The 57,671-nt window shown below is 75.5% G+C and carries 49 protein-coding genes and 2 pseudogenes (2 of these 51 running past the window's edge); 31 read left to right on the top strand and 20 right to left on the bottom strand.

Annotation, left to right across the window (positions count from 1 at the left end; genetic code table 11):
- Both ACVMYR_RS17030 and ACVMYR_RS17035 read right to left on the bottom strand, forming a co-directional pair.
- Positions 1-492: the beginning of a phosphocholine-specific phospholipase C gene (locus tag ACVMYR_RS17030; RefSeq protein ID WP_457122199.1), read on the bottom strand. The gene continues 2,964 nt to the left of window position 1, outside the view; the window shows 492 of its 3,456 coding nt (coding positions 1-492); the start codon lies at positions 490-492; the stop codon falls past the left edge of the window.
- Between the two features lie 387 nt (positions 493-879).
- A complete protein-coding gene (locus ACVMYR_RS17035; protein WP_077939030.1) occupies positions 880-1,284 on the bottom strand; it encodes a helix-turn-helix domain-containing protein in 405 nt (134 codons plus the stop codon).
- A 241-nt stretch (positions 1,285-1,525) separates the two neighbouring features.
- On the opposite strand from ACVMYR_RS17035, the gene metF reads away from it, so the two are divergent.
- Together metF and ACVMYR_RS17045 are read left to right on the top strand one after the other, a co-directional pair.
- Complete coding sequence (gene metF / locus ACVMYR_RS17040; protein ID WP_077939031.1) at positions 1,526-2,443, top strand: methylenetetrahydrofolate reductase [NAD(P)H]; 918 nt, start codon at positions 1,526-1,528, stop codon at positions 2,441-2,443.
- 43 nt (positions 2,444-2,486) lie between these two features.
- Positions 2,487-3,176, top strand: a complete 690-nt coding sequence (locus ACVMYR_RS17045; RefSeq protein ID WP_077939032.1) for a CDP-alcohol phosphatidyltransferase family protein — start codon at positions 2,487-2,489, stop codon at positions 3,174-3,176.
- Positions 3,177-3,273: 97 nt separating this feature from the next.
- Here the strand turns inward: ACVMYR_RS17045 and ACVMYR_RS17050 are convergent, their stop codons facing one another.
- The 10 genes and pseudogenes from ACVMYR_RS17050 to ACVMYR_RS17095 form a co-directional block, all read right to left on the bottom strand.
- Entirely contained in the window at positions 3,274-4,764 is a 1,491-nt protein-coding gene (locus tag ACVMYR_RS17050) for a phytoene desaturase family protein (RefSeq protein WP_091278378.1), read from the bottom strand.
- A gap of 11 nt (positions 4,765-4,775) precedes the next feature.
- On the bottom strand, positions 4,776-5,903 hold the full coding sequence (locus ACVMYR_RS17055) for a glycosyltransferase (RefSeq protein WP_457122200.1): 1,128 nt from the start codon (positions 5,901-5,903) through the stop codon (positions 4,776-4,778).
- Positions 5,900-6,745 carry a carotenoid biosynthesis protein gene (locus ACVMYR_RS17060; RefSeq protein WP_457122300.1) on the bottom strand — a complete coding sequence of 282 codons (846 nt, stop codon included), beginning with the start codon at positions 6,743-6,745 and terminating at the stop codon, positions 5,900-5,902. Before ACVMYR_RS17060 ends, ACVMYR_RS17055 begins: the two co-directional genes overlap by 4 nt.
- Before the next feature lie 56 nt (positions 6,746-6,801).
- Positions 6,802-7,368, bottom strand: a pseudogene (locus ACVMYR_RS17065) (GNAT family N-acetyltransferase); the annotation flags it as partial.
- Complete coding sequence (locus tag ACVMYR_RS17070) at positions 7,365-8,102, bottom strand: monooxygenase (RefSeq protein ID WP_077939034.1); 738 nt, start codon at positions 8,100-8,102, stop codon at positions 7,365-7,367. The gene ACVMYR_RS17070 and the pseudogene ACVMYR_RS17065, both read right to left, overlap by 4 nt.
- On the bottom strand, positions 8,099-8,587 hold the full coding sequence (locus ACVMYR_RS17075; RefSeq protein ID WP_077939045.1) for a YbaK/EbsC family protein: 489 nt from the start codon (positions 8,585-8,587) through the stop codon (positions 8,099-8,101). The genes ACVMYR_RS17070 and ACVMYR_RS17075 overlap by 4 nt, the downstream gene beginning before the upstream one ends.
- Before the next feature lie 62 nt (positions 8,588-8,649).
- Complete coding sequence (locus ACVMYR_RS17080) at positions 8,650-9,462, bottom strand: FAD:protein FMN transferase (protein ID WP_144082717.1); 813 nt, start codon at positions 9,460-9,462, stop codon at positions 8,650-8,652.
- Positions 9,463-9,479: 17 nt separating this feature from the next.
- Positions 9,480-9,962 (bottom strand): FMN-binding protein, encoded by a 483-nt coding sequence (locus tag ACVMYR_RS17085; RefSeq protein WP_077939035.1) that lies wholly within the window; start codon positions 9,960-9,962, stop codon positions 9,480-9,482.
- Positions 9,963-9,982: 20 nt separating this feature from the next.
- Positions 9,983-11,383 (bottom strand): ferredoxin reductase family protein, encoded by a 1,401-nt coding sequence (locus ACVMYR_RS17090; RefSeq protein ID WP_396787842.1) that lies wholly within the window; start codon positions 11,381-11,383, stop codon positions 9,983-9,985.
- 104 nt (positions 11,384-11,487) lie between these two features.
- Positions 11,488-12,471 (bottom strand): EamA family transporter, encoded by a 984-nt coding sequence (locus ACVMYR_RS17095; protein WP_363633557.1) that lies wholly within the window; start codon positions 12,469-12,471, stop codon positions 11,488-11,490.
- Between the two features lie 423 nt (positions 12,472-12,894).
- Here ACVMYR_RS17095 and ACVMYR_RS17100 point away from each other — a divergent pair, with 423 nt between their 5' ends.
- The 8 genes and pseudogenes from ACVMYR_RS17100 to ACVMYR_RS17135 all read left to right on the top strand — a co-directional run bounded on the left by ACVMYR_RS17100 (position 12,895) and on the right by ACVMYR_RS17135 (position 23,351).
- The gene (locus ACVMYR_RS17100; RefSeq protein WP_077939038.1) at positions 12,895-13,344 is read left to right on the top strand and encodes an SAV_6107 family HEPN domain-containing protein; all 450 of its coding nucleotides are present in this window, start codon (positions 12,895-12,897) and stop codon (positions 13,342-13,344) included.
- Between the two features lie 107 nt (positions 13,345-13,451).
- Positions 13,452-14,204: pseudogene (locus ACVMYR_RS17105) on the top strand (hypothetical protein); the annotation flags it as partial.
- A 125-nt stretch (positions 14,205-14,329) separates the two neighbouring features.
- Positions 14,330-15,943, top strand: coding sequence for a DNA polymerase Y family protein (locus ACVMYR_RS17110; RefSeq protein WP_457122201.1), 1,614 nt, complete (start codon positions 14,330-14,332; stop codon positions 15,941-15,943).
- Between the two features lie 90 nt (positions 15,944-16,033).
- Positions 16,034-19,465, top strand: a complete 3,432-nt coding sequence (locus ACVMYR_RS17115) for an error-prone DNA polymerase (RefSeq protein ID WP_077939040.1) — start codon at positions 16,034-16,036, stop codon at positions 19,463-19,465.
- A gap of 68 nt (positions 19,466-19,533) precedes the next feature.
- On the top strand, positions 19,534-20,301 hold the full coding sequence (locus ACVMYR_RS17120) for a methyltransferase domain-containing protein (protein ID WP_077939041.1): 768 nt from the start codon (positions 19,534-19,536) through the stop codon (positions 20,299-20,301).
- On the top strand, positions 20,298-21,518 hold the full coding sequence (locus tag ACVMYR_RS17125; protein WP_457122202.1) for an alkaline phosphatase family protein: 1,221 nt from the start codon (positions 20,298-20,300) through the stop codon (positions 21,516-21,518). The genes ACVMYR_RS17120 and ACVMYR_RS17125 overlap by 4 nt, the downstream gene beginning before the upstream one ends.
- 59 nt (positions 21,519-21,577) lie before the next feature.
- Positions 21,578-22,837 (top strand): DNA polymerase IV, encoded by a 1,260-nt coding sequence (locus ACVMYR_RS17130; RefSeq protein WP_457122203.1) that lies wholly within the window; start codon positions 21,578-21,580, stop codon positions 22,835-22,837.
- Positions 22,838-22,952: 115 nt separating this feature from the next.
- Complete coding sequence (locus ACVMYR_RS17135) at positions 22,953-23,351, top strand: DUF3040 domain-containing protein (protein ID WP_043967266.1); 399 nt, start codon at positions 22,953-22,955, stop codon at positions 23,349-23,351.
- Between the two features lie 280 nt (positions 23,352-23,631).
- On the opposite strand, the gene ACVMYR_RS17140 is transcribed toward ACVMYR_RS17135, so the two are convergent.
- The 3 genes from ACVMYR_RS17140 to ACVMYR_RS17150 form a co-directional block, all read right to left on the bottom strand.
- Positions 23,632-26,109, bottom strand: coding sequence for a transglutaminase TgpA family protein (locus ACVMYR_RS17140; protein WP_457122204.1), 2,478 nt, complete (start codon positions 26,107-26,109; stop codon positions 23,632-23,634).
- Between the two features lie 67 nt (positions 26,110-26,176).
- Positions 26,177-27,475 (bottom strand): DUF58 domain-containing protein, encoded by a 1,299-nt coding sequence (locus tag ACVMYR_RS17145; protein ID WP_043969305.1) that lies wholly within the window; start codon positions 27,473-27,475, stop codon positions 26,177-26,179.
- Between the two features lie 2 nt (positions 27,476-27,477).
- Positions 27,478-28,533, bottom strand: coding sequence for an AAA family ATPase (locus ACVMYR_RS17150; protein WP_077939049.1), 1,056 nt, complete (start codon positions 28,531-28,533; stop codon positions 27,478-27,480).
- Between the two features lie 483 nt (positions 28,534-29,016).
- Here ACVMYR_RS17150 and leuS point away from each other — a divergent pair, with 483 nt between their 5' ends.
- Complete coding sequence (leuS, locus tag ACVMYR_RS17155) at positions 29,017-31,854, top strand: leucine--tRNA ligase (RefSeq protein WP_457122205.1); 2,838 nt, start codon at positions 29,017-29,019, stop codon at positions 31,852-31,854.
- 74 nt (positions 31,855-31,928) lie between these two features.
- Here the strand turns inward: leuS and ACVMYR_RS17160 are convergent, their stop codons facing one another.
- Both ACVMYR_RS17160 and ACVMYR_RS17165 read right to left on the bottom strand, forming a co-directional pair.
- A complete protein-coding gene (locus ACVMYR_RS17160) occupies positions 31,929-32,771 on the bottom strand; it encodes an ABC-2 transporter permease (RefSeq protein ID WP_074474464.1) in 843 nt (280 codons plus the stop codon).
- Positions 32,768-33,679 carry an ABC transporter ATP-binding protein gene (locus ACVMYR_RS17165; protein WP_396787850.1) on the bottom strand — a complete coding sequence of 304 codons (912 nt, stop codon included), beginning with the start codon at positions 33,677-33,679 and terminating at the stop codon, positions 32,768-32,770. Before ACVMYR_RS17165 ends, ACVMYR_RS17160 begins: the two co-directional genes overlap by 4 nt.
- Before the next feature lie 131 nt (positions 33,680-33,810).
- Between ACVMYR_RS17165 and ACVMYR_RS17170 the strand changes: the two genes are divergently transcribed.
- The gene (locus tag ACVMYR_RS17170) at positions 33,811-34,989 is read left to right on the top strand and encodes a sensor histidine kinase (RefSeq protein WP_457122206.1); all 1,179 of its coding nucleotides are present in this window, start codon (positions 33,811-33,813) and stop codon (positions 34,987-34,989) included.
- Positions 34,986-35,642, top strand: coding sequence for a response regulator (locus ACVMYR_RS17175; protein WP_457122207.1), 657 nt, complete (start codon positions 34,986-34,988; stop codon positions 35,640-35,642). The genes ACVMYR_RS17170 and ACVMYR_RS17175 overlap by 4 nt, the downstream gene beginning before the upstream one ends.
- A gap of 82 nt (positions 35,643-35,724) precedes the next feature.
- On the opposite strand, the gene ACVMYR_RS17180 is transcribed toward ACVMYR_RS17175, so the two are convergent.
- The 3 genes from ACVMYR_RS17180 to ACVMYR_RS17190 are packed head-to-tail and all read right to left on the bottom strand — an operon-like array spanning position 35,725 to position 38,367.
- Complete coding sequence (locus ACVMYR_RS17180) at positions 35,725-36,414, bottom strand: TVP38/TMEM64 family protein (RefSeq protein ID WP_457122208.1); 690 nt, start codon at positions 36,412-36,414, stop codon at positions 35,725-35,727.
- Complete coding sequence (locus ACVMYR_RS17185; RefSeq protein WP_043967285.1) at positions 36,411-37,130, bottom strand: type 1 glutamine amidotransferase; 720 nt, start codon at positions 37,128-37,130, stop codon at positions 36,411-36,413. Before ACVMYR_RS17185 ends, ACVMYR_RS17180 begins: the two co-directional genes overlap by 4 nt.
- Entirely contained in the window at positions 37,120-38,367 is a 1,248-nt protein-coding gene (locus ACVMYR_RS17190) for a MurT ligase domain-containing protein (RefSeq protein ID WP_043967287.1), read from the bottom strand. The genes ACVMYR_RS17185 and ACVMYR_RS17190 overlap by 11 nt, the downstream gene beginning before the upstream one ends.
- A gap of 354 nt (positions 38,368-38,721) precedes the next feature.
- Here ACVMYR_RS17190 and mraZ point away from each other — a divergent pair, with 354 nt between their 5' ends.
- The 18 genes from mraZ to ACVMYR_RS17280 all read left to right on the top strand — a co-directional run.
- The gene (gene mraZ, locus ACVMYR_RS17195; protein ID WP_043967289.1) at positions 38,722-39,153 is read left to right on the top strand and encodes a division/cell wall cluster transcriptional repressor MraZ; all 432 of its coding nucleotides are present in this window, start codon (positions 38,722-38,724) and stop codon (positions 39,151-39,153) included.
- Positions 39,154-39,355: 202 nt separating this feature from the next.
- Positions 39,356-40,450, top strand: a complete 1,095-nt coding sequence (gene rsmH, locus ACVMYR_RS17200) for a 16S rRNA (cytosine(1402)-N(4))-methyltransferase RsmH (RefSeq protein WP_457122301.1) — start codon at positions 39,356-39,358, stop codon at positions 40,448-40,450.
- The gene (locus ACVMYR_RS17205) at positions 40,447-41,085 is read left to right on the top strand and encodes a hypothetical protein (RefSeq protein WP_457122209.1); all 639 of its coding nucleotides are present in this window, start codon (positions 40,447-40,449) and stop codon (positions 41,083-41,085) included. Before rsmH ends, ACVMYR_RS17205 begins: the two co-directional genes overlap by 4 nt.
- Before the next feature lie 5 nt (positions 41,086-41,090).
- The gene (locus ACVMYR_RS17210; RefSeq protein ID WP_457122210.1) at positions 41,091-43,310 is read left to right on the top strand and encodes a peptidoglycan D,D-transpeptidase FtsI family protein; all 2,220 of its coding nucleotides are present in this window, start codon (positions 41,091-41,093) and stop codon (positions 43,308-43,310) included.
- A 91-nt stretch (positions 43,311-43,401) separates the two neighbouring features.
- On the top strand, positions 43,402-44,925 hold the full coding sequence (locus tag ACVMYR_RS17215) for a UDP-N-acetylmuramoyl-L-alanyl-D-glutamate--2,6-diaminopimelate ligase (RefSeq protein WP_077939054.1): 1,524 nt from the start codon (positions 43,402-43,404) through the stop codon (positions 44,923-44,925).
- Entirely contained in the window at positions 44,922-46,322 is a 1,401-nt protein-coding gene (locus tag ACVMYR_RS17220) for a UDP-N-acetylmuramoyl-tripeptide--D-alanyl-D-alanine ligase (RefSeq protein ID WP_077939055.1), read from the top strand. Before ACVMYR_RS17215 ends, ACVMYR_RS17220 begins: the two co-directional genes overlap by 4 nt.
- Complete coding sequence (mraY, locus tag ACVMYR_RS17225; RefSeq protein WP_043967300.1) at positions 46,319-47,455, top strand: phospho-N-acetylmuramoyl-pentapeptide-transferase; 1,137 nt, start codon at positions 46,319-46,321, stop codon at positions 47,453-47,455. The genes ACVMYR_RS17220 and mraY overlap by 4 nt, the downstream gene beginning before the upstream one ends.
- A 315-nt stretch (positions 47,456-47,770) precedes the next feature.
- A complete protein-coding gene (locus ACVMYR_RS17230; RefSeq protein ID WP_457122302.1) occupies positions 47,771-49,177 on the top strand; it encodes an FtsW/RodA/SpoVE family cell cycle protein in 1,407 nt (468 codons plus the stop codon).
- Positions 49,177-50,283, top strand: a complete 1,107-nt coding sequence (gene murG / locus ACVMYR_RS17235; protein ID WP_043967301.1) for an undecaprenyldiphospho-muramoylpentapeptide beta-N-acetylglucosaminyltransferase — start codon at positions 49,177-49,179, stop codon at positions 50,281-50,283. The genes ACVMYR_RS17230 and murG overlap by 1 nt, the downstream gene beginning before the upstream one ends.
- 34 nt (positions 50,284-50,317) lie before the next feature.
- A complete protein-coding gene (murC, locus tag ACVMYR_RS17240) occupies positions 50,318-51,784 on the top strand; it encodes a UDP-N-acetylmuramate--L-alanine ligase (RefSeq protein WP_077939056.1) in 1,467 nt (488 codons plus the stop codon).
- Positions 51,781-52,599, top strand: a complete 819-nt coding sequence (locus ACVMYR_RS17245; RefSeq protein ID WP_077939057.1) for a cell division protein FtsQ/DivIB — start codon at positions 51,781-51,783, stop codon at positions 52,597-52,599. The genes murC and ACVMYR_RS17245 overlap by 4 nt, the downstream gene beginning before the upstream one ends.
- 296 nt (positions 52,600-52,895) lie before the next feature.
- Complete coding sequence (gene ftsZ / locus ACVMYR_RS17250) at positions 52,896-54,008, top strand: cell division protein FtsZ (protein ID WP_077939058.1); 1,113 nt, start codon at positions 52,896-52,898, stop codon at positions 54,006-54,008.
- 9 nt (positions 54,009-54,017) lie between these two features.
- Positions 54,018-54,779, top strand: coding sequence for a YggS family pyridoxal phosphate-dependent enzyme (locus ACVMYR_RS17255; RefSeq protein WP_457122211.1), 762 nt, complete (start codon positions 54,018-54,020; stop codon positions 54,777-54,779).
- 190 nt (positions 54,780-54,969) lie between these two features.
- Positions 54,970-55,692, top strand: coding sequence for a cell division protein SepF (locus ACVMYR_RS17260; RefSeq protein WP_043967310.1), 723 nt, complete (start codon positions 54,970-54,972; stop codon positions 55,690-55,692).
- Positions 55,693-55,721: 29 nt separating this feature from the next.
- A complete protein-coding gene (locus tag ACVMYR_RS17265) occupies positions 55,722-56,021 on the top strand; it encodes a YggT family protein (RefSeq protein ID WP_043967312.1) in 300 nt (99 codons plus the stop codon).
- Positions 56,022-56,076: 55 nt separating this feature from the next.
- Positions 56,077-56,880 (top strand): DivIVA domain-containing protein, encoded by an 804-nt coding sequence (locus ACVMYR_RS17270; RefSeq protein WP_043967314.1) that lies wholly within the window; start codon positions 56,077-56,079, stop codon positions 56,878-56,880.
- Between the two features lie 73 nt (positions 56,881-56,953).
- Entirely contained in the window at positions 56,954-57,571 is a 618-nt protein-coding gene (locus ACVMYR_RS17275) for a hypothetical protein (protein WP_457122212.1), read from the top strand.
- Positions 57,572-57,577: 6 nt separating this feature from the next.
- Positions 57,578-57,671: the beginning of a DUF167 domain-containing protein gene (locus ACVMYR_RS17280; RefSeq protein WP_457122213.1), read on the top strand. Its footprint extends 206 nt past the window's final position; the window shows 94 of its 300 coding nt (coding positions 1-94); the start codon lies at positions 57,578-57,580; the stop codon falls past the right edge of the window.

Raw genomic sequence — 57,671 nt, forward strand, 5'->3', positions numbered from 1 at the left:
GAAACGGTCGGCCAGTTCGTACTGGAGGGGAATGTCACGCCGGTCGTAGAAGGCCATGGTGCTCTGGCCCTTGGCCGCGACCCAGTCGTCCCACCAGCCGTTCGCCCGCGCCTGGTTGGCGTCGGAGAAGCCGTGCGGGAGCGCGCCGAGGTATTGGATGTCGCTCTCGGGGCGACCGGCGTCGACCGCCGCCTGCCGGGCCGAGAACGGCAGAACCTTGCCACCGCCGGGCCGCGGCTGCTCGAAGACGCTGGCTCCGGTGGGCAGGCACAGCGGTGTGCGGTCGCCGAAGCCGCGCACGCCCCTGAGGGCGCCGTAGTAGTTGTCGAAGGAGCGATTCTCCTGCATCAGGATGATGACGTGTTCGACCGCGTTCAGGCCACCGGGAGGCGGCGGCGCTGCCATCGCCCTCAGCACTGACGGGGGCAGTAAAGAAATCGCGGTGCCGCCAGCGACGGCACCGAGAAGCTTACGGCGGGAGATCTCAGACATGGGGCGGAGACTAGGTCGCGCCGATTGCACAAGGTAACCCTTGAGTGGTGAAACTTCATCGAGTGTTCAATTTCCGCTGTGGAATGTTGCGCCGTTTGTGTGGCCACGTTTGTCGTCGCATTCGTTGGGCGGCCGAGCACGTCACTGGGCCCGAGCCTCTGCTCGACATCGCCGCGTGGGCCGCCGCCCCGCACCGCTTCGCCGCCGCCCCTGGGACGCCTGCTGGCCGTATGGTCGCCGACCCGAAATGCGATGCAGCTGAGTCGTCGGAAACGTACGCCATGTCTTTTCGCTCCCGCCGACATTGATGTCGGCAAAGTGGGCATAAGGCTCCCCTTTCCGTGTTGACGGATTTCCTTCCGGGCGGCGGCTCCCTGACCGGGTGCGTCAGGTGGGCCGACAGGGCCGGCTGGGCTGCTGGCCGCGCCGTGGAGAGGAGCGGGGGGCGTGGGTGGCGTGCCGGCGTGGGCGGAGTGTCGGCGTACCGCCGGCTCGTGGGCGTGCCGGGCCGGCCGGCTGCGCCCGGCGGCGCGCGCGGCGGGCCCGCCCGGCGGCCTCGGCCAGCAGCTCCACCGGCGTGGCCAGGACCACGGCCAGCCAGCCCAGCCAGAAGCCTCCCGGCACCCGGAGCTGCCGCTCCCAGCGGGACACCTCGTGCCGGCTCAGCGTGGGCACGCCCGAGGCGGCGCACAGCTCGGCGGCGAGGGCCTGCTGGCTGCGGCCCCGGGCCCGTCGGAGCCGGGCGAGCAGCGGCCCGAGCGGCTCGGGGCCGGGCGGCGTGGACGGCGTCATGGGTCCTCCGGCAGGGTCGGCGCGAGGGCGGCGTCGACCCGCGCACCAGGCGGGACCGGCGCGCCGCCGGTCGGTGCTGACCCCCGCGCGGGCCCCGTCCGCGCTACCGCCTGTCTACCCCGGGGGTACGACGCTCCGCCCGACCCGCCGCTGCGGGAGGGCCCGCGCGGGGGCTCGCGTGGCGGTCGCGTCAGGTGGGAAGGTCCTGGGTGCGGTGCGTCCCGGCCGCTAGAGTCGGTCCATGGCTCTCGGTCTACCTTCGGTCCTCCCCAACCCGCAGCCGGCGATCGGGGAGCTGATCCGTGACCGTCAGCCCACCTTCTCGTTCGAGTTCTTCCCGCCCAAGACAGCCCAGGGCGAGCGGCTGCTGTGGCAGGCGATCCGCGAGCTGGAGCCGCTGCGCCCCTCGTTCGTCTCGATCACCTACGGGGCCGGCGGGTCGACCCGGGACACCACGGTCGCGGTGACCGAGCGGATCGCCACCGAGACCACCCTGCTGCCGATGGCGCACCTCACCGCCGTCAACCACTCCGTCGCCGAGCTGCGCAACGTCATCGGCCGGCTGGCCGGCGTCGGGGTGCGCAACGTGCTCGCCGTGCGGGGCGACCCGCCCGGCGACCCGGGCGGCGAGTGGGTCCGCCACCCCGAGGGGGTGCTCTACGCCGAGGACCTGGTGCGGCTGGTGCGCGACTCCGGTGACTTCAGCGTCGGGGTGGCCGCGTTCCCCTACAAGCACCCCCGCTCGCCCGACGTGGCCAGCGACACCGCGCACTTCGTGCGCAAGTGCCGGGCCGGGGCGGAGTTCGCGATCACCCAGATGTTCTTCGACGCCGACGACTACCTGCGGCTGCGGGACCGGGTGGCGGCGGCCGGCTGCGCCACCCCGATCCTGGCCGGGGTGATGCCGGTCACCCAGCTCAGCACGATCGAGCGGTCCGTGCAGCTGTCCGGGGCACCCTTCCCGCCGGCCCTGGCCGCGCGCTTCGCCGAGGTGGCCGACGACCCGGAGGCGGTCCGCCGGCTCGGCATCGAGCAGGCGGCCGAGATGTGCCGGCGACTGCTCGACGAGGGCGTGCCCGGCATCCACTTCATCACCCTCAACCGGTCCACCGCGACCCGCGAGGTCTGGCAGCAGTTGCAGGTCGGCGCGCGGGTGTGACCCCAGTGGCGCGACACCACAGCGCCGGTGCGACGGTTGTTCCGTGGTGGGCACTTCGCTGAACTGGGACGAGTACGCGACGGCGTGGGCGCGGCTGCACGGGGGCTTCGACCCCCGGGCGGCGGCCCCGGTGGTCCGCGCCTGGCTGCGGTTCGCCTACCACGTCGGGTACGTGCTGGGCCGCCTCCGGGTCACCCCGACCGCCGTCACCGTGGCGGGGGTGCTGCTCTGCCTCTGCGTGCCGCTGTTCGCCGTCCGGCCGGTGAGCGGGCCGGTGCTCGCGGCGCTGTTCGTGCTGGCCGCGTCGGTGGCCGACAGCGTCGACGGGGCGGTGGCGGTGGCCACCAACCGCACCACCCGGCTCGGCTACGTCTACGACTCCGTCGCCGACCGGCTCGGCGAGGCCGCCTGGCTGACCGCGTTCTGGCTGGTGGGCGCGCCGGGCGCGCTGGTCGCCGCCGCCGGCGGGCTGTCCTGGCTGCACGAGTACGTCCGGGCCCGGTCGGTGTCGGCCGGGATGCGGGAGATCGGCGCGGTCACCGTGGGGGAGCGGCCCACCCGGGTCTGCGTGGCCCTGGTCGGGCTGCTGCTGTCCGGCCTCGCCGGGCTGATCGACCCGGACCTGACCGCCGGCACGATCACGATGGCCACGGCCGTCTGGGTGCTGCTGGCCGGCTTCGGGCTGGGCCAGCTGTTCGCCGCCGTCCGCCGCGCCCTCATCGAGGCCGGCTGACCCGCCGCAGCGCTCCGCCGTGCCGCCCGGTCCCGCCGCAGCGGGGTGTTAAGAAGGGGCCCCTGCTCGACAGAATGCGTTAACAAGGTGCCCCTCCTTACCCCCAATCCGGGCCGATGGCGTCGGCGACGATCTGCGCGGAGAGAGTGACCATCGGCAGGCCGCCTCCCGGGTGCCCGGAGCCGCCGACCAGCCACAACCCGGCCGCCGGCCCCCGGTTCGCCGGCCGCAGCAGGCCGCCCGCCGTGCCGTAGATCGCACCGCCGGGCGCGCCGGTCGCGGCGTCCAGGTCGGCCGGGGTGCGGACCTCCCGGAACACCAGCCGGTCGCGCACGTCCACGCCGCGTTCGGCGAGCACGTCGAGGACCCGGTCGGCGTACGCGTCGGCCAGGCCCGGCCGCCGCCAGTCCACCGCGCCCGTGGCGGTGCCGTGGCGGGGCGCGTTGACCAGCACGAACCACGCCTCGTGCCCGGCGGGGCGCACCGCCGGATCGTCGGCGACGGTGACGAAGACGGTCGGATCGGACGCCGGCCGGGCCCGCACGCCCCGCCCGGGGTGACCGAAGACCGCGTCGAACTCGGCGTCGTAGTCGCGCGGGAAGAAGACGTTGTGGTGGGCCAGGCCGGTCTCGCCGGCCACCCCGAGCAGCAGCACGAAGCCGGCGAGGCTGCGGTCGGTCAGCCCGGCCAGCCGGCGCGGGCTGGGCAGCAGGTCCCGGTAGAGGGTCAGCGCGTCGACGTTGGCGACCACCACGTCGGCGGGCACGGGCGCGGCGACGCCGGCGAGGCGTACCCCGTGGACCCGGCCGCCCGCCGCGTCGATCCGGGTGACCGTGGTGCCGGTCTGCACGACCACGCCCAGGTCCAGGCAGCGGGTCAGCAGCGCGTCGGCGAGGGTGCCCAGGCCGCCGCGCAGATACCAGCCGCCGAACGCCAGCTCCGCGTACGGGACGGCGACCAGCGCCGCCGGGGCCCGGCGCGGGTCGGCCCCGGTGTAGGTGGCGTACCGGTCCAGCAGCATCCGCAGCCGGGGGTCGGCCAGGTGCCGGCGGCCCAGCCCGCGCAGGGTGCGCCCGGGGGCGATGGCGGCGAGGTCGCCCAGCCGCCAGGCCAGCGCGGCGAGGTCCAGCGGCGAGTCGACGGGCCGGCGCAGGATGTCGCGGTGCGAGGCGTCCCACACCCGGGCGGCGCGCCGCCACAGCCGCTGCCAGTCGGCGGCGGCCCGGTCGCCGAACGCCGCGCCGACGCGGCCGGCGAACTCGGCCGGGTCGGCGCAGGAGTCGAGGGTGGGCCCGCCGCCGGGGAAGACGTGCCGGACGATCGGGTCCAGCGGGGTCAGGTCGAGGTATTCGTCGAGCTTCGCGCCGGTCGCCTCGAACAGGTCGTGGAAGACCTCCGGAAGGGTGAGCAGGCTGGGCCCGGTGTCGAAGTGGAACGCGCCGGCCGGGGTGTCGTGGACGTACCGGCCGAGCTTGCCGCCGACCGTGCCGGCCTGCTCGAAGACGGTCACCTCGTGCCCGGTGGCGGCCAGCCGGGCGGCGGTGGCCAGCCCACCCACCCCGGCACCGACGACCACGATCCGCGCCATGACGTGCCCTCCTAGCTGACCGGGCGACCCCGCCAGGACAGACGACGCCGCTTCCGCAGATGGTACGACCGCGCGGTCAGCCAGCCGAGGACCACGACCGACACGGGGTGGCCGAGCGCGTCGGGCCACCACCGGCCGCCGGTGGCGCGGGCGCTGACCGCCCGCCCGGCCATCCCGAGCAGCCAGGCCAGCGCCGCCACCGCCGCGACCGCCGGGGCGCCCGCGACCAGGGCGGCCAGCGCGACCAGCGGGGGAGCCGTGTAGAGCAGCAGCAGCGCCGCCACCACGGCCGCCGCCGCGCCGGGATGACCGAACGAGGCCCACAGCGACTTGGTGTAGCCGTCGCGCAGCTGCGGCCAGTCGTCGTACATCCGGCAGGTGGCCAGCCGGGAGCCGTCGGCGAGGGCGATCCGGCCGCCGGAGCGCTTGACCGCGCGGGCCAGCTCGATGTCCTCCAGCACCCGGTCGGCCACGGCGGCGTGCCCGCCGGCCGCCGCATAGCCGGCCCGGTCGACCACGAGGAACTGCCCGCCGGCCGCCGCCAGCGACGGCCGCGGCGAGCGCTCCATCGCCCGCAGCGGCAGGAAGGTCAGCCACAGCCACTGCAGCAGCGGCTGCACCAGCCGGTCCGTCGGGGTCCGGGTCACGATCCTCGGGTACGGCGACAGCAGCGTCACCCGCGCGGCGCGCAGCTCGGCGACGGCCGCCGCCACCGCGTACGGGGCGAGGACGACGTCGGCGTCGACGAAGGCCAGCGCGGTGGCGGCCGGGTCGGCGCGAGTGGCGAGCTGGTGGCAGGCGTGCGGCTTGCCCAGCCAGCCCGGCGGCGGGGCGACGCCGGTGAGCAGGGTGACCCGGTCGTCGTCGCCGGCGACCGCGCGGACCACGTCGGCGGTGCCGTCGGTGGAGCCGTCGTCGAGCACCACGATGCGCAGGCCGGGCACGCCGCGCTGGGCGAGCAGCGACTCCAGGCACGGGGTGACCCGGTCGGCCTCGTCGCGTAGTGGCAGCAGCACCGCGACGGCCTCGGCGACCTCGACGGGCCCGCCGGCCGGGCGGCGCAGCCACCGGGTGGCGTTGACCCAGGTGTGCGCGGTGAGCGCGGCGACGGCGGCGAGCAGCAGCAGGACGCCGGTCATACGGTCGCGTCGGCGGGCGGGCCCTGCTGGGGCTGCCGGGGCTGCCGACCCTGCCGGTCCGGCCGGCGGTCGCGGCCCAGCGCCAGGGCCAGCGGGACGGCGGCGACCGCCATGCCGGCCGCGCCCCACACCGCCGACGCGGGCAGGCCGAGGAAGACCGCGTGCGCCAGGATGCTGGAGGCGTACGTCCACAGGTAGAGCGCGAACATCGGGGCGTCGCCGGGGCCGGCCCGGTCGACGACCGCCCCGGCCAGCGGGCGCAGCGCCGCCATCAGCAGCACCGCGAACAGCAGCCAGCCGAGGTAGTTGCTGACGGGCACACCGGGCAGGCCGGGCAGCGCGGGCGTGGCGTCCCGCCACACCCAGTAGCCCTCGGCGACCATCTGCGGGTCGAGGAACAGGTCCCACGCGGCGAGCCCGACGGCGGCGAGGGCCACCCGGGCGACGCCGGGGGAGACGAGCCGGGCCGCCGTGAGCCAGGCGGGCCAGGCCATCCAGGTCCAGGCCAGGGGAATGACCAGCGGCACCCCGGCCAGCTTCGGGCCCAGCTCCCCGGAGTAGTCGTAGCTGCCGAACGGGAAGCCGGTGGCCACCCCGAGCGCCTCGATGGCGAAGCCGCCCCCGGTGGCCACCGCGACCAGCGCCGCCGCCGCGCGGGGACCCCGGGTCAGCAGCGCGTGGCCGACCGAGAGGAGATAGCCGAGGACGACGGTGGCCACGGTCAGCCCGGCCCGGGTGGCGCCGACGGTGAGCGGGTAGCAGATCTGGGCCAGGACCAGCACCCCCAGCCCCACCCAGGGCAGCAGCGGCCGGAGTCCGGGCCGGGTCACGGCGCGGCCGATCCCGGTGCCGGGGCGGCCGGGCCGGCCGGCGCGGGGGCGGCGGGACCGGCCCGGCCGGCGGGGCTGTCGGCGGCCGGGGCCGGCGGGGTGAGCGGGAGGTCCCGGCCGAGGATGCCGAACGGGCGTTCGTCGCCGGGGAAGTGGAAGTGGCGCAGCACGTCGACGAAGCCGAACCGGCGGTACAGCCGCCAGGCCCGGGAGCGCTGCTCGTCGGCCTCGGGCGTGGAGAGCAGGGTGGTGCTGCCCGGTGCCATGCGCAGCAGCGCGGTGAGCTGCCGGGTGCCCAGGCGGTGCCCCTGGGCGGGCGGCCGGACGTGCAGCTCGACCACCTCGAAGCAGTCGGCGAGCCAGCGCTGCCGGGCACCGGCGGTCAGCGCCCGGTGCACCTGGTCGTGCCACCACTGACCGGGCGTGCCGAGGTAGCCGTACCCGAAGCCGGCCAGGTGCCCCTCGGAGGTGAGGCTCGCCACGGCGCGGAAGCCGGGACGGCGCACGTGGGTGGCGATGTAGCCGCGCCGCGCCTCCAGCAGGTCGGCCCGGTAGTTCATCGCCTCGCCGTAGACGGCCACCACGTCGTCCAGCCGTCGGACCAGGTCGTCCGGCGTCCAGCGCACCAGCCTCATGCCCGCCCATCCTTCGCCGTTGCCGCGTCGCCGTCGGCGACCCACCCCAGCACCGCCCGGTCGCCGACCACGTCGCGCACCTCGAACCGCGCGAAGAGCTCCTCCGCGTACCACCCCTCGGTGGGGGTGCGCGCGATCGCGGCGCGGTGCTCGGGGTGACGGTACGCGAACGCGACGAGGTCCGCCGGATCGCGCCACACGCTGACCGTGCCCTGCCAGCCCAGCGGGGCCTCGCCGACGCCGAACCGGGCCAGCAGGCCGGGCGCGGCGTGCAGGGCGGCGGCCACCGGCGGGACGGCCCGCCAGAAGGTGGCCGCCCGGCGGGCCCGCAGCCGGGCCCGGGTCAGCGCCAGCACCGGGCCGGCGACCCGACCGCCGGACGGCTCGCCGAACGGCCGCCGCCCGGACCACTCGCCCCGGCTGGTCAACGGGCGCAGGTCGACCCGCACCGACGAGCGGGCGACGCGGGCCCAGGAACGGCCCACGGGCGAGGCGTCGAAGCCGGCGGCGTCGGCCGCGCGGTCCCAGACGGCGAGGGCCGCCCAGCGGGTCAGGTCGGCGTCGCCGGGGCCGAAGCCGGTGCCCGTCCCGGTGCCGAGCAGCTTGCCGAACCGGACCCCGGTGGTGCGGCGCAACCGCGCCGGGTGCGTCGCCATCCGGGCCAGCGCGCCGGGCAGGGCGGCCCGGCCGATCCGCCAGACGTGCAGGGTGACCAGCTCGGGGACGCCGCTCACGCCACCTCGGTCGCGGTGCCGACGGTGATCCGCAGCAGCTCCGCGTACGTCGTGGGGAAGACCGCCTGGGGCACCCCGCCGGCCGCCCAGACCTCGTCGTAGCCGGCCAGGGCCACGTCGACGAGGGTGCGCAGCGGCTCGGGGTGGCCGAGCGGGGCGACCCCGCCGATCGGCTGGCCGGTGTGCCTGCGGACGAACTCGGGGGTGGCCCGGCGCAGGTGGGTGAACCCGAGGTGCGCGGCCAGGCCGGCGACGTCCACCCGGTGCGCGCCGGAGGTGAGCACCAGCAGCGGCGCGTCGTCGGCGTCGAAGACGAGCGAGTTCGCGATGGCGCCGACGGCGACGCCGAGCGCGTCGGCGGCCGCCGCGGCGGTGTGCACCGCCTCGGGCAGCAGGCGGACCTCGCTGGGCCGGCCGGAGCCGTCCCGCGCGCCCGCGGCGTCGAGGGCCTCCTGCACGGCCCGCACGTTCGGGTGTGGCTGCATGCCGCCCATTCTCCCCGCCGCCGCCGCGCCCGTCGCACCCACCCACCCACGCCGCGGGCCGGCTACGCCGCGGCGGCCCCCGCCGCCGGCCGGGTGCCCGGCCAGCGCGGGGTGGCCCGGACCCGGCCGTCGGCGGTCACCAGCAGGGCGGCGTACCCGTCGAGGGCGGCCAGCCAGTCCAGGGCGTCCGGGCCCCCGGCGACGGCAGCCGTGGCGTACACGTCGGCCCACAGCAGGTCGGGGCCGACCACGGTGACGGATCGGACGGCCCCGGCGGGCCGGCCGGCGCGCGGGTCGGTGATGTGCGCGCCGCGCCGGGCGGTGCCGGAGGTGGCGACCGCCCCGGACGCCCGCTCCAGCACGTCGAGCAGGTGCCCCGGGGACTGCGGGTCCTCGACGCCGACCCGCCACGCCGGCCGGTCGGGCGCGGCGCGCAGCAGCACGTCGCCCCCGGCGTTGAGGCACACGTCGTGGTCGGCCAGGTCGGTCAGCCACCGGGCCGCCCGTTCGACCGCCCAGCCCTTGACCAGCCCGGACGGGTCGAAGCCGACGCCGCCGCGCGGCAGCGGCAGCCGCCGGGCGTCGAACCGGCCGCCGGTGCGCAGCCGGGCCAGCTCGCACAGCTCGACCACCTCCCGCACCGCCGGGTCGGCGGTGGCCGGGTCGGGCGACCGGCCGGCGAGCCGGCCGAGGACGCTGTCCGGCCGGTACGTGCTGAACGTGTCGTCGGCCGCGCGCAGCTCGGCGAAGAACGCCTCCACCCGGGCGGCGACGGCCTCGTCGCGCACCCCGGGCCCGCGCAGGTGCACGCTCACCGGCAGTCCCATCACCTGTTCCACCCAGGCCCGCCGGCCCGGCTCGGTGGTCGTGGCCATCGTGTCCACCTTCCCGTTCACAGGTGCGCCGCGTCGATGGCGGCCTGGAGGGACTCCCGGTAGCCGTCGCTGGTGACGGTGGCCCCGGAGACCGTGTCGATGTCGGCGCTCTGCGCGGCCAGGGCCGACTGCCGCAGGATCGGCACCGCGTAGTCGTTGATCTGCTGGTCCCGGTGGTTGCCGTCGGGCACCTGGAGCGCGGTGACGTCGGTGATCTTCCCGCCGGAGACGGTGATCCGGACCTGCACCGGCCCCCACCGGGTCTGCGCCACCGACCCGTCGTACCGCCCGGCGCCGGTGCCGGACGAGCCGGTGTCGGCGTCGGTGCCCGACGGGCCGGTGTCGGTGCCGGTGGTGGACGAGCCGGTGCTGGCGTCGCCGCCCGTGCCGGCGGCGATCGCGCTGCTCTCCCCGCCCACCCCCATCGTGCTGGTCTTGTAGCTGAACAGCAGCACCAGCGCCGCCACGGTGGACAGCAGCCACACGGTGATCCGTCGCATGGAAACCCCCTTCGCGCCTGTCACCAGGCAAAACGTTCGTGGTGGGTGTGCTCGTCGGGCACCCCGGCGGCGCGGGTGGCGGCCCGTGCCGCGTCGACCCAGCCGTCCGGGCCGCAGAGGAAGACGTCGTGGTCGGCGATGTCGGGGGAGAGCCGGCGCAGCGCCTCGGCGTCGGTCGCCCCCTCCGCGTACGCCGGCAGCCAGGCGGGTCGCCCGGCGCGCGGGCCGACCAGGTGGTGCACCACCACCCCGCGCTCGGCCGCGAGCCGGTCCAGCTCCGCGCGGAAGGCGATCTCCTCCTCGGTACGCGCGCGGTAGAGCAGCACCGCCTGCCCCGGGGCGTACGGCAGTTCCCACAGCAGCGCCAGCAGCGGCGTGACGCCGACCCCGCAGGCGAACATCGTGATCCCGCCGCCGCGCCAGTGCTCCCCGGTCAGCCGCCCGTACGGGCCCTCCAGCAGCACCCGGGTGCCGGGGCGCAGGGCGGCCACCCGGGCGCTGCCGTCGCCGAGGTCCTTCACGGTGATCCGCATCAGGTCCCCCGACGGGGGCGCCGACAGCGAGTACGGGTGGGCCCGGGACCAGCCGGGGCCGTCGAGGAACCGCCAGGAGAAGAACTGCCCCGCCCGCACGGGCAGCCGGTGCAGGTCCCGCCCGCGCAGCCACACCGACGTCACCCCCGGCGCCTCGGGCACCACCGCCGCCACCTCGACCCGGTGTCGCAGGGAGCGCCACGCCGGCAGCCCCAGCCGGAACACCAGCACGCTGCCCAGCGCCAGCAGGTACGCCGTCCACCAGTACGCCCGCGCGACGGGTGAGGCGACGAAGTCCGCGCCGGTCCAGAGCTGGTGCGGCAGCGCCAGCGCGATCCCCAGGTACGCGTACAGGTGCAGCAGGTGCCAGGACTCGTAGCGCAGCCGGCGGCGGGCCGCCCGCACCGACGTGACCACCACCAGCACCAGCAGGCCCAGCGCGGCGGTGGCCAGCAGCATCCCCGGGTACCCGGTGACCAGCAGCCAGAACTGCGTGACGACGTCCTCGCGGGCGGTGCCCGCGTACCCGATGGTGGTCAGCGCCACGTGGGCCAGCAGCAGGTGGAACGAGGCGAAGCCGGCGAGCCGGTGCCAGCGGGCGATCCGGTCCTGGCCGAAGCGCCGCTCGACCAGCGGCACCCGGGCCATCAGGACCACCTGGATCAGCATCAGGTCGGCGCTGAGCAGGCCGGTGAGCCGGCCGGCGGAGGTGAGGCCGGTGGCCACCCCGGACAGCAGCTCCTGCACCCCCCGGTCGGCCGTCCAGAGGGCGGTGACCACGAGCAGGCTGAGCGCGGCGGCGACGCCCGCCACGTCGGCCCACCAGCCGGGGGCTCCCGGCGGGACGAGGCGGGTCGGGGCCGGTCGTTCGGCGACGGCGGCGCTCATCCGTCGATCGTTTCGGTACGACTGACGTTCATGGGGTCCACCCTGCGGCGGTGACCTCGACCGGCCCTTTGTGAAACCTGTGCGCGTACTGAGAATCCCGGCGGTCAGCGGCCGGCGGCGGCAGCGCCGGTGACCACCGCGTCGGGCGCGGGCGGCACGGTCTGCCGCCCGGGCGGGGCGGCCCGGGCCGTCTCGGCCAGCACCACCCCGAGCAGCACCAGCGCGCCGCCGCCGAGCTGGGCGACGTTGAGCGCCTCGCCCGCGCCGATGACCACCCAGGCGACCGCCGCGGCGAGCACCGGCTCCACCATGCCGACGATCCCGACGCTGGTCGCGGGCAGGTGCCGCATCGCGCCGGCCACCAGCAGGTACGGCACGACCGAGCCGAGCACCACCACGTACGCGCAGAGCAGCGCGACCGGCACGCCCCCGGCGCGGCCGGTCAGCGGCTCCCAGCCGCCGGTGCCGGCGGTGACCGCCCGGGTGAGCAGCCCGGCCACGGCGGACCCGCCGAACGCCCAGGTGCACAGCGACAGGGTGTCGCGGCCCTGCACGCCCCGCGCCCCGAGCACGTAGTAGCCGGCCAGGAAGACCGCCGCGCCCACGCCGGCCAGCACGCCCAGGCCGTCCAGCCGCAGCCCGCCCCACACCTCGGCCACGCAGCCCAGCCCGACGAGGCTCAGCGCCAGGCCGACCCAGAGCCGGGGACGGACCCGGTGCCGCTGGCCGAACCGGGCCCAGAGGGCGACCAGCAGCGGGGCGGAGTACTCGAACAGCAGGCCGATCCCGACCGGCAGCCGGGAGATGGCGACGAAGTAGAGCATCGGCACCAGGAAGAAGCCGGTCAGGCCGTACCCGATCAGCAGCGGCAGCTGCCGGGCGGTGACCCGCAGCCGGCGCGCCCCCGGACGCAGCGCGACGCTGAGCAGCAGCAGGATGGCGACCGCGCCCAGGGCGCGCAGCAGGGTCAGCTGCTGCGCGTTCAGGCCGGCCCGGAGCACCAGCTTGGAGACCGTGCCGTTGACGGCGAACAGGGCTCCCGAGCCGAGCACCATGGCGACACCGAGGGCGGGGCGGGGAGTCGTCACCAGCAGAGGCTAGCGTCGCCGCCTGTTTCGGCACGCCGGCCTGCCACACGTTGCGTTTTCGTCGGGCGCGGGGTGTACTGTCAGCAGTAGTTAGAACGAGTGTTCGATTGCCTCGAACGCCCGTTCCAACAACCCGGGGTGGTGTTTCGCGGCGCCGGCCCCGGGCGGTGCGGCTCCGCGGGCCGCACCTGGGTCCCGGGCAGTCGCGAGTCCGGGCCCGTCAGGCAGGAGCGTCGCCCGCCGCCCACGACCCCCGGGCGGCGGGCGACGAACCCGCCGGTATCGCCGGCCGGGTGTGGTGTGGGGAAGCGTCCACACCCGGCCGGCCCCACCCGGTGCGTCTTCCTCCGCACCACCCGACCCGGCCCGTGCCGGCGGCCCCGGCCGCCGTGCCCGGCCCCGGCCACGTGGAGGAGACAGCCCATGCCGACCAACTCGGCCCAGCCACCGACGGTGCCGGCGCACGTGCTGCCGAACCGCACCCCGGCCCAGCTCCTCGCGGTGGCCCGGCACGGGCTGGCGGAGGCCGCCCGCACCCGCCCCGACGGCCTGCGCTACGCCGCGGCCCACCTCGCCGCCCTCCGCGCCGCCGCGGCCGTGCTCGCCGCCCGCGCCCGCCCCGCGCCGGCCCGGCGACACCGCATCACCAGCGTCTGGGTCCTGCTCTGCACCGTCGCCCCCGAGCTGGACGAGTGGGCCGCCTACTTCGCCGCCGGCGCGGGCAAGCGCGCCGCCGCCGAGGCCGGCATCCCCCGGGTGGTCAGCGCCCGGCAGGCCGACGACCTGCTCCGGGCGGCCGAGCAGTTCGTGACGGTGGTGGAGACCTCCCTCGGGCTGACCCACCAGCCGGCGCTCGACGGCCTCGCCGCCTGACCGCGACCGGCGCCCACCCACCCAGCACGGCACTTCGGCACTTCCGCACGGCACTTCCGCACGGCACTTCGGCAACGACGGGCGAGGCACGACAGGGGGTAGGTCCGATGGCGGGCCGCATGGTGGTCGGTTCCGCCGCACTGGCCGGCCTGGTCCGTCCGGCGAGCGCGCCGGACCCGGCCGGGGCGCACCGGATGCTGCCGGTGGCCGCCGAGCTGACCGGCCTGCTGCCCAGCCGGGGGCTGCGTCGGGGCAGCACGATCGCGGTCGCCGCCGGCCAGCCCCGGCACAGCGGCGGCACCTCCCTGGTGCTGGCGCTGCTCGCCGAGGCGTCCCGGGCCGGCTCGTGGTGCGCCGTGGTGGGGGTGCCGACCTTCGGCGCGGGGGCCGCGGCCGAGGCCGGCATCGCCCTGGACCGGCTCGCCCTGGTGCCGCAGCCCGGGCCGGACTGGCCGACCGTCGTCGCCGCCCTGATCGACGGGGTGGACGTGGTGGTCGCCGCCGTGCCGGCCACCGTCTCCGCCTCCGTGGCCAACCGGCTGGCCGCCCGGGCGCGGCAGCGCGGGAGCGTGCTCGTCCCGTACGGCCGGTGGGACGGCGCGGACGTCACGCTGCAGGTGGTCCGGGGCGTCTGGGAAGGGCTGGGCCAGGGCCGGGGCCGGCTGCGGCGGCGCGAGGTCACCATCTGCGCCCGGGGGCGGGGCGCGGCGGCCCGGCCCAAGGAGATCAAGGTCTGGCTTCCCGGAGACGCGCTCACCCGGGTCATCCCCCGCCCACCCGTCGCGTCGGGCGGCTCCGCCACCGGCCGCTCGGCCGCCGGCCGGCTCCGCCCCGTCCCGCCGTCGTCGGTTGCGCCGCGGTCGGTCGAGTCGCCGCCGTCGCCCGCCGCGTCGTCACTGTCGTCGGCCGTCCCGCTGTCGTCGGCCGTCCCGCCGTCGGCGGACGCACCGCCCCGCCGGGGCGCGCTCACCATGGTCGGCCCGGCGTGACCGAGGTGCCGGTGCGGACGCTGCTGCTCTGGTGCCCCGACTGGCCGGTGCTCGCCGCCGAGCTCGTCGACGGGGTGCCGGCGACCGGGGCGGTGGCCGTGCTGCACGCCAACCGGGTGGTCGCCTGCTCCGAGGCGGCCCGCGCCGAGGGCGTCCGCCGGGGCCTGCGCAAGCGGGAGGCGCAGGGGCGCTGCCCCCGGCTGACCGTCGTCGACCACGACCCGGGGCGGGACGCCCGGGCCTTCGAGCCGGTGGTGGCCGCCGTCGAGGAGTTGGCCGCCGGCGTCGAGGTGGTGCGCCCCGGCGCCTGCGCGCTGGCCGCCCGGGGCCCGGCCCGCTACCTGGGCGGCGAGGAGGTGGCCGCCGAGCGGATCATCGAGCACGTCGCCCAGACCTGTGCGGTGGAGAGCCAGGTGGGCATCGCCGACGGGGTGTTCGCCGCCGGCCTGGCGGCCCGGGACGGGCGGGTGGTGCCCCCCGGCGGCACCCCCGGCTTCCTGGCCGGCCTGCCGGTGGAGGCGCTCGGCCGGCCGGCCCTGGCCGACCTGTTGCGCCGGCTCGGCGTACGCACCCTGGGGGGCTTCGCCGCGCTGCCGGCCGGGGACGTGCTGGCCCGGTTCGGGTTCGACGGCGCGCTGGCCCACCGGCTCGCCGCCGGCCGGGACCACCGGCCGTTGGCCGTCCGTCGGCCCCCGGCGGACCTGGCCGTCACCGCCGACCACGACGAGCCGATCGACCGGGTCGACGCCGCCGCCTTCGCCGCCCGGGCGCTGGCCGAGCGGCTGCACGACCGGCTCGCCGCGCACGGGCTGGCCTGCACCCGGCTGGGCATCGAGGCGGTCACCGCCGACGGCCAGGAGCTGCACCGCGTGTGGCGGCACGACGGGCTGCTCACCGCGGCGGCCGTCGCCGACCGGGTGCGATGGCAGCTCGACGGCTGGCTCGCCGGCAGCGCCGGCCGCCCCGGTGCCCGCCCGACCCGTCCGACGGCCGGGATCATCCGACTGCGCCTGGTGCCCGACGGGGTGCTCGCCCGGGCCGACCTGCAACCCGGGCTGTGGGGGGAGACGGGCGAGGAACGCGAGCGGGCGCACCGGGCGCTGAGCCGGGTGCAGGGCCTCCTCGGCCCCGAGGCGGTGGTCACCGCGGTGCTCGGCGGCGGCCGGTCACCGGACGACCAGGTGCGGCTGGTGCCGTGGGGCGACGAACGGCTGCCCGCCCGCCCCGGCGAGCCGCCCGGCCCCGCCCGGGCCGGGGCGGCCTCGTCGGGGCGGGGCACGTCGCCGCCGTGGCCGGGTCGGCTGCCGCCGCCTGCGCCGGCCGTGGTGCTGCCCGCCCCGCTCGCCGCGACCGTCCACGACGCGGCCGGCGAGCCGGTCGGGGTCAGCGCGCGGCTCCAGCTCACCGCCACCCCGGCGCGGCTGGCCGTCGGCGCGGCCCGCCCGGTGGAGATCGTCGGCTGGGCCGGCCCGTGGCCGGTGGACGAGCGCTGGTGGTCCCCGGCGGAGGCCCGCCGCCGGGCCCGGTTCCAGGTGTGCCTGGCCGACGGGGCGGCCCTCCTGCTGGCGGTCGAGTCCGGCCAGTGGCTGGTGGAGGCGATCTATGACTGACCGCCCGGACCTTCCCGCCGCAGATCTTGGTACGTTTCGGCCCCTCCAGGGGCCGAAACGTACCAAGATCTCCGTGTCACGGGGTGCGCGGTGAGCTTTCACAATCCCGGGATGGGCTGGGGGGAGCTGGAGCGGGTGCTCTCCGGGCGGGGCGGCGAGCCGGGTCGGAGCAGAGAGCAGGGCGGCGCGGGCGGGCGGCACCTGTGGGCCGTGGACCCGCCCGTGGTGGATCCCCTCGCCGTCGACGCCGACGGGGGCGACGGCCCCGCCTGGAGCCGCCGCCGGGGCCGGTACACCCCGCCGGAGCCACCCCACCACACCGGCGGCGGGCCGGGCGGTGGCGGGCCGGGCAGCGGTGCCGTGCCGTACGCCGAGCTGCACGCGCACAGCAACTTCAGCTTCCTCGACGGGGCCAGCCACCCCGAGGAGCTGGCCGAGGAGGCGGCCCGGCTCGGGCTCACCGCGCTCGCCGTCACCGACCACGACGGCTTCTACGGCGTGGTGCGCTTCGCCGAGGCGGCCCGCGCGCTGCACCTGCCGACGGTCTTCGGCGCGGAGCTGTCCCTCGGGCTGCCCGGCCCGCAGAACGGCGAGCCCGACCCGCTCGGTGCGCACCTGCTGGTGCTCGCCCACGGCCACGAGGGATACGCGCGGCTCGCCGCCACCATCTCCCGGGCCCAGCTGCGCGGCGGCCAGAAGGGCCGCCCCGACTACGGGGAGCTGGAGGAGGTCGCCGCCGAGCTGCGCGACCACGTGCTGGTGCTCACCGGCTGCCGCAAGGGGCACGTGCCGGCCGCGCTGCTCACCGCGGGCGTCGACGCGGCGGCCCGGGAGCTGGACCGGCTCACCGCGCTGTTCGGCGCGGAGACGGTGGCGGTGGAGCTGACCGACCACGGGCACCCGGTCGACGGCGACCGCAACGACGCGCTCGCCGAGCTGGCCCGCGCCGCCGGGCTGCCCACGGTGGCCACGAACAACGTGCACTACGCCACCCCGGGCCGCCGCCGGCTGGCCACCACCCTGGCCGCCGTGCGGGCCCGGCGCAGCCTCGACGAGATCGACGGCTGGCTGCCCGCCGCCGGCACCGCCCACCTGCGCGACGGGGCGGAGATGGCGGCGCGGTTCACCGCTTACCCGGGTGCGGTGGCGCGGGCCGCCGAGTTCGGCGCGGAGCTGGCGTTCGACCTGCAACTGGTCGCGCCGAAGCTGCCGGCGTACCCGGTGCCGCCGGGGCACACCGAGATGAGCTGGCTGCGCGAGCTGACCATGGCCGGGGCCCACGAGCGGTACGGGCCGCCCGCGGCCCATCCGGAGGCGTACGCGCAGCTCGACCACGAGCTGCGGATGATCGACGAGCTGGGCTTCCCCGGCTACTTCCTGGTGGTCTACGACATCGTCGCGTTCTGCCGCGCGCAGGACATCTACTGCCAGGGCCGGGGGTCGGCGGCCAACTCGGCGGTCTGCTACGCGCTGCGGATCACCAACGTGGACGCGGTGCGGCACCGGCTGCTGTTCGAGCGGTTCCTCGCCCCGGAGCGCGACGGGCCGCCCGACATCGACGTGGACATCGAGTCCGACCGCCGGGAGGAGGTGATCCAGCACGTCTACGCCCGGTACGGCCGGGAGCACGCCGCCCAGGTCGCCAACGTCATCTCCTACCGGCCGCGTTCGGCGGTGCGGGACGTGGCGAAGGCGTTCGGCTTCTCGCCCGGCCAGCAGGACGCCTGGAGCAAGCAGATCGACCGCTGGGGCTCGGTCGCCGCGGTCGACGCCGAGGACGTCCCCGAGCAGGTCGTGGCGTACGCGAACGAGTTGCAGACGTTTCCGAGGCACCTGGGCATCCACTCCGGCGGGATGGTGATCTGCGACCGGCCGGTGATCGAGGTCTGCCCGGTGGAGTGGGGGCGGATGCCCGGCCGCAGCGTGCTGCAGTGGGACAAGGACGACTGCGCCGCCGTCGGGCTGGTCAAGTTCGACCTGCTCGGCCTCGGCATGCTCTCCGCCCTGCACTACGGCTACGACATGATCGGCGAGACCCTCGACCTGGGCGACATGACGCTGGACGACCCCGAGGTCTACGACATGCTCTGCCGGGCCGATTCGGTGGGGGTGTTCCAGGTGGAGAGTCGCGCCCAGATGGCCACCCTGCCCCGGCTGAAGCCCCGCGAGTTCTACGACCTGGTGGTGGAGGTGGCGCTGATCCGGCCCGGCCCGATCCAGGGCGGCTCGGTGCACCCGTACATCCGGCGGCGCAACGGCCAGGAGCCGGTGGCGTACCCGCACCCGCTGATGCGCAACGCGCTGGAGAAGACCCTCGGCGTGCCGCTGTTCCAGGAGCAGCTGATGCAGCTCGCCATCGACCTGGCCGGCTTCGACGCGGCGGAGGCCGACCAGCTGCGCCGGGCGATGGGGGCGAAGCGGTCGGTGCAGCGGATGGCGCGGATCGCCGACCGGCTCTACGCGGGGATGGCCGAGCGGGGCATCGCCGGGGAGCTGGCCGACGACGTCTACCGCAAGCTCACCGCGTTCGCCAGCTACGGCTTCCCGGAGAGCCACGCGATGAGCTTCGCCTACCTGGTGTACGCCAGCTCCTGGCTGAAGCGCTACCACCCGGGGCCGTTCCTGGCCGCGCTGCTCAACGCCCAGCCGATGGGCTTCTACTCGCCGCAGACCCTGGTCGACGACGCGCGGCGGCACGGCGTGCAGGTGCGCCGGCCGGACGTCAACGCCAGCGGCGCGAAGGCGGTGCTGGAATCCACCCCGGAGACCCGGTGGGGGAGCGTGCCGGGCGAGCCGCCGCACGCGTGGGGGCTGGGCGGTCCGGCGGTGCGGCTCGGGCTGGGCGGCGTGCGTACCCTCGGCGATCCGGTTGCCGAGCGGATCGAGGCGGAGCGGGCGGCGCACGGGCCGTACCGCGACATGCCGGACCTGGCCCGGCGCGTGGGCCTGTCGGCCGCGCAGCTGGAGGCGCTGGCCACCGCCGACGCCTTCGCCTGCTTCGGTCTGACCCGGCGGCAGGCGCTCTGGGCCGCCGGGGCGGCCGCCCAGGACCGGCCGGGCCGGCTGCCGGGCACGGTGACCGGCGCGACCGCGCCGACGCTGCCCGGCATGGACGCGGTGGACCGCCTCGTCGCCGACGTCTGGGCGACGGGCCTGTCGCCGGAGAGCCACCCGGCCCGGTTCCTGCGCGACCGGCTCGACGCCCTCGGCGCGGTGCCGATCGCCCGGCTGGGGCGGGTGGAGCCGGGCCGGCGGATCCGCGTCGGCGGGATCGTCACCCACCGGCAGCGGCCGGCGACCGCCGGCGGGGTCACCTTCCTCAACCTGGAGGACGAGACCGGCATGCTCAACGTCACCTGCTCGCCGGGGCTGTGGCAGCGCTACCGGAAGGTGGCGCGCACCAGCGCCGCGCTGGTGGTGCGCGGCCGGTTGCAGCGGCACGAGGGGGTGACCAACCTGACCGCCGACCGGCTCGACCCGATCGAGCCGCCGGTCGCCCCGGCCTCCCGCGACTTCCGCTGACGGTGCAAGGAAGGGCACCTTGTTAACGCTTTCTGCATAGCAGGGGCCCCCTGTTAACACCGCCAGGGCTGACTAGGCTCGACCGTGTGGAGCAGACCAGTACCCGGTTCACCGGCCCGCCGTTGACCCCCCGTACCGCCGTCATCTGGTCGGTGCTCCGGGCCGAGCTGGAACGCCGCGCCGGCGACCGGCTCACCGTCCTCGACGTGGGCGGCGGCACCGGCGGCTTCGCCGTGCCGCTCGCGCAGGCCGGGCACCGGGTCACCGTGGTCGACGCCAGCCCTGACGCGCTCGCCGCGCTCACCCGCCGGGCCGCCGAGTCCGGCGTCGCCGACCGAGTGCGCGCCGTGCAGGGCGACGGCGACGCCCTCGCCGGGCTGGTCGAGCCGGCCAGCGTCGACCTGGTGCTTTGCCACTCCGTACTGGAGGTCGTCGACGACCCCGCGCCCGTGGTGGCCGCGCTGGTCACCGCGCTGCGCCCGGGCGGCGCGGCGAGCGTGCTGGTGGCCGGGCAGGCCGCCGCGGTGCTCGGCCGGGCGATGAACGGCCACCTCGACGTGGCCGCCGCCCTGGCCGCCGACCCGGCCGGCACCGCCGGCCCCCGCGACACCCTGCGCCGGCGCTACGACGCCGACCGCGCCGCCGCGCTGCTGGCCGCCGCCGGTCTCACGGTCGAGGAGATCCACGGGGTACGCGTCCTGGCCGACCTCCTCCCCGCCGCCGTCGCGGACGGCCAGCAGGCCGCCGTGGTCGAGCTGGAGCGGGCCCTGGCCGCCCGGCCGCCGTACCGGGACCTCGCGGCCCAGCTGCACCTCTTCGCCCGCCGCCCGGCATGACCGCCGCCGTCCCGCCCCCGCCCGGGGAGCCCGCGCGCAGGGCCGCCGTCCCGCCCCCGCGCCCGCCCGCCGATCCGCTGGCCCCGGTGCCGCCCCGCTACGGCGGGGCGAGCCTCGCCGACGTGCTGCCCAGCGCCCTGGCGGTGCTCGGCGTGCCCGGGGCCGTCGACCTGCTCGGCCTGACGCCGGCACTCGCCGGGGTGCGGCGGGTCGCGGTGCTGCTGGTCGACGGGCTCGGCTGGTACCAGATCCCCACCGCCGCCCCGCACGCGCCGACCCTCGCCGGGCTGGCCGCGACCGTCGGCCGCCCGCTCACCTGCGGCTTCCCGTCGACCACCCCGACCAGCCTGGTGACGCTGGGCACCGGGGCCGCGCCCGGCGTGCACGGGGTGCTCGGGTTCCGGGTGCGGGTGCCCGACACCGACCGGGTGCTCAGCCACATCGAGTGGACCGGCGACCCGGAGCCGCTGCGCTGGCAGCCCGTCGCCACCCAGCTCGAACGCGCCCGCGCCGCCGGGGTCGCGGTGACCGTGGTGAGCCGCCCCGAGTACGCCGGCAGCGGGCTCACCCTCGCCGCCAACCGGGGCGGCGACTACCGGGGCGCCGCCGACGCCGCCGCGCTGGCCACCGCGATGCTGACCGCGCTGCACGCCGGGGCCGGGCCGACCCTGGTCTCCGGCTACCACCCCGACCTGGACCGGCACGGCCACCTCTCCGGCGTCGACTCGGCGCCGTGGCGGGCCGCCGCGGCCGGGGTGGACGCGCTGCTCGCCCGGCTGGTCGACGGGCTGCCGCCGGACGCCGCGCTGCTGGTCACCGCCGACCACGGCCAGCTCGACGTGCCGCCGGCCGACCGGATCGACTTCGACGCCGACGACCGGCTGCGGGCCGGGGTGCGGGTGCTCGCCGGGGAGCCCCGGGTCCGCTACCTGCACGTCGCGCCGGGGGCGGCCGACGACGTGGTGGCCGCCTGGTCGGCCGTGCTCGGCGACGCGGCCCGGGTGCTGCGCCGCGAGGAGGCGGTGGCGACCGGCTGGTTCGGGCCGGTGCCCGAGGCGCACCTGGGCCGCATCGGCGACGTGGTGGTGGTCTGCCGGGGCACGTCCGCCGTGGTCGCCACCCGCTCGGAGCACCCCATGGACTCCCGACTGGTGGCCTACCACGGGTCGGACACGGCCGCCGAGATGACGATCCCGCTGCTGGTGGTGCGCGGCTGAGCGGGGCGGCGCGGCCCCGGGGGCCGCGGCGTGTCGTACCCGGGGGCTAGCCTGCGGGGATGGGTCGCAGTCAGTCGTTGCCGCGCGGCGGCGACCCGCGCTTCGGGCCCGACGGCGACGACTCCGGCAGCCCGATCCTGCACGTCGACATGGACGCCTTCTACGCCTCGGTCGAGGTGCGCCGCCGCCCCGAGCTGCGGGGCCGGCCCGTCGTGGTCGGCGGGGTCGGCACGCGCGGCGTGGTCAGCGCCGCCAGCTACGAGGCCCGCCGGTACGGCGTCCGCAGCGCCATGCCGATCATGCGGGCCCGGGCGCTGTGCCCGCACGCGGTCTACCTGCCGCCCGACTTCGCGCAGTACACGGCGGCCTCCCGGGCGGTGATGCAGATCCTGCGGGACGTCACGCCGCTGGTCGAGCCGCTCTCGCTCGACGAGGCGTTCCTCGACGTGGCCGGGGCCCGCCGGTTGTTCGGGCCGCCCGCCGAGATCGCCCGCGGCATCCGCGCCCGGGTCGCCGAGGAGCAGGGGCTGACCTGCTCGGTGGGGGTCGCGCCGAGCAAGTTCGTGGCCAAGCTCGGCTCCACCCGGGCCAAGCCCGACGGGCTGCTCGTGGTGCCGGCCGACCGGGTGCTCGATTTTCTGCGCCCCCTGCCGGTCGACGCGCTGTGGGGCGTGGGGGAGCGCTCCGCCGAGACGCTGCGCCGGCTCGGGCTGGCCACCATCGGCGACCTGGCCGAGGCGCCGCGCGGCATGCTCCGCAAGGCGCTCGGCGAGGCCGCCGCGGCCCACCTGCACGAGCTGGCCTGGGGGCGGGACCCGCGCCGGGTCAGCCCCGAGCAGGTGGAGAAGTCGATCGGCGCGGAGGTGACGTTCGACGCGGACGTGGCCGACCCGCTGGAGATCCGCCGGGCCCTGCTCGCCCTCGCCGAGAAGGTCGGCGCCCGGCTGCGCCGGGCCGGGCAGGTCGGCCGCACGGTGTCGATCAAGGTGCGCATGGCCGACTTCCGCACGGTCAGCCGGTCCCGCACCCTCGACGTGGCGACCGACACGGCGCGGGAGATGTTCGACACGGCGTGGGCCCTCTACACCATCCTCGACCCCGGTGAGCGGATCCGCCTCGTCGGGGTGCGGATGGAGGGTCTCGCCCCGGCGGGCGAGACGCCGCAGCAGCTGACGCTGGGCGCTCCCGAGCGCGGCTGGCGGGAGGCGGAGGCCGTGGCGGACGCCGCCGCCGCCCGATTCGGGCGTTCCGTCATAGGTCCGGCGAGCCTGCTCGGCCGGCGCGATCCCGGGCGAAACGAAAATCCGCCCCGCCCATAGGTCGTCCCGCTTTCCGACGCGCGACCCCCCTCGTAGACTTGTCGTTAAGCAGCCGGTTGGCTGCCACGGTCTGTCGGTCCGACCGGGCCGACCAGCGTGACCGGGGAGGAGTGCCGTGCCGCTCTCGGAGCACGAGCAGCGGCTGTTCGAGCAGATCGAGCGGTCGCTTGCCGAGGACCCAAAATTCGCCTCGGCCGTGCGTGCCAGCGATCCGCGCTTCCACGCGCGGCGTCGTCTGCTCGTCGCTGCCGGCGCGATCATCGTTGGCCTGGCTCTACTGGTCTACGGTGCGGTGATCAAGACCCCGCCGCTCGCGGTGGTGGGTTTCGTCATCATGCTGGGTTCGGCGGCGTACGCGGTGCAGTCGCACCGCAAGGCGCAGTCCCCCGACCTGCACGTGGTCGGGGGGACGACCACCAGCCGACGCCGCCCGCGCGGGCGGTCCGGCCGGCGGTCGTCGTTCGTGGATCGGATGGAGGACCGGTGGCGGCAGCGCCCGGAGGGGCACCGCTGACCCGGTTCCACCGCTGATCCTCGGTCCCGCCGGCCTGGCGGGACCACGCTGATCCGGCCCGCCGACGGCGGGCCGCTGCTTCCTGCCCGCACCCGGAGCCACGGGCGCTGCTTCCGCATGCGGAGCGCGCGTTCGGTGGCCGGTTGCGGTGGAATCACGTCGGCGTGTCGTGTACTGGAAGCAGCCAACGTTCTCGGCTGCCGCCCGGCCAGCCCGTCGTCCGCCAGCCCGCTCGCCAGGGCCAGTCCCCGACGACGGGAACGGCGTTGCCGGACGGGGGTCAGCGGCCGGTGCGGGTGGCCAGCAGGCGGCGCGGGCTCCAGCGCAGCAGCCGGTAGCGGGCGTCGCCCGTCCTGGCCACCAGCCGGGAGGACGTGTTGCCCAGCGCGGTGCGCCAGCGCAGCAGCACCGACGGCGGCAGCACCGCCGCCAGCAGCCGCGTCCGCCGGTCGGTCCGGGTGGCGAGCGCGCCCCGGACGGCGCGCAGCGCCGGGTGCAGCTCCCCGCCCGCGAGCGGGGTGCGGGCGTACCGGGCCAGCTCCTCGGCGCGGCCCAGCAGCCGCACCGCCGTGGCGGCGGAGGCGTCCTCGCCGACGGCCTCGGTGACCAGGCGCTCGGCGGTCGCCCTCGGCGTCTCCGTCCGGTCCACCCGGACCCGGTAGTCGACCAGGGTGTCGAGCAGCTCGTCCCAGGCGGCGTGCGCGTCCGCCCGCGCCCGGTCGGGGTCCAGCACCACCGTGACCGGTCGCCCCGCCTCGCCGGCCGGGCCCACGCCGGCGTCCACCGTGGCCGGTGCGAGCGCCACCGCCGGCCGGGCGGCCCGCCGGCGGCGCAGCGCCATCCGCCGCAGCGCCGGCACGGCGAGCAGGGCCAGCAGCGCCAGCGCGCCGGCCGCCCACCACGGCCACACCGGGGCCTGCCGGGTCGGATCGTTCGCCCCGACCGCCAGGCCGGCGTCGGTGTCCTGGTCGGCGGCGTCCGGGTCGGTGGCTTCCGGCGCTGCCTCCGAGTCGTCGGGGGCGGCCGGGGCGCCCGGCTCGGTGGCCGCCGGCTCCGGCGCGTCGGTGTCCGGTGCCCACGCCGAGCGGGTCGAGCCCTGCACCCCGTACGCCGGGGTGGCGTCGAACGGCACCCAGCCCATCCCGTCGAAGTAGACCTCCGTCCAGGCGTGCAGGTTGCGGTTGGTCAGCACGTACCCCTCGTCGGTGCGGCCGGTGCCGTTGGTGAAGCCGAACGCCACCCGGGCCGGGATGCCGGCCGACCGGACCAGCCACGCCATCGCCGCCGCGTACTGCTGGCAGAAGCCGGCCTTGTTGTTGAGGAAGTCGACGATGTCCTGACCGCTGGTGCCGCCCTTCGTGGTCAGGCTGTAGGTGAAGCCGTTGTCCGCCGAGAAGTGGTCGTAGATCGCCCGGACCTTGTCGTAGTCGGTGCTGCGGCCCCGCACGAGGTCGGCGACCAGGGTGTCGACCTGCTCCACCGGCGGGGTGGCGGTCTGCTGGAGCCGGATCGGGTGGTCCGAGGGCAGCGACGGGGCCCGCCGCAGCGCCGTCGGCGTGTACGTCGACCGGACGTACTCGAACGAGTAGCGCTTGCCGCGGGAGTTCTCCCGGTTGGAGAAGACCACCTGCTGGTTCGGGTCGTAGAGCCAGTTGCCGCTGAGCTCCTCGGTGCGCACCGGCTCGGCGTAGGCCGGCAGCAGCGGCATGTTGAGGTTCTTCGAGACCTCCACGGTGGCCCGGTATTGTGCCCGCTCGACGCCGTTGCCGGTGCCGGAGCGCTGGGTCGGGTCGGGCAGGTCCCGGGTGACGGGCCGCCCGGTCGGGTTGCGCACCCGGAAGCCGTCGGGCCGCAGCTCGTCGGCGACGCCGTAGCGTAGGTAGAACGGGTTCGGCTCGGTGGTGGTCACCGTGACCATCTCGTAGACCTCGGACTGGTTGAGCTGCCCGCTCAGCGAGGCGAAGAGGTCGATGCGGCCCGGGTTGCCGCCCTGGCCGTTGCCCGACCCGGTGCCGGTGCCTGCGCCCACGGCGTTGAGCAGGCCCCCGGTCATCCCCGGCACCGCCAGCGGCAGCGCCACCGCCAGCACCACCCCGACCACGGCGAGCCGCCGCCCGGCGGCGGCCAACGGCGAGGACTCCCACACGTCCACGTCGCGGCCGTCCCCGGTGAACCGGCGGCCGAACCGGCGGACCCGGTCGACGTTGTCGGTGACCAGCAGCCACAGGTAGCCGGCCGCGCCGACCACGAACGGCACGGCGGGGACGCTGTCGACGTAGACGGCGACGGGCACCGAGTAGATGGCCAGCATCGGCAGCCCGGCCAGCGCCGGGCGGCGCAGGCCGACGGCGAGCACGTCCACCACCACGGCCACCCCGCCGATGCCGAGCACGCTGACGAACAGCAGCGGGTCGGTGTCGGGCACCTTCACCCCGTACGAGCGCATGTCCACCACGGACGCGCTGAGCAGCTCGCCGAAGTGGGCGAACGTGCTCGGCGTCGGCAGGAACGCCACCAGCTCGGTGCCGGCGGGGAAGAGCCAGGCCAGCGCGAGCGTCAACCCGCCGAGCATGCCCAGCACCTGCCCCCACAGCGGGGCCCGGACCAGCCGGGTCAGCGCGGCCACCCCCGCGACCACGGTGACCGCGATGGCCGCCTGGATGAGCCAGGTCCAGCGCTCGAAGATGGCCGACAGCGGGGCGGCCGCCAGCAGGGTCGCGGCGGCGGCCACGAAGCCGAGGTTGCGGGTCGCGGTCACGGGGGAGCCTTTCGGGGTCATCTTCCCGCCGGGGCGGGCCGGCAGGTGCGCCCGACCCGGCGGATCGTCACTTGACGCCGCCGGCCACGGTCTCGGCCAGCGCGGCCCGCAGGGCGAACCCCTGCGAGCCCCGGCCGGCCTGCGGCCACAGCGCGGGCAGCCGCGCGCCGTGGTCGACCCCGACGACCCGCCACCCGCTCTGCAGCAGGGCGAGCGCGGCGGCGCCGTGCGCGTGGTCGGCCTCGGCCCGGGCCCGGGGCGCGAGGTGGAGCCAGGTGGAGCTGTCCAGCAGGAAACCGACGCAGGTCGCGCCGTTGCCGCGCAGGCCGGCGAGCAGCTCCGCCTCGGCGGTGCTCACCGCGCCGAACAGGCCGATGATCAGGCCGCCGTCGCCGCGCTGGCGGACCTGCCGCACCAGCGTGGTGATGTCGCCGCGCGGGTCGAGGCGGACCTCGGCGAGCTGGTCGAGCAGCAGGCCGTCCCCGGCGGCCTCGGTGGCGTCGACGTCCGCGCCGTCGCCGGTGACCAGGCGCAGCTTGTAGCCGGCCTGGCGCAGGTGCACGGCGATGCTGGCCGCCGCGGAGACCGCCCACTCGAAGCTCGCCGTGGGGCCGTCGCCCCGGTGGCCGTAGCCCCGGGTGTCCAGCACCACCGTCGCCCGGCTCTCCCAGGGCTGCTCCTCGCGGCGGACCATCAGCTCACCGGTGCGGGCCGTCGACTTCCAGTGCACCCGGCGCAGGTCGTCGCCCATCCGGTACTCCCGGGTCGCCGCGTCGTCCTCGCCGTGCACCGCCACCGACCGGGCGCGGCTGGAGCCGCTGCCCGCGTACTCGCCGGGGAGCCGGACCGAGGGCAGCGGGGTGACCTGCGGGATCACCGTGAGCTGGTCGACGCTGGGGAACGACCGGGTCAGCTCGCACAGCCCGAACGGGTCGGTGAGCCGGACCACCAGCGGGCCCACCTCGTACCGGCCGCGCACGTCCGCGCGGACCGTGTACGCCACGGAGCTGGCCTGGTGCGCGCCGAGCCGCTCCAGCACCACGCGGGGCCGGCTGCCCAGGGCGTACGGCAGCCGGTCCTCCAGCAGCAGCGTGCCGGTGGGCAGGCGGGACATGTTCTGCAACCGCAGCACCACCCGGGAGCTGGCCCCGACCGGCACCCGGTGCGGGTCCAGCGACCGGTTGCAGGCCAGCTTGTAGCGGCTGCGCCCCACGTACGCGGCGGCGAGCAGCGGCAGGACGGCGAGCAGCACGGCCACCCGGAGCAGGTCCTTCTCGCCGAGGATGACGGCGGAGACCGCCGCGGCGAGCGCGGCGGCCAGGAATGAGCGGCCACGGGTGGTCAGGCCCCGGAGCCCGTCGCGCACGCTCACCGCCTCCGCGGCTCGTACGGGGCGCGGCCGTTGCCGTCGGCGGCGGGCCGGTTGTCGTACGGGGACCGCTGGCGGTCGTGCGGCAGCGGCAGCCGGTGCACCAGCTCGGCGACGATCGCGTCGGTGGTGCGCCGGGCGAGCTGCGCGTCGGCGGTCGGGATGATCCGGTGGGCGAGCACCGGCACCGCGAGCGCCTGCAGGTCGTCGGGGAGGACGTAGTCGCGCCCCTCCAGGGCGGCGACGGCGCGGGCGGTGCGCAGCAGCTGGAGGGTGGCCCGGGGCGACGCGCCTAGCCGCAGGTCGGGGGCCTCCCGGGTGGCGGTGACCAGGTCCACCGCGTACTGCTTCACGGCGTCGGCGACGTGCACCTCGCGGACGGTGGCGATGAGCCGGCGCACCGTGTCGGCGTCGGAGACCGCCCGCAGTTCCTGCAACGGGTCGGCCGCGCCGTGCCCGTCCAGCATGGCCAGCTCGGCCTCCGGCCCCGGGTAGCCCATCGCGATGCGGGCGGTGAACCGGTCGCGCTGCGCCTCGGGCAGCGGGTAGGTCCCCTCCATCTCGATCGGGTTCTGGGTCGCGATCACCATGAACGGGGTCTGCAGCTGGTAGGTGACCCCGTCGACGGTGACCTGCCGCTCCTCCATGCACTCCAGCAGGGCGGACTGGGTCTTCGGCGAGGCCCGGTTGATCTCGTCGCCGACGACGAGGTTGGCGAACACCGCGCCGGGGCGGAACTCGAAGTCGTGCGTCTCCTGGTTGTAGACGCTGACGCCGGTGACGTCGCTGGGCAGCAGGTCGGGGGTGAACTGGATGCGCCGTACCGAACAGTCGATCGACCGGGCGAGGGCCTTCGCCAGCTTGGTCTTGCCGACGCCCGGGACGTCCTCGATGAGGAGGTGGCCCTCGGCGAGCAGGACGGCCAGGGCGAGGCGGACGGTCGCCGTCTTGCCCTCGATGACCTGCTCGATGTTGGCCACGATGGCCTCGCTGGCGGCGCGGAACTCGTCGTGCGGCAGCAGACCGCCCACCTCGTCCCAGGTCTGTTGTGTCACGGGCCTCCTCCTCGTCGCCACGACGGCAGCTCTGTTAAGAGCACCTGGACCCGCCGTTGGGTTCGCGACGGGAGAGCCTCGTCTGCCGCAGAAATCTCACTGGCCTCTCAGGCTAACCATGTTTGTCGTGAACGCCGAACCCCGCAGCAAGTCGGTCGGTTACGCCCGGAATATTCGCCCGACGGGGGAAACGTATCGTCACCCACCGTGAGGGGGGTGTCCCGCGTCCCACCTTGCGGCGGCGGGCCGCGTGCCCGGCGGGCCGGCGGGGTACACTGCCCGACATGGCCGGAGTCTTCCTGCTTCTTACCGGGCCGTGCTGATGCGCTGACGCGCGACAGCACGGCGGCCCCTCCTGCGCGAGGGGCTTTTTTGTGCCCTCCGCCGGGCCGCCCGGCGAGCCGGGATCGCCGGCCGGGTCGGCGGGCCGACACCGCCGGACCCGGCCCGGCGACGCCGCGACGAAGCGAACGAGGAGAGACGATGAGTGAGGCAACTGCGGCGGGCGACATCCCCCCGTACCGGTACACCGCGGCCCTGGCCGAGGAGATCGAGCAGCGCTGGCAGGACACCTGGCAGCGGGAGGGCACCTTCCACGCCCCGAACCCGACCGGGCCGCTGGCCGACCCCGGCCACCCCCGGGCCGGCGCGGAGAAGCTGTACGTGCTGGACATGTTCCCGTACCCGTCGGGGGCGGGCCTGCACGTCGGGCACCCGCTGGGCTACATCGGCACCGACTGCTTCGCCCGCTACCAGCGGATGGCCGGCCGCAACGTGCTGCACGCGATGGGCTTCGACGCGTTCGGCCTGCCCGCCGAGCAGTACGCGGTGCAGACCGGCACCCACCCCCGCACCACGACCGTGGCCAACATCGAGCGGTACAAGGCGCAGCTGCGCCGGCTGGGCCTGGCCCACGACGACCGCCGCTCGGTGGCCACCATCGACACCGACTTCTACCGCTGGACCCAGTGGATCTTCCTGCAGGTCTTCAACTCCTGGTACGACGCGGACGCCCGGAAGGCCCGGCCGGTCGCCGAGCTGATCGCCGAGTTCGCCGCGGGCGAGCGCCCGACGCCGGACGGCCGGCCGTGGGCCGAGCTGACCGACGCCGAGCGGCGGGCGGTCGTCGACGGCCACCGGCTGGCGTACGTCTCGCAGGCGCCGGTGAACTGGTGCCCGGGGCTGGGCACCGTGCTGGCCAACGAGGAGGTCACCGCCGACGGCCGCTCCGACCGGGGCAACTTCCCCGTGTTCAAGCGCAACCTGAAGCAGTGGATGATGCGGATCACCGCGTACGGCGACCGGCTGCTGGAGGACCTGGACGCCCTGGACTGGCCCGAGCCGATCAAGCTGATGCAGCGCAACTGGATCGGCCGGTCCACGGGCGCGCACATCGACTTCGCCACCGACCGGGGCCCGGTGCGGGTGTTCACGACCCGTCCGGACACCATCTTCGGGGCCACCTACATGGTGCTGGCCCCCGAGCACGAGCTGGTCGACGCGCTGGTGCCGGCCGCCTGGCCGGACGGGACGCGGGACGCCTGGACCGGCGGGCACGCCAGCCCCCGGGCGGCCGTCGAGGCGTACCGCAAGGCGGCGGCGGCCAAGACCGACGTGGAGCGGCAGGCCGACACGAAGGAGAAGACCGGCGTCTTCGTCGGCGCGTACGCCACGAACCCCGTCACCGGCGGGCAGATCCCGATCTTCATCGCCGACTACGTGCTGGCCGGCTACGGCACCGGCGCGATCATGGCGGTGCCGGCGCAGGACGAGCGGGACTGGGCGTTCGCCGAGGTCTTCGAGCTGCCGATCGTGCGTACCGTGCAGCCCGCCGACGGCTTCGCCGGCACGGCGTACACCGGGGACGGGCCGGCGATCAACAGCGCCGCGCCCGAGCGCGGCCTGGACCTGAACGGCCTGGGGGTCGCCGACGCCAAGGCGGCGATCATCGCGTGGCTGGAGGCCAACGGGCACGGCGCCGGCGCGACCACCTACCGGCTGCGCGACTGGCTGTTCTCCCGCCAGCGCTACTGGGGCGAGCCGTTCCCGATCGTCTACGACGCCAGCGGCGCGGCGATCGCGCTGCCCGAGTCGATGCTGCCGGTCGAGCTGCCCGAGGTCGACGACTTCTCGCCGAAGACGTTCGACCCCGACGACGCCGACAGCAACCCGGAGACCCCGCTGTCGCGCCGCCGCGACTGGGTCGAGGTGGAGCTGGACCTGGGCGACGGGCCGCAGCGCTACACCCGCGAGACCAACGTGATGCCGCAGTGGGCCGGCTCCTGCTGGTACGAGCTGCGCTACCTGGACCCGACCAACGCCGAGCGCTTCGTCGACGCGGAGAACGAGCGGTACTGGATGGGCCCGCGCGCCGAGGGCGACTGCGGCGGCACCGACCTGTACGTCGGCGGGGCCGAGCACGCCGTGCTGCACCTGCTGTACGCCCGCTTCTGGCACAAGGTGCTGTACGACCTGGGCCACGTGTCCAGCTTCGAGCCGTTCCGCAAGCTGTTCAACCAGGGCATGATCCAGGCGTACGCGTACACCGACGCCCGGGGCTCCTACGTGCAGGCCGAGGAGGTCGTCGAGCGCGACGGCACCTGGTTCCTGGGCGAGGAGGAGGTGCGCCGCGAGTACGGCAAGATGGGCAAGTCGCTGAAGAACGTGGTGACCCCCGACGACATGTGCGCCGCGTACGGCGCGGACACCTTCCGGGTGTACGAGATGTCGATGGGCCCGCTGGAGGTGTCCCGCCCGTGGGAGACCCGGGCGGTCGTCGGGTCGTACCGGTTCCTGCAGCGGGTCTGGCGGGCCGTCGTCGACGAGCAGACCGGCGCGACGCGGGTCACCGACGACCCGGCCGACGAGGCCACCCGGCGGCTGCTGCACAAGGTGGTCGACGGGGTCCGGGGCGACATGGAGGGGATCCGGTTCAACACCGCGATCGCCAAGCTGATCGAGCTGACCAACGCGCTGACCCGGCTGCCGGCCACCCCCCGCGAGGTGGCCGAGCCGCTGGTGCTGATGCTGGCCCCGTTCGCCCCGCACGTCGCCGAGGAGCTGTGGCGGCGGCTGGGCCACGACACCTCCCTGGCGTACGCGGACTTCCCGGTCGCCGACCCGGCTTTGCTGGTCGCCGAGACGGTGACGTACCCGGTGCAGATCAACGGCAAGGTGCGCGGCCGGATCGAGGTGAGCGCCGACGCGTCCGAGGACGACGTGCGGTCGGCGGCGCTGGAGGCGGTGGCGGGCGCGCTGGCCGGCAAGGAGCCCCGCAAGGTCATCGTGGTGAAGGGCCGGATGGTCTCGGTCGTCGCCTGAGGTGCAAGGAGGGGCCCCTGTCAACGCATTCTGCATGGCAGGGGCCCCTTCCTGACGCCCCGCTCGGCGGTGGGTCAGGGCTCGCGGTGGTGCACGACGGCCATGGTGACGAGCGCGGCGACGACCGGCCAGGCGGCGAAGACCGCCCATGCTCCCCCGACCGTCGGGGGATAGCCCTCGAAGTTGGGGAACGGCACCATCCCCACCAGCCGTTCCCAGGCGGCCCACGGCAGCGCGTTGTGCAGCGCCGCGGTCCACCGGTGTCGCATGTCGAACGCCAGCGGCAGCAGGAGCAGCACCGCCGTGGTGGTGACGATCGCCGGTGCGCTGTATCTGACGAGGGCGCCGATGCCCAGCCCGGTGAGCGCGCAGACCGGCACCAGCAGCGCGGACCCGGCGACGGCGCGCAGCGCCCCGGGGTCGGCGATGGACGCGCCGGCGGGCAGGTCGGCGAGGATGGCCTGGGAGATCCAGAAGGCGCTGCCCGCGGTGACCGTCCCGACCACGGTCATGACCGCCGCCAGCACGATGACCTTGGCCGCCGCGACCGCCCACCGGGCCGGCACCGCCGCGAACGTGGTGCGGATCTGCCCGCTGGCGTACTCGCCGGCGATCATCACCGCGCCGACGCTGCCGGCGGCGAGCATGACGAACAGCCAGCCCTCCGCGGGGAAGGCATCGTAGATCGGGTCGAGGGCGGCGCGGTGCTCGGCGGAGTAGCTCGGCCAGTTGCGCCGGTCGGCGAGGGCCGCCCGTACGCTGAACAGCATCGCCGATACCACGATCACGGCCAGCGAGCCGTAGGTCGAGCGCAGCGACCAGAGCTTGATCCATTCGGCGGCCAGGAGATCGGTGAACCGAGCCCGCCCGCCGGCGGGACGGGCGACGGTGACACTGGACGGGGTCCGGCTGCTCAACGGTGTGCTCCTGCCTGGTATTCGACGCGGTCGGCGGTCAACGCCATGAAGGCCTCCTCCAGGGAGGCGGTGCGGGTGGCCAGTTCGTGAAGCGTCACCCCGTGCCCGGACGCCAGGTCACCGATCCGGGCGGCGGTCAGGCCGGTGACGGTGAGGGTCCCGTCGGCCGCCGCCGAGACGGTGCCGCCCGCAGCGCGTAGCGCCGGGCCGAGCGTCGCCGCGTCGGGCGTACGGACGGTGACCTGCACCTGGCCGCTGCGGGCGGCGAACTGTGCCAGGTTCTCGTCGGCGATCAGCTCGCCCCGGCCGATGACGACGAGGTGTTCCGCAGTCTGCTCCATCTCGCTCATCAGGTGGCTGGAGACCAGGACGGTGCGCCCCTCGGCGGCGAGCCGCCGGAACAGCCCGCGCACCCAGCGCACCCCCTCCGGGTCGAGGCCGTTGAACGGCTCGTCGAAGAGCAGCACCGGCGGGTCGCCGAGCAGCGCGGCGGCGATGCCGAGCCGCTGCCTCATGCCGAGGGAGAAGCCGCCGACCCGACGCCCCGCCACCTCGGCCAGTCCCACCTCGTGCAGCACCTCGTCGACGCGGGACCGGGCGATGCCGTTGCTGCGGGCGAGCGCCTGCAGATGCGCCCGGGCGCTCCGCCCGCCGTGTACGTCGCCCGCGTCGAGCAGCGCGCCGACGTGGCGCAGCCCGCGCGGCCGGTCAGTGAACGGGGCGCCGTCCACCAGCGCGGTGCCGGCGGTGGGTCGGTGCAGGCCGAGCACCAGCCGCAGGGTGGTGGACTTGCCAGCGCCGTTCGGGCCGAGAAACCCGGTCACCTGCCCGGGGCGGACGGTGAGGGTCAGCCGGTCGACGGCAGTCGTGCGGCCGTACCGTTTGGTGAGGTCACGTATTTCGATCACGCCGTCGACGGTGCCGCACGACCGGCGGTGGATCGTCGTGCCACCGACCACACCCACCGGCCGCGGGTCCGCCCCGGGGCGTACGCCCGCGGGCCGACGACCGTGGGCCGCCCGCTGGCTACGGTGTGCCCATGCAGGCCGTCGCTTTCCGTCCCCGTCCGCGCCCCGTCGCCCGATGGCTGCGGGCCGTCCTGCCCTGGGTCGGTGTCGCCCTGTTCCCGGTCGCGGTGCTGCACGCGTCGACGGCTGGAGCGGACCCCGACGGCAGCGTTGCCGACCTCCCGTTGCTCTATCTCGCCCCCGCCCTGGTGGTCCTTCTGCCCGCCGGCCTGCTCGGCCGCCGTCCGCTGCTCGCGCTCGCCCTGATGCTCGTCGGCGCGTCCGTGCTCACCGTGTCGACGAACGCCTGGGAGGAGGACTATCGGGCCGGCGTCTGGTACCTCACGTTCCTTGTCGTCGACCTGATGCTGGGGTTGGTCGTGGCACGCAGCCCGGGCCGGGTCGCGGTACCCGTCGTGGTCGTGGTGCTCGCGGTGCAGGTCGCGGCGGCCTTCGTCAACCCGGTCTCCGATCCGGTGGACCGGGCCACGACCTCGGTGCTGGCGGTGGCCGTCGCGTGGGTGGCCGGCAGCGCGGCGTGGGCCCGCCGCCGGCACGCGGAGGAACTGCGCGCGCAGACCGCCGCCGAGGCGATCACCGCGGAGCGGCTGCGGATCGCCCGGGAGCTGCACGACCTGGTGGCACACAGCGTCGGCGTGATCGCCATCCAGGCCGGCGTCGGTGCCCGGGTCATCGACACCCAGCCGGGGGAGGCCCGCGCGGCGCTCGCCACGATCGAGCGGACCAGCCGGGAGACCCTGACCGGACTACGCCGCACTCTCGGCGCGCTGCGTCGGCCGGAGGGGACGGCGGCCCCGCTGGATCCCCCGCCCGGGCTCGCCGGCCTCGACCGGCTGGTCGCCGCGGCGGCGGACGCGGGGGTACGGGTGGAGGTGCGCCGCGACGGGTTGCCCCGGCCGCTGCCGGTGGAGGTCGACCTGGCCGCGTACCGGATCGTGCAGGAGGCGCTGACGAACGTGGTGCGGCACGCCGGCGTCGGGCAGTGCCGGGTCACCGTCACGTACCCGTCGGACGGGGTCCTCGTCGAGGTGGTCGACGGGGGCCGGGGCGCCCCGCTCGGGGGTGCGGGGCACGGCATCGTCGGCATGCGGGAACGGGTGGCGCTGCTGGGCGGCCGCTTCGCCGCCGGACCGCGCCCGGAGGGCGGGTTCCGGGTCGCCGCCCGGCTGCCGACGCAGGGGGACGCGTGAACATCCGCGTCCTGCTCGTCGACGACCAGCCCCTGATCCGCGCCGGCCTGCGGGTGCTCATGGCCGACATCCCCGACATCGACGTGGTCGGCGAGGCGGGCACCGGTGCCGAGGCGGTGCGGCTGGCCCGGGAGGTCGCCCCCGACGTGGTGCTGATGGACCTGCGGATGCCGGGCACCGACGGGATCGCCGCCACCCGGGAGATCACCGCGGGCGGCGGCCCGACCCGGGTGCTCGTCCTCACCACGTTCGACGACGACGCGCACGTGCACGCGGCCCTGCGGGCGGGCGCGAGCGGGTTCCTGGTCAAGGACATGGCGCTGGAGGAGATCCTCGGCGCGGTCCGGGTCGTGGCGGCCGGAGACGGGCTGATCGCGCCCGGGGTCACCCGGCGGCTCATCGCCGAGTTCGCCCGCCGTCCCGATCCGACCCCCCGGCCCCGCCACCTGACGGGCGTGACCGACCGGGAACGGCAGGTGCTCACCCTCGTCGGCCTGGGACTGTCCAACGCGGAGATCGCCGAGCGGTTGGTGATCAGTCCGGCCACGGCCAAGGCCCACGTGGCCCGCCTCTTCACGAAGCTGAACGCCCGGGACCGGGTGCACCTGGTGATCGCCGCCTACGAGGCGGGCCTGGTCACCCCCACCCCCTGACCCATCCCGGATCCCGCGGTCTTGCGGTTTGGGCCCTCGTTTCGTCCCTTCAATGCGGATTGTCGGGGCCGCAACCGCACGATCAGCGGGGGGAGATGGCGGCGCGCCGGCGGCGTTCCGCGCGCCACCAGCGGTGCAGCAGCACCGCGCTGGCGATCAGGCCGAGGCTCGCGGGGGCGGCGGCGTACCAGTTGACGTCGCCGGGGGAGGTGGCCGCCGCGCCGAGCGCCGCGTAGCCGAACGCCGTCGGGGCGGAGGCGAGGACGCTGCCGGCGAGGTACGGCAGCACCCGCGCGCCGGTGGTGCCGTAGCCGTAGCTGACCAGCCCGTACCCGGAGATGGGCAGCAGCCGGACCGTGGCCACCCCCAGCACGCTCTGCCGGGCGAACCAGCCGTCGAGGCGGGCGAGCCGTCCCCGGACCCGTTCGGCGACGAACTCCCTGCCCAGCGCCCGGCCGACGGCGAAGCCGAGCGCGGCGGCCAGCAGCGCCGCGCCGAGCGCGTACGCCGCCCCTTCGAGGGGGCCGAAGATCGCGCCGACGGCGAGCGTGACGAAGGTGCGCGGCACCAGGGCGACCAGCAGCAGCGCCCCGCCGACGATCGCGGCGACCGGGGCGTACCCGCCGAGGGAGTCGGCGAACCGGGGCAGCGCCGCCGGGTCGGGCCGGGGGAGCACCGGCAGCAGCGCCGCCAGCCCGGCGAGCAGGAGCAGCAGCAGGGCGAACCGGCGCGCCGGCGGCTGCCCGAGCAGCCGCCGGGCGGCCCGGATCATGCCCGGGCGGCGGCCACCGCGGCGCGGCGCTCGGCGCGGAGCCGGTCGGCCCAGGTGTCGTCCAGCGGCGGGAGCTGGTGCGCGCCGGTCGCCCAGCGCAGCAGCAGGTCGGCAAGGGCCGGGTTGCGGGCCAGGGCCGGCCCGTGCGAATACGTGCCGAGCAGCTTGCCCCGCCACGCGCCCTCGGTCGCGCCGTCGTTGCCGACCCCGGCGGTGACCCGGGCCAGCGGGGACACGCCCGGCCCGAGGTGGGTGCGCCCGCCGTGGTTCTCGAAGCCGGTGAGCGCCGGCACCCCGAGCCGGGGGTCGATGTCGCCGGCCAGCTCGCCGACGGCCCGCGACGGGCCCCGGTCGGAGGAGAGGTCGAGCAGCTCCAGCCCGGCGCACTGGACGCCCTTGGCGAAGAACGAGGTGCCGAGGAGCTGGTAGCCGGCGCAGACGCCGAACACCACCGACCCCTGGGCGACGGCGCGGTGCAGGCCGCCGTCGGCCCGCAGCCGCTGCGCGCCGAGCGCCTGCGGGCCGTCCTCGCCGCCGCCGATGAGGTAGATGTCGGCGGTGGCGGGCAGCGCCTGGTCGGAGCGGACCTCCAGCACCTCCACGGGCATGCCGCGCTGCTGGGCCCGGCGGGCCAGGATCAGCATGTTGCCCCGGTCGCCGTAGGTGGACAGCAGGTCGGGGTAGATCCAGACGATACGCAGGCTCTCAGTTGACACGGTCCAGCTCCGCTCGGATGTCCTGGAAGGCGGTGTAGTTGGCGATGACCTCCAGCCGGCCCGGCGGGACCGCCCGGACCGCCTCGCCGAACGTGCGGACGTGCTGGAAGGGCACGCCGTTGACGTCGAGGCGGACCGCCAGGTCGTACGCCCGGTCGCCGGTGATCAGCACCTGCCGGCCGCGCAGCGGAGCGAAGTCGACGTCGAAGAGCCAGGAGGTGTCCAGCCCGTCGGGGTCCCGGGCGTTGATGGAGAGCAGCGTCGGCGCGAAGTCGGCCATGTCGAACGCCTCCAGCCAGCTCGCCGGGTTCTTCGCCAGCAGCAGCCGGATGTTGCGCCCGTCGCGGTCCACCTGGGCGTAGCGGCCGGCGATGGAGGTGACCGCGCCGAGCCGGGAGACCGCGTCGACCGGGCGGACGCCGAACTCGGCGGCGACGGCGAGGGCGGTGGCGGCGTTGCCGAGGTTGACCTTGCCGGGGAGCTGGAGCACCACCTTGTGCCAGGCGCCGGTCGGGTCGAGCACCCCGTCGTCCTCGACGGCCCACTGCGGATCGGGCCGGCGCAGCGGGCAGCCGCTGCACCACCACTGGTCGCCGTTGCGCGCGATGGTGTGCCCGCACTCGGGGCAGACCCACGAGTCGTCGTGCCAGCGCTGGCCGGCGCTGAACCAGGTGACGTGTGGCGGCCGGATGCCCCGGGCCGGGTCGCCGGGCGGGGTGGCCGCCCACACGACCATCGGGTCGTCGGCGTTGGCGACCACCCGCACGTCGGGGTGGTTGACCAGCGCCGCGCGCCAGAGCTGCGCCATCATGGCGACTTCCTTGGCGCGGTCGAGCTGGTCGCGGGAGAGGTTGAGCAGCGCCACCACGTGCGGCTCGGTGGCCTCCAGGACCTGGGCCAGGTAGTGCTCGTCGACCTCCAGCACCGCGTACGGGGTGCTGCCGGCCTTGGCCAGCGCGGAGGTGTGGCCGGTGGGCATGTTGGCGCCGAAGGAGTTGGTGGCGACCCGGCCGAGGACGCCGACCGCCGCCGTTGTCAGCCGGGTGGTGGTGGTCTTGCCGTTGGTGCCGGAGACGAGCGCGATGGCGCGCCCCGCCGAGAGGTGGGCGAGCAGGTCGGGGTCGATCTTCAGGCCGATCCAGCCGCCGATCACCGAACCGTCGCCACGACCCGCGGCCCGGGACAGCGCCGCGGCGGTCCGCGACACGGAGCTGGCCACCTTTGCCCGCAGGGGCATCTTCGCGTCCGTCACGCGAGCGAGGTTACCGGACCGCCGCCCCCGCCAGATCGCCGCCGACGGCGAACCGTTCGGCCGGGCCACCCGGGCGGACGGCCGGAGCGCGGTCGACCGGATGGAGTCGATCTATGTCGGGTAGTGGACGCCGGGGTGGGGCCGCCGCGGCCCTCCACTTCGCTCCACCCCTTCTGACGTGCTGTTTTGTCGCCGACGACGACGCGCCGCGCGGGCGATTCTGGTTGCAGGTGGAGGGAAGTGGAGTAGAGTGGGGGCCAATGGTGAGGCCGGGAGGGCCCACCGGCCCGGGGGGAGCGGCGCCGCGAACGCCGCTGCAAGGGCGAGGGGGTTGGGCCGATGTTCCTCGGCACCCACACCCCGCGCCTGGACGACAAGGGCCGGTTGATCCTTCCGGCGAAGTTCCGGGATGAGCTGGCGGGGGGTGTCGTGATCACCAAAGGGCAGGATCGCTGTCTCTACGTCTTCCCGATGCCCGAGTTCCAGCGCATCGCCGACCAGTTGCGCGCGCAACCCATGACGAACAAGGCGGCCCGCGCCTACAGCCGGGTCTTCTTCGCCAGCGCGCACGACGAGGTCCCGGACAAGCAGGGGCGGGTCACCGTCCCGGCGCACCTGCGGGCGTACGCCGGGCTCGACCGTGACCTGGTGGTCATCGGCGCGAGCACGCGGGTGGAGGTCTGGGACAAGGCGGCCTGGGAGGCCTACCTCGCCGACAGCGAAGACGACTTCGCCGACATCGAGGAGGGGGTGCTGCCCGGCGGTCTGTAGGGCGTGACGACGCCCGACGTACTGCGAGATCTCCAGCCGCTTTCGAGTTCCTGGCACCCCTTCCCCGGTGCCAGGCGCACGATCTCCCGGAGGGCCGCGGCCTCCGGTGGGCGGGAGCGGATGGGGATCTGGCGGTACGACGGAGGCGTCGTCCGACGACAGGCGCGGAGAGAAACGGACGGTTCAACCGGTGGGGGTCGACATGGGGGAGCTTCGCGGCACGCACGTGCCGGTGCTGCTCGAGCGGTGTCTCGAGTTGCTGGCCCCCGCGCTGGACAGGGGCGACCGCACGATCCACGTCGACGCCACGCTGGGCCTGGCCGGTCACGCCGAGGCGGTGCTGCAACGGCATCCGCGCACGGTGCTGATCGGGCTGGACCGGGACACCGAGGCCCTCGCCCACGCGCGGGTCCGGCTGGCCCGGTTCGCCGACCGGGTCCACCTTGAGCACGCCGTCTACGACGAGCTGCCCGAGGTGCTGGCCCGGCTGGGTTACCCGGCGATCGACGGCGTCCTGTTCGACCTGGGCGTCTCCTCGCTCCAGTTGGACGCGCCCGACCGCGGGTTCGCCTACGCACAGGACGCGCCGCTGGACATGCGGATGGACCAGACCCGGGGGGTGACCGCCGAGGAGGTGGTCAACACCTACTCCCACCCGGATCTGGCCCGGGTGCTGCGGGTGTACGGGGAGGAGAAGTTCGCCCCGAGGATCGCCTCGGCGATCCTGCGGGAGCGGGAACGGGCCCCGATCACCTCGTCGGCACGGTTGGCGGAACTGGTCAGGGAGAGCATTCCCGCACCGGCCCGACGAACCGGGGGACACCCGGCCAAGAGAACGTTTCAGGCTTTACGGATCGAGGTAAACAGGGAGCTGGCGGCGCTGGAGACGGCGCTGCCGGCCGCTCTCGACAAGCTCACCGTGGGCGGTCGCATGGTGGTCCTGTCCTACCACTCGCTGGAGGACAGGCTCACCAAGGCGGCCCTCACCGACCGGGTCCGCAGCAAGGGCCCGGTCGACCTCCCGGTCGAACTGCCCGGGTCGGGTCCGACGTTCCAGCTGCTCAGCCGGGGCGCGGAGCTGCCCGGGGAGGCGGAGGTCGCCGCGAACCCGCGTGCCGCGTCGGTGCGGCTGCGGGCCGCGGAACGGATCGACCCGGACGCGGAGCGACAGGGGCGGGCCGACCGCGAACGGCCCCGCCGGCGGGTCAGGGCGATGCACCAACCGGGGACCGGATCGGCGGATCCGGGGTCGACGGGCGCAGGGACGGACGAAGAGGGGGAGGGAAGAAGAAGATGAACGCTGACAAGCGCGACGGCCGGGACACCGGCGTCGGGCAGCGCGCACCGCGGTCGGGGGGCCGGATCGCGGCGCAGCGGACCACGCGGGCCGGGATGCCGGCTCCGGGGGCCGGCCGGCTCGACCGGCAGGGGGAGACTCGCGCCCGGGGGGCGCGCGAGTTCCCGACCAACGGCAGCGCCGCGCTGCGCCCGGCCGAGCGGGTCAGCCCGGCCGAGCGGGCCGGCACGACCGAGCGGGCCCGTGCGGCGGCTACCCCGTCGCCGCGGCTGCGGGTCGCCCCGCCGCCGCCGGTGTCGGTGCCGCGGGCGCCGTTCGTGGCGCTGATCCTGGTGCTGGTCGTCGGCGGGGTGCTCGGCATCCTGCTGGTCAACACCAAGATCAACGAGAACTCGTTCCGGCTGGAGCGGCTCCAGCAGCAGCAGGCCAAGCTCGACGTGGACCAGCAGCAGCTGGACAAGGAGATCGCCGACGCGAAGGCGCCCGGCAACCTCACCGCCACGGCCCGCCGGCTCGGCATGGTCGAGGCGGAGGAGCCGGCGTACATCCGGCTGCCGGACGGCCGGGTGATCGGGGTGCCGCAGCCGGCCAACGGCCAGCCGTCGGTCACCAGCCAGCAGGGTGCGGGGGGCTGATCGGGGTGCCGCCGAGAGCTGAGGAACCGCGCCGGGACCCTTCGGGCTCCCGGCGCGGTTCGTCGCGGGCCACCGGCGGGCGGGGCGAGCCGCGCACCGGCGAGCCCGGCGTGCAGGGCATCTCCGACGCGCGGGCGTACACCCCCCGGGGGCGTACCGTCCGCGAGGAGCGCCAGGCGGCGGGCCGGCCGACCGCCGGGGGCGCCGAGCAGCGGCGTACCCCGCGGGGCGGCCGGGCCGGCGGCGACCCGTTCCGGCCGGCGTTGCAGGTGCTCGACGGTGGCCGGGCCGGCGGCGGTCGCGCCGGCCGCCGGGAACCCGTCCCGGCCGCGCGCGCCGCGGTGGTCCGGACCGTGCCGACCCGGGCACGGCCCGACGACGACGATGACGCGCCGCGCCCGCCGCGCCGCCGGCCCGCCGGGCGCGGCCCGCGCCGCCCCACCCGGCCCGCCGCCGGGCGGTCGCCGCGCAAGCCCCGCAAGCCGCCCCGGCTGGCCGACCCGCGCCGCCGGCTGCGCCTGGGCACCCTGCTCGTCCTCGCGCTGTTCGCCACCATCGGCGTCCGGCTGGTCTTCCTCCAGGCGGTCGACACCCCGGCGTACGCCGGCGGCGGTCTCGCCGACCGGGTGATCCGGATCGACCTGCCCGCCCCCCGGGGCGCGATCTACGACCGCACCGGCGCCCCGCTGGCCAACAGCGTCGAGGCCCGGTACGTCTTCGCCGACCCGACCCGGGTCAGGGACCGCACGGAGACCGCGCGGGCGCTGTCGCCCCTGCTCGGCCGTCCGGCCTCCGAGCTGGCCGAGCGGATGAAGCCGCGCACCCTGGAGAACGGGAAACCCTCCCAGTTCGAATACCTGGCCCGGGGCGTCGACGTCCCTACCGCCAAGAAGATCGTGGCGCTCGACCTGTACGGCATCGGCGTGCACCGCGACGAGCGGCGCGAGGTGCCCGGCGGCGACCTGGCCGCCAACCTGATCGGCTTCACCAGCCAGGACATGGTCGGCCTGGAGGGCCTGGAGGCCCGCTACGACGACCTGCTGCGCGGCGAGATCGGCCGCCGGGTGTACGAGGCCGGCCAGGGCAAGCTCGACGCGCCGATCCCCGGCGGCTACAGCAGCACCACCCTGCCCAAGCCGGGGAGCTCCCTGCAGTTGACCATCGACCGGGACCTGCAGTTCAAGGCGCAGCAGGTGCTCAAGAGTCAGGTGGCCAAGGTGCAGGGCAGCGTCGGCGTCGCCATCGTCCTCGACGTGCCCACCGGCGAGGTGCTGGCCCAGGCCAGCCACCCCACCTACAACGCGGCGAAGCCGCAGGAGAGCGAGCCGACCGACCGGGAGGACGCGGCCACCAGCTTCGTGGTCGACCCCGGCTCCATCCACAAGGCGATCACGTTCGGCGCGGCGCTCCAGGAGGGGGTGATCACCCCCGGCACGGCGCTGCCGATCCCCGACACCATCGTCCGGGGCGACACCACCTTCCGCGACACCCACCCGGCGAACGGGCGGCTGATGAGCCTGCCGGGGATGCTCGCGTACTCGTCGAACGTCGGCACCATCGAGATCGCCGACAAGCTCGGCCCGGACCGGCTGATCGACTACCAGAAGCGCTTCGGGCTCGGCCAGCCCACCGGCGAGGGAATCCCGGGGGAGGCCAGCGGCCGGCTGCTGCCCGCCCAGTCGTGGAGCGGGTCGTCGTACGGGTCGGTGCCGATCGGGCACAGCGTCGACGCCACCCCGCTGCAGATGGCCGCCGCGTACGCCGCGATCGCCAACAACGGCACGTACGTCCAGCCGCACCTGATCAAGGAGGTGATCAGCGGCAAGGACGGCAGCCGTACGCCGGGCAAGGCGCCGGTCACCCGGCCGGTGCTCAGCCCGGCCAACGCGAAGGCGCTGCGCACCATGCTGGAGGCGGTCACCACCGTCGACGGGGCCACCGGGCTCGCGGCGGCGGTGCCCGGCTACCGGGTCGCCGGCAAGACCGGCACCGGCATCCGCTACGTCGACGGCAAGCAGCAGCCCGGCGAGGTCGGCTCGTTCATCGGGATGGCGCCGGCCGACAATCCGCGCTTCGTGGTGGCGGTCTTCGTGTGGAGCCCCGGCGGCGGGGGCGGGGCGGTCGCCGCGCCCGCGTTCCGCGACATCATGGGCTTCACGCTCAGCCGCAACCGGGTCCCGCCGTCCGGCGCGCCGGCGCCCAAGTTCGAGGTCTTTCCGCGCTGACCAGGCGCGGCGGGACATCATCGGTTGATGGGGACGAACCACCGGGGCGGCTGTACGGCCGGAACCGGACGACCGGGTAGGGTCTGACGCCGTGCCCGGCAATCCACGCCCCCGTACCGTGACCGGACTCCGGCTCGGCGAACTCGCCGACCGGCTCGCCGTCGAGGCCCCCGAGGGGGCCGCCGACCAGGTGGTGACCGGGGTGACCCACGCCAGCCAGGAGGTCCGCCCCGGCGACCTGTACGCGGCGCTGCCCGGCGCCCGCCGCCACGGCGCGGAGTTCGCCGCCGCCGCGGCGGCGGCCGGCGCGGTGGCCGCCCTCACCGACCCGGCAGGCGCACCGGCCGTGGCCGCGGCGGGCCTGCCGGCGCTGGTGGTGCCCGACCCCCGCGCGGTGCTCGGCGCGCTCGCCTCCGCCGTCTACGGCGACCCCACCGCAGGCCTGACCGTCATCGGGATCACCGGCACCGCCGGCAAGACCTCCACGGCCTACCTCGTGGAGTCGGGGCTGCGCGCCGCCGGCCACGTCACGGGCCTCATCGGCACGGTGGAGACCCGGCTGGGCGACCTGGTCGTCGACAGCGTGCGCACCACCCCGGAGGCCACCGACCTGCACGCCATGCTCGCCGCCGCCCGGGAGCGCGGGGTCACCGCGCTGGTCATGGAGGTCTCCAGCCACGCCCTGGCCATGGGCCGGGTCGGCGGGGTGCGATTCGCCGTCGGCGGCTACACCAACTTCGGCTCCGACCACCTGGACTTCCACGCCGACTCGGCGGACTACTTCGCGGCGAAGGCACAGCTGTTCGACGGGCGCTGCGCCGTCGAGGTGCTCAACCACGACGAGTCGGCGCTGCGCGCGCTGTACACCCCCGCCACGGTCAGCTACTCGGCCGCCGGCGACCCCACCGCCACCTGGTACGCCACCGACGTCGACGGCGAGGGCTACGCGCAGCGGTTCACCGCGCACGGCCCCGGCGGGCTGACCGTGCCGGCCGGGGTCGCGCTGCCCGGGCGGCACAACGTCGCCAACGCCCTGCTGGCCATCGCCGCGCTGGTCGGCGCTGGGGTGGACGCGGCCACGGCCGCCGCCGGGGTGGCCGCCTGCGGCGGGGTGCCCGGCCGGCTGGAGCTGGTCTCGGCGGCCGGGCCGGTGCGCGGCGTGGTCGACTACGCGCACAAGACCGACGCGATCGTGGCGGCCCTGGCCGCGCTGCGCGAGCTGAGCGCCGGGCGGCTGATCTGTGTCATCGGCGCCGGTGGCGACCGGGACCGCGGCAAGCGGCCGGAGATGGGCGCCGCCGCCGCCCGGGGCGCCGACGTGGTGCTGGTGACCGACGACAACCCGCGCACCGAGGAGCCGGGCGCGATCCGGGCGGAGGTGCTGGCCGGGGCGCACGCCGCCGCCACGCCGGCGCGGATCGTCGAGGTGGCCGGCCGGCGCGCGGCGATCGACGAGGCGGTCCGGCTGGCCGCCCCGGGGGACGTGGTCGCCGTGCTCGGCAAGGGGCACGAACGTGGGCAGGAGGTGGGCGGCGAGGTGTTGCCGTTCGACGACCGTACGGAGCTGGCCGACGCGCTGCGCGCCCGCTTCGGGGACCTGGCGGGCCGGCGATGATCCCGCTGACGCTGGCCGAGGTGGCCGAGGCGGTCGGCGGTCGGCTGGTCGCCGCCGACCCGGCCGCCCGGGTGACGGGCCCGGTGGAGTTCGACTCGCGCAAGGCCGGGCCGGGCGCGCTGTTCGTGGCGTTCCCCGGCGAGAAGGTGGACGGCCACGACTACGCCGCCGGTGCCGTGGCCGCCGGCGCGGTGGCGGTGCTCGGCACCCGGCAGGTGCCCGGGGTGCCCATGGTGCTCGTCGGCGACGCCCTCGACGCGATGGGCCGGCTGGCCCGCGCGGTCGTGGACCGGCTGCCCGCGCTGACCGTGATCGGGCTGACCGGTTCGTCGGGCAAGACCACCACCAAGGACCTGATCGCCCAGCTCACCGCGCGGCTCGGCCCCACGGTGGCCCCGCCCGGGTCGTTCAACAACGAGCTGGGCCACCCGTGGACGGCGCTGCAGGCCGACGCGGACACCCGCTTCCTGGTGCTGGAGAAGGGCGCCCGGGGGGTGGGGCACGTGCGCTACCTGTGCGAGGTGGTGCCGCCGCGCATCTCGGTGGTGCTCAACGTCGGCGTGGCGCACCTCGGCGAGTTCGGCTCGGTGGAGAACATCGCGCTGGCCAAGGGGGAGCTGGTCGAGTCGCTGCCCGCCGACGGGCTGGCCGTGCTCAACGCCGACGACCCGCTCGTCGACGCGATGGCCGCCCGCACCGCCGCCCGGGTGGTGCGCTACGGCGAGGCCGCGCACGCCGACGTGCGGGCCGTGGACGTGACGCTGGACGGGCGCGGGCGCGCCGCGTACACCCTGGTGACCCCGGAGGGGAGCGCGGCCGTGCGGCTCGGGCTCACCGGCCGGCACCAGGTGTCGAACTCGCTGGCCGCCGCGGCGGTGGCCCGGGAGCTGGGCATGCCGCTGGCCGAACTGGCCGCCGCGCTGGGCGAGCTGGGTCTGGTCTCCACCCGGCGGATGGACGTCTTCGAGCGCCCCGACGGCGTGACGGTGATCGACGACTCGTACAACGCGAACCCGGCGTCCACGGCGGTGGCGCTGCGGGCGCTCGCCGGGATGCGCGGCGCGGGACGGGCGGTCGCGGTGCTCGGCTACATGGCCGAGCTGGGGGAGTACGAACGACAGGGGCACCTGGAGGTCGGCCGGCTCGCGGCCGAGCTGGGTGTGGACCGGCTGCTCGTGGTGGGCGAGCCGGCGGCGCCGATCCACGAGGGCGCGACAGCGGTAGAGGACTGGGGAGGAGGATCGGTGCTGCTCACCGATCAGGCGGCGGCCGTCGAGGTGCTGCGGAGTGAACTACGGGCGGGCGACGTCGTCCTGGTGAAGGGCTCCCGGTACCGCACCTGGGAGGTGGCCGACGCGCTGCGCGCCGACGCCGCGGACGGGGGTGCCGCCGCATGAGGGCGGTGATCGTCGCCATCGGCGTGGCGTTCCTCGTCTCGCTGTTCTGCACCCCGATCGCGATCAAGGTGTTCGCCCGGCTCAAGGCCGGCCAGCCGATCCGATCGAACCTCGGGCTCGCCAGCAACGAGGGCAAGAAGGGCACGCCGACGATGGGCGGCGTGGTCTTCATCCTGGCCACGGTCATCGCGTACGTCGCCGGGCACCTCGCCCTGACCACCCTGCCGGACGCGCAGATCGCCCAGGTCGAGCCGACCATCACCGCGCTGGTCCTGCTGGGCCTGATGGTGTTCTCCGGCGCGGTCGGCTTCATCGACGACTTCCTGAAGGTCCGCAAGCGCAACAGCGGCGGGCTCAACAAGCGGGGCAAGCTGGCCGGGCAGATCCTGGTCGGCGCGGCCTTCGGCGTCGTCGCGCTCTACTTCCCCAGCAGCATGACCGACGCCAGCGGGGCGGCCACCAACACCGAGACCGTGGGCGCCACGACGCTGAGCTTCATCCGGGACATCCCCGCGCTGGACGTCACCAAGATCGGCGCGGTGGTCATCTTCATCTTCGTGGTGATGGCGGCGACCAACGGCGTGAACCTCACCGACGGCCTGGACGGCCTGGCCACCGGCGCGTCGGTGATGGTCCTCGCCGCGTACGCGCTGATCGCGTTCTGGCAGTACCGGCACTGGTGCGCCGACCCGTCGTACACGGCGAACCCGGACAACTACTGCTACACGGTGCGGGACCCGCTGGAGATCGCGCTGATCGCCGGGGCGGCGGCCGGGGCCTGCGTGGGCTTCCTGTGGTGGAACACCTCGCCGGCCCGGATCTTCATGGGCGACACCGGCGCGCTCGGCCTGGGCGGCCTGATCGCCGGCATGGCGATGTCCACCCGCACCATCCTGCTGCTGCCGATCATCGGCGGGCTCTTCGTGATCATCACCATGTCGGTGGTCATCCAGATCATCTCGTTCCGCACCACCGGCAAGCGGGTGTTCCGCATGTCGCCGCTGCAGCACCACTTTGAGCTGGCCGGGTGGAGCGAGGTCAACATCGTGGTCCGGTTCTGGATCATCGCGGGGATCGGCGTGGCCATCGCGCTCGGCCTGTTCTACAGCGACTTCCTCGCCGCGATGGGCTGATCCGCCGGCCGGGCCTCGCGCGACCCGACGCGGCCGCCCGTCCCCGCGCGCCGGCGCGGCGCGCCAGGCGTTAAGAAGGGGCCCCTGCTATGCAGAATGCGTTAACAGGGGGCCCTTCCTTTCGCCCGGCGACACGCCGACCACGGCGTTCGGCCGGAACGGGCCGCTCGCATTCGCGATGATGGGCGGGTGGGGGAGGACCGAGGCACCAGCGCGACAACGACCGACACGTCCGGACGACGCGGCCCGGGGGGCGGCCGGGGGGTCGACCCGCCGGCCGCCGCGCCGGGTTTCGGCCTGGACGCCGCCGGCGGGCTGGCCGCGCTGCGCGGCCTGCTGGCCCGGCCCCTGGCCTCCTACTATCTGCTGATCTCCAGCGCCGGCCTGCTGCTGGTCATCGGCCTGACCATGGTCTTCTCGGCCACCAGCGTGAAGAACTACGCCGAGGAGGGCAACGCCTTCGCCGACGCCACCCAGCAGGCGATCTTCGCGGTGATCGGGGTGGTGGCGTTCTGGGTGTGTCAGCGGCTGCCGGCGAGCACCTACCGGTCGGTGGCCGGCACGGCGCTCGGCGTCGCCGTGGTGCTGCTGCTGGTGCTCAACCTGCTGCTCGCGCTCAACTCGTTCTTCGGGGTGAAGCGGGTGGGGCCGCTGGAGGCCAACCTGCTGTGGCTGTTCGTCGGCGGCGTCCAGCTCCAGCCCTCCGAGCTGGCGAAGTTCGCGCTGGTGCTGTGGGGGGCCGACGTGCTGGCCCGCAAGGGCGCCCGGCTCGGCTGGTGGAAGGAGCTGGCCACCCCGCTGTTCCCCGTGGTAGCGCTGCTGTTCGTGCTGGTCGGCTACAACGACGTCGGCACGATGCTCTGCCTGCTTGCCCTCGTCGTCGGCCTGCTCTGGGCGGCCGGCGTGCGCACCAAGGTCTTCGCCGTGCTGTCGGTGATCGGGCTGGTCGGCATCGGGCTGCTCGTCGCCGCCGCCTCGCTGGGCGCGGGTTCGGGGGCGAAGGGGCAGGAGAACTACCGGCTGGCCCGGCTCACCACCTTCGTCAACCCGCCGCCGCCGCAGGAGTGCTTCGCCGAGCAGTGCTACCAGGTCGCCCAGGCCCGCAACGCCATCGAACACGGCGGCTGGTTCGGCGTCGGGCTGGGCAAGAGCAGCTTCAAGTTCGGCTGGCTGCCCGAGGCGCACAACGACTTCATCTTCGCCGTGCTGGCCGAGGAGTTGGGCGTGGTCGGCTGCGTCGTGCTGATCACCCTGTTCGCGGTGCTCGGCTACACCGGGCTGCGCATCGCCCGGCGGGTGGAGGATCCGTTCCGTCGGCTCGCCGCCGCCGGGGCCACCACCTGGCTGGTCGGGCAGGCGATCATCAACATCGGCGGGGTGACCGGCCTGATGCCGCTGACCGGCGTGCCGCTGCCGTTCATCTCCGACGGCGGAAGCGCCCTGGTGGTGACCATGGCGGCGATCGGGATGCTCGCCTCGTTCGCCCGCTGCGAACCCGACGCGGCCCGAGCCCTGCATGCCCGTCCGCCCGCCCGGTGGGTCCGACTACTCTGGGCCCCGTTGCCGCCGCTTCCCGGCCGGCGCCGTCGTCCGGCGCCGCCACCGGCGGACCGTGGGTCCGTACCCCGGTCGCGGGCGCGGCGCGAGGACGACCAGGCCGCATCCCGTGGCACCCGGCCGGACCGGGCCCGGGGTGGGACGGCGAGCGAGAGGAGACGCTGATGGGTCCGCTGCGTTCGGTGGTGCTCTGCGGAGGAGGCACGGGTGGCCACATCTACCCGCTGCTCGCCTTCGCCGACTGCCTGCGCCGACACGACCCGGGCGTCCGGATCACCTGCCTCGGCACACCCAAGGGCCTGGAGAACGAGCTGATCCCGCCGGCCGGCTACGACCTGCGGCAGATCCCGGCCTACCAGCTGCCCCGGTCGGTCAACATGAGCCTGGTCCGCACCCCGGACCGGATGTGGAAGGCGGCCCGCGCGGCGGGCAAGGTGATCGACGAGGTCCGGGCCGACGTGGTCGTCGGCTTCGGCGGGTACGTCTCCGTGCCCGGCTACCTGGCCGCGTGGCGGCGCGAGCTGCCGATCGTCATCCACGAGGTGAACGTGCCGCCGGGGGTGGCCAACCGGCTCGGCATGAAGTTCACGAGCAACGTCGCGGTGGGCTTCCCGCACCAGCCGGCGCAGGCCGAGGCGCTGCGCGACGCCCGGGTGGTCGGGGTGCCGCTGCGCCGGGGCATCGCCGGGCTGGACCGGGCCGCCAACGCGGCCGCCGCCCGCGCCCACTTCGGACTCCGGCCGGACCTGCCGGTCCTCTTCGTCGCCGGCGGCTCGCAGGGCGCCCGGTCGATCAACCTCGCCGTCGCGGGCGCGGCCAAGGAGCTGGCCCGGCACGGCGTGCAGGTGCTGCACGTGATGGGCGCCCGCAACGAGCCGGTGCCGATCCCCAGTGACCTGCCGGTGCCGTACGTGACGCTGCCGTACCTGTCCCAGATGGAGATCGGCTACGCCGCCGCCGACCTGATGCTCGGCCGGGGCGGGGCGATGACCTGCGCCGAGGTCGCCGCGATCGGGCTGCCCACCGTCTACGTGCCGTACCCGCACAGCAACCAGGAGCAGAAGCGCAACGCGCTGCCCGTGGTGGAGGCCGGCGGCGGGCTGCTCGTGGACGACGCCGAGCTGACCCCGGCCTGGGTGGAGCGCACGATCATCCCGCTGATCCGTGACCCGCACCGGCTCGCCGCGATGGGCGCCGCAGCGGCGGCGTACGGGCGGCGCGACGGCGACGAGGCGCTGCTGAACTTCGTCTACGAGGCGGTGGCCCGATGAGGGGCCGGGCCGTCGCGACCGGAAGGTTCCCGTCATGAACACCGCGCAGTTCACCCCGGCCGGCACGCTGACCGCCGAGGACCTGGGCCGGATCCACCTCATCGGCGTCGGCGGCGTCGGCATGAGCGGGTTGGCCCGGCTCTTCCTCACCCGGGGCCTGCCGGTCTCCGGCAGCGAGCTGCGGGAGTGGCCGTCGCTGGCCGGGATGCGGGCGCTGGGCGGGACCATCCACATGACCCACGAGCCGTCCAACCTCGACGGCGTCGACACGGTCGTCTACTCCTCGGCGATCCCGCAGGACCACGTGGAGATGGTGGAGGCGCGGCGGCGCGGGCTGCGGGTGCTGCACCGCTCCGAGGCGCTCGCGGCGGCGATGACCGGCCGGCGCACGGTGGCGATCGCCGGCACCCACGGCAAGACCACCACCACCTCGATGGTGACGATGGTGCTGCAGCAGGCCGGCGCCGATCCGTCCTTCGTGATCGGTGGGGAGATCTCCGAGGTCGGCTCCGGGGCGCACCACGGCACGGGCGAGCACTTCGTGGTCGAGGCGGACGAGAGCGACCGCTCGTTCCTCATCTACCGCCCGTACGTCTCGGTGATCACCAACATCGAGGCCGACCACCTCAACACGTACGGGGACCTGGCCACGCTGGAGGCGGCGTTCGCCGAGTTCGCCCGGCTCACCGACCCCGACGGGTTCATCGTCACCTGCGCCGACGACCCGGGCGGGCGGCGGCTGGCGCAGACGCTGCGGGCCGAGGGCCGTCGGGTGCACACGTACGGCGAGGCGGCCGACGCCGACCTGCGGCTGAGCGACGTCGTCTCCTCCGCGCAGGGGGTGCGCTACCTCGCCGAGATCGACGGGCGGTCGCTGGGCGAGTTCCGGCTGCCGGTGCCCGGGCGGCACATGGGGCTCAACAGCGCGTCGGCGGTGCTCACCGCGTACCTGCTGGGGTTGCCCGTCGAGGCGGCGGAGGCCGCGCTCGCGGCGTTCCCCGGGGTGCGGCGGCGCTTCGAGCGCAAGGGCGTCGCCGACGGCGTGCTGGTCTACGACGAGTACGCCTACCACCCGACCTCGATGACGCTGGCGATGCGGACGCTGCGCGAGGTGGCCGGCGAGGGGCGGCTGATCGTGGTGTTCCAGCCCTACCGGCTCTACCGCACCCGCGACCTGCAGGCGGAGATCGCCGCCGCGCTCGGCCTCGCCGACGAGCTGGTCCTGCTGGAGGTCTTCGGCCCCGGCGAGCTGCGTCAGCCGGGGGAGGGCTCGGCGGCGCTGGTGGAGGCGGTGCCGCTGCCGGCCGACCGGAAGGTCTTCGTCGGCTCCTGGGAGGACGCGCCGGTCGAGGTGGCCCGCCGGGCGCGCCCGGGCGACGTGGTGGTGACGATGGGCGCCCCGCCGATCTCGCTGATGGGCGACGAGCTGCTGGCGGCCCTGTCGGCCCGCGCCGGTGACGCCGCCGGCGGTGCGGGCGGCTCGGCGGCCACCGCCGGATGAGCCCCGGTCCGGCGCGCGGCCGCACGGCCGGCGCGGACCCGGGTGGCGGCCGGCGGGGGCCGGTGCGGCGCTGGCAGCTGGTGCGGGCCGGCTCGGACGCGGTGCCGCCGTCGACCCGGCGGTTCATGGCCCGGGCCCGGCAGCGCCGGATGCGCGCGGCGCTGCCCTGGGCGGTGACCGCCGGGGTGCTGGCCGTGGCCGCGCTGGTGGCCTGGACGGTGCTCGGCACCGGGCTGCTCGGCGTGCGTGAGGTGCGGGTGGAGGGCGCCGAGCTGGTCACCGCCGTGGAGGTCCGCGAGGCCGCCGCCGTGCCGGACGACCAGCCGCTGGCGCGGGTCGACCTGGCCGCCGTCGCCCGGCGGATCGGCACCCTCGCCCCCGTGCAGCGGGCGACGGTCACCCGGGACTGGCCGGACGCGCTGGTGGTGCGGGTGGTGGAGCGCACCCCGGCGGCGGTGGTGCCGCAGGGCGAGCGGTTCGCCGTGGTCGACGGGTCCGGGGTGGTCTTCCGGTCGCTGCCCCGGCAGCCGGAGGGCCTGCCGGTGGTGCGGGTCGGCCAGCCGGGTCCGGCGGATCCGGGCACCCTGGCCGGGCTGGAGGTGCTGGGCGCGCTGACCCCGGAGCTGCGCGGGCAGCTGGTGGAGGTCGGCGTCGAGGGGCTGGCCCGGATCAGCCTGCGGCTGCGCGGCGACCGGACCGTCGTCTGGGGCGACGCCACCCGGGGGGCGGACAAGGCCCGGGTCGCCACGGCCCTGCTCGGTCGGAAGGCCGACACGATCGACGTGAGCGCGCCGGACGTGGTCACCTTCAAGTGACCGGCCGGTCAGCGGCCCGCCCGTGGTGGCGCCGGGTGGCGCGGGTCGGTCGGTGGCGTGGGCCGGAAGATGAGGCGTGGCCCTCTCCGGCGGCGACACGCCGGGCGGGTCCTTGGCTCCGGGCGTGGGGCCGCTTACGTTGCCCCGAAGAGGATCAGTAGTTGACATAACAGTAAGCCTCTAGTAGAGGGTGAGGGTTCACCTCTCGCCTCGTTGGGGGCCCGGCCGTGTCGGCGCTGGTCTGGCCAAGCCGTGTGGGGTCGGCCCATGCCAATCTCGAAGGGAAAGGACCGGAGATGACACCTCCGCACAACTACCTGGCGGTCATCAAGGTCGTCGGCATCGGGGGCGGCGGCGTCAACGCCGTCAACCGGATGATCGAGGTTGGGCTCAAGGGCGTCGAGTTCATCGCGATCAACACCGACGCGCAGGCGCTGCTGATGAGCGACGCCGACGTCAAGCTGGACGTGGGGCGCGAGCTGACCCGGGGGCTCGGCGCGGGCGCCAACCCCGACGTCGGCAAGAACGCCGCGGAGGACCACCGCGACGAGATCGAGGAGGTGCTCAAGGGCGCCGACATGGTCTTCGTGACCTGCGGCGAGGGCGGCGGCACCGGCACCGGCGGCGCGCCGGTGGTGGCCAACATCGCCCGCAAGCTCGGCGCGCTGACCATCGGCGTGGTCACCCGGCCGTTCTCGTTCGAGGGCAAGCGCCGCCAGGTGCAGGCCGAGGCGGGGATAGACGAGCTGCGTAACCAGTGCGACACGTTGATCGTCATCCCCAACGACCGGCTGCTGGCGCTCGGCGACCGCAACATCAGCATGATGGACGCGTTCCGCACGGCCGACCAGGTGCTCCTCTCCGGTGTCCAGGGCATCACGGACCTGATCACCACCCCGGGTCTGATCAACCTGGACTTCGCCGACGTCAAGAGCGTGATGAGCGGCGCGGGCAGCGCGCTCATGGGCATCGGCAGCGCCCGGGGCGAGAACCGCGCGGTCGAGGCGGCGGAGGCGGCCATCTCCAGCCCGCTGCTGGAGCAGAGCATGGACGGCGCGCGCGGCGTGCTGCTCTCCATCGCCGGCGGCTCCGACCTCGGCCTGTTCGAGATCAACGACGCGGCGCAGCTGGTCACCGACGCGGCCCACCCGGACGCCAACATCATCTTCGGCGCGGTCATCGACGACGCCCTCGGCGACGAGGTGCGGGTCACCGTGATCGCCGCCGGGTTCGACGGCGGGACGCCGGCGTACAAGCCCGAGCCGAGCCGCAAGAGCAACCAGAACCAGCCGGCCCAGCCGACCACGCCGTCGCCGCCCCCGGCCACGATGCCGGCGCCCTCGCAGTCGCCGCGGCGGGTGCTCTTCGACGACGTGGACGTGCCGGACTTCCTCAAGAACGGATCCTGACGGCCGGAGATGACCGACGTGAACCCGACGGTGCGCCCGGACCCGGGCCACCCCGACCGCCGGGCCGAGCTGGCGGCCGGGCTGGCCCGGGTCCGGTCCCGCATCGCGGACGCCTGCGCGGCGGCGGGGCGGGACCGCGCCGAGGTGACCATGGTCGCGGTGACCAAGACCTATCCGGCCTCCGACGTGCTGGCCCTGGCCGGGCTCGGCGTGGTCGACATGGGGGAGAACCGGGACCAGGAGGCCGCCGGCAAGGCCGCCGAGGTGGCCGCCGCCGGGGCGACGCCCCGCTGGCACTTCATCGGGCAGTTGCAGCGCAACAAGTGCCGGTCGGTGGTCCGCTACGCCGACGTCGTCCAGTCGGTCGACAGCGTCCGGCTGGCCCGGGCGCTCGACGGCGCGGCCCAGGCGGGCCGGGCCCGGCCCGTCGACGTGCTGGTGCAGGTCAGCATCGACGCCGACCCGGACCGGGGCGGGGCGCTGCCGGGCTCGGCCGACGCGGACGTCGGGCTCGGCCCGGTGGCCGAGGCGGTGGCCGGCGCGGCGGGGCTGCGGCTGGCCGGGCTGATGGCGGTGGCGCCGCTGGGCTGGGAGCCGCAGCGGGCGTTCGCCCGGCTCGCGGAGGTGGCGCAGGCGTTCCGCGCGGCCCATCCGGAGGCGGTTGTGCTCTCCGCCGGGATGAGCGGGGACCTGGAGGCGGCGATCCGACACGGCGCGACACATGTCCGCGTCGGCAGCGCGTTGCTCGGAATGCGTTCCACGCTGCGGTAGCCTGACCCGCGAGAGAAGCAAATTACATCAGTGTTGTTTCAGGAGCGGCGTCCCGTCGTCAGGGGGCGCGGCCCACGACCGCGAATCGTGGGCCGGGGATTGCTGTTCCGGTCCGGTGGGCAGGTTGTCCACTCGCGAGAAGCGACACGGCACGGGGGCGCGTGCCGCACGGCGGACGGAAGGGCGCGGGATGGGTGCACTGCGCAAGGCGGGGGTCTGGCTCGGTCTGGTCGAGGAGGACGACGAGCGGGCGTACGACGACGGTGGCTACGAAAAGGGTGGCTACCGGGAGTCGTCGCGCTACCGGCAGGGCCGGTACGCCGAGGAGTTCGCCGACGACGACGATGACGATGCCGACGAGCCGCCGGCGCCGCGGCCCCGGGCCGGCGAGCGGGGTCGGCTGACCGAGCGCTCCGCCACCCGTCCGCTGGACTCCGACCGGGACCGGGCGGACTCCGACCGGCCGGAGCGCGCCGAGCGGGTCGAGCGACCCGACCGGTCCAGCGTCCGGTCGATCACCCGCAGCTCCGGCGGGGAGGGCTCCGGCGCGCTCACCTACCACACGCGGGACAACCTCGCCCTGGCCCCGCAGGCCCAGCCGAGGGAGCGGGTGGCCCCGGTGGAGGAGGAGCAGCGTTACCAGATCACCACGCTGCACCCCACCACCTACCGCGAGGCCCGCACGATCGGGGAGCACTTCCGCGACGGCGTCCCGGTGATCATCAACCTCACCGAGATGGACGAGGCCGATGCCCGCCGGTTGGTCGACTTCGCCGCCGGGCTGGCCTTCGGGCTGCGCGGTACGATCGAGCGCGTGACCAACCGGGTGTTCCTGCTCTCACCGGCCAACGTCCAGGTCACCGCGGAGGACAAGGCCAAGATCGCTGAGGGTGGGTTCTTCAGCCTGAGTTAGCCCCGCCCGACCGAGGGACGTCGCCTGCTGTGTTGTCGATCCTGCTGCAAGTGCTGTACCTGATTCTGTATGTCTTCCTGATCATTCTTCTGGCCCGGTTTGTCCTCAGCGCGGTCCTCGCCTACGGGCGCCGCTGGCAGCCCGGCCGGGGAGCGACGGTGGGGCTGGAATCCGTGTGGAGCGTCACTGATCCGCCTCTCAAGGCGTTGAGGCGTGTGATCCCTCCGCTGCGAATTGGTACCGTGAGCATCGACCTGGCCTCCCTTGTGCTCCTGGTTATCCTGTTCGTGCTGATGGAGTTCGTGTTGAAGCGGCTGATCCTCGGGTGATGAAGACCCGCAGGTCCAGCCCGCTACGCGGCCGCAACTGACCCGAGGAGTTTCGATGCCGCTGACCCCGGCCGACGTCCACAACGTCGCCTTCAAAAAGCCGCCGATCGGCAAGCGGGGGTACGACGAGGAGGAGGTCGACGCCTTCCTGGACGAGGTCGAGCGTGAGCTTGCCCGTCTGATCGAGGAGAACAACGAGCTGCGCGCCCAGGTGGAGCGCGGCGGTCGCGGCGGTGCCCCCGCCGGTCCGGGCGGTGACGCCCGGCTCGCCGCGGAGCTCAACGACGTCAAGGCCCAGCTCGACCGGGTGCAGCGCGACAAGGTGGCCGCCGAGCAGGCCGCCCGGGCGATGCAGGCCGAGCTGGAGCAGGTCCGCGCCCAGGGTGGCCCGGCCGTGGCCGGCGACGGCGAGCAGCAGGCGCTGCGGGTGCTGATGATGGCCCAGCGCACCGCCGACGACCACGTCTCCGACGCCCGCCGCGAGGCCGACCAGCTGCTCTCCGAGGCCCGGTCCAAGGCCGAGGAGGTCACCCGCGAGGCGCGCGCCAAGGCTGACGCCCTGGAGCGCGACGCCCGCCAGCGGCACCAGGAGGCCATGGGCGGCCTCGACGCCAAGCGCACCGCGCTGCAGAAGCACATCGAGGAGCTCAAGCAGTTCGAGCGGGAGTACCGCACGCGGCTCAAGGCCTACCTGGAGAGCCAGCTGCGCGACCTCGACGGCCGTGGTCAGGGCCTGGAGGCCGAGATGACCCGGGCCGAGGGCGGCCGGGCCGTCGGGGGCAGCAACGGCCTCGCGGCTGCCGGCCTCGCCGGCTCGTACGGTGGCGGGCGCTCCGGCGCGCTGGAGTCCGGCCGCTGATCTTCGGTGCGGCGGCCGTCGTGGGGACGGCCGCCGACCGTGCCACCTGCATCCGACGCGGCGGGGGTGAGCCGTGATAGTCGCAAGCCTGTTGCTCATCCTCGTCGCGGTCGTGCTCCTGGTGGTCGGCCTCACCGGTGGCTCCAGCGTGCTGCTGGCCGCGTCCATCGCGGCCAGCCTGCTGGCCGCCGTCGCGTTGGTGGTGGGTGCCCGCCAGGCGGCCGCCACCCGGGCGGCAGCCGCGCGGGTCGACCCCGACCCGTCCGGGGAGCACCTGCCTCCGGCGGGCCGCGTCCCGTGGGACGCGGCCGAGCCCCCGCCCGGGCCGGACATTCCGGCCCAACGCGTTTCGTCCACGATCGGCGCCGACGACCCCGGGTGGCGGCAACCGCCCGGGTCGCCGGCCGCCGGGGCGGACCCGCCCGCCGACGCGGCGGGCGAGACCGCCACGCCCCTCGACGAGCCGCCCGCGCTGCGGGTGTCCCCGGCCGACGCGGCGCTGGTCGCCGAGCTCGACGCGGAGGTCCAGGTGGTGGACGGCCGGCCCCGCTACCACCTGTCCGACTGCCCCCACCTCTACGGCCGGGAGGCCGAGCCGCTGCCGGTGGCCGAGGCGGTGCGGCTCGGGTTCACCCCGTGCGCCCGCTGCGCCCCGGACGATGCCCTCCTCGCCGACGCCCGGCCGCTCTGACGCCCGATGGACGACATGCTCACCGTCGCCGTGCGGGTCAAGCCGGGTGCCTCCCGTGCCCGCGTCGGCGGCCGGCACGACGGCCCGCTCGGGCCGGCAC

This window comes from Micromonospora sp. PTRAS2 (genome assembly GCF_054052245.1).

Bases quoted from the DNA above. Each gene is read 5' to 3' on its own strand.
- ACVMYR_RS17080 (WP_144082717.1), bottom strand. From the start codon at position 9,462: ATGGCCACGACCACCGAGCCGGGCCGGCGGGCCTGGGTGGAACAGGTG.
- ACVMYR_RS17100 (WP_077939038.1), top strand. From the start codon at position 12,895: ATGCCGACCAACTCGGCCCAGCCACCGACGGTGCCGGCGCACGTGCTG.
- ACVMYR_RS17180 (WP_457122208.1), bottom strand. From the start codon at position 36,414: ATGATCCGGGCCGCCCGGCGGCTGCTCGGGCAGCCGCCGGCGCGCCGG.
- ACVMYR_RS17270 (WP_043967314.1), top strand. From the start codon at position 56,077: ATGCCGCTGACCCCGGCCGACGTCCACAACGTCGCCTTCAAAAAGCCG.
- ftsZ (WP_077939058.1), top strand. From the start codon at position 52,896: ATGACACCTCCGCACAACTACCTGGCGGTCATCAAGGTCGTCGGCATC.
- ACVMYR_RS17220 (WP_077939055.1), top strand. From the start codon at position 44,922: ATGATCCCGCTGACGCTGGCCGAGGTGGCCGAGGCGGTCGGCGGTCGG.
- metF (WP_077939031.1), top strand. From the start codon at position 1,526: ATGGCTCTCGGTCTACCTTCGGTCCTCCCCAACCCGCAGCCGGCGATC.
- ACVMYR_RS17255 (WP_457122211.1), top strand. From the start codon at position 54,018: ATGACCGACGTGAACCCGACGGTGCGCCCGGACCCGGGCCACCCCGAC.
- ACVMYR_RS17125 (WP_457122202.1), top strand. From the start codon at position 20,298: ATGACCGCCGCCGTCCCGCCCCCGCCCGGGGAGCCCGCGCGCAGGGCC.
- ACVMYR_RS17170 (WP_457122206.1), top strand. From the start codon at position 33,811: ATGCAGGCCGTCGCTTTCCGTCCCCGTCCGCGCCCCGTCGCCCGATGG.
- ACVMYR_RS17190 (WP_043967287.1), bottom strand. From the start codon at position 38,367: ATGCCCCTGCGGGCAAAGGTGGCCAGCTCCGTGTCGCGGACCGCCGCG.
- ACVMYR_RS17055 (WP_457122200.1), bottom strand. From the start codon at position 5,903: ATGACCGGCGTCCTGCTGCTGCTCGCCGCCGTCGCCGCGCTCACCGCG.
- ACVMYR_RS17130 (WP_457122203.1), top strand. From the start codon at position 21,578: ATGGGTCGCAGTCAGTCGTTGCCGCGCGGCGGCGACCCGCGCTTCGGG.
- ACVMYR_RS17035 (WP_077939030.1), bottom strand. From the start codon at position 1,284: ATGACGCCGTCCACGCCGCCCGGCCCCGAGCCGCTCGGGCCGCTGCTC.
- mraZ (WP_043967289.1), top strand. From the start codon at position 38,722: ATGTTCCTCGGCACCCACACCCCGCGCCTGGACGACAAGGGCCGGTTG.
- murG (WP_043967301.1), top strand. From the start codon at position 49,177: ATGGGTCCGCTGCGTTCGGTGGTGCTCTGCGGAGGAGGCACGGGTGGC.
- ACVMYR_RS17245 (WP_077939057.1), top strand. From the start codon at position 51,781: ATGAGCCCCGGTCCGGCGCGCGGCCGCACGGCCGGCGCGGACCCGGGT.
- ACVMYR_RS17260 (WP_043967310.1), top strand. From the start codon at position 54,970: ATGGGTGCACTGCGCAAGGCGGGGGTCTGGCTCGGTCTGGTCGAGGAG.
- ACVMYR_RS17050 (WP_091278378.1), bottom strand. From the start codon at position 4,764: ATGGCGCGGATCGTGGTCGTCGGTGCCGGGGTGGGTGGGCTGGCCACC.
- rsmH (WP_457122301.1), top strand. From the start codon at position 39,356: ATGGGGGAGCTTCGCGGCACGCACGTGCCGGTGCTGCTCGAGCGGTGT.
- murC (WP_077939056.1), top strand. From the start codon at position 50,318: ATGAACACCGCGCAGTTCACCCCGGCCGGCACGCTGACCGCCGAGGAC.
- ACVMYR_RS17205 (WP_457122209.1), top strand. From the start codon at position 40,447: ATGAACGCTGACAAGCGCGACGGCCGGGACACCGGCGTCGGGCAGCGC.
- ACVMYR_RS17090 (WP_396787842.1), bottom strand. From the start codon at position 11,383: ATGAGCGCCGCCGTCGCCGAACGACCGGCCCCGACCCGCCTCGTCCCG.
- mraY (WP_043967300.1), top strand. From the start codon at position 46,319: ATGAGGGCGGTGATCGTCGCCATCGGCGTGGCGTTCCTCGTCTCGCTG.
- leuS (WP_457122205.1), top strand. From the start codon at position 29,017: ATGAGTGAGGCAACTGCGGCGGGCGACATCCCCCCGTACCGGTACACC.
- ACVMYR_RS17075 (WP_077939045.1), bottom strand. From the start codon at position 8,587: ATGCAGCCACACCCGAACGTGCGGGCCGTGCAGGAGGCCCTCGACGCC.
- ACVMYR_RS17085 (WP_077939035.1), bottom strand. From the start codon at position 9,962: ATGCGACGGATCACCGTGTGGCTGCTGTCCACCGTGGCGGCGCTGGTG.